Below are 57,671 nucleotides of genomic sequence, written 5' to 3'. Positions count from 1 at the left end.
ATCTATCTCACACTGTACACGTGTGAGTTTATCCTGAATCGCTAATTTCACACGGTTGGTAATAAAGCAGTTACTATCAACAATGTTTGTTTGAGCCGTAAAAGTCTTTAAACAATGTAGACACTTAAAGCGTTCTTTCGCTAAATTAAGATAAACATTGGATTCTTGAGATTTTAATAGTGTTAAACGCGAAACGCGTTTACCATGCTTATGGATTTGCCCATCATTGACACAACCACACTTCATACAAGCTTTGGGTGTATAAGAAAGTGTTCCATAAACAACCGTAGAAAGCCGACCACGCACTTCTACATCTTCTTCCACCTTAAGAACTTGAATATTTTCATCTTTTATTTTTAGTAGTTTTAATATATCATTACACATAGGCGCATCATGTCTCCTCTTTATTTTTTTGTTTAGTCACTTAAAATTATAGAGGCATGAGCGCTTTTTTTGTATCCAAATGATTTAAAACATAAAAAAGGCGGGATAGCATTTCATGCCATCCCACCACAAAAGGTGAACATCCACAAAAACGTACAGCCTACGCGGTTGTACGTTTTTTATGCTATCTATTGAAGAAAAAGACATTTCCTTCTCCATTCAAATTGTCCAATGTTTTATCATATTGAAGCCCTAAAGATTCTGCCGTCTTAATTGATGGTATATTTTCTTTCTTCGTTAAAACAAGCATTCTATATTGATCTTCTGTTAATTGACATACATGATCAATAATTGCTGTGAGTGCTTCTTTCACAAACCCTTTTCTCGTGTTGTCAGTGGCAATTCGATAATATACATTAAGTACTGTTTCTCCTTGCACATATGCGTACTGTAAGCCACAGACCCCGAATGGTTCACCTATTAATTTTTCGATTAATATATAGTAACCAAATTGGTGTGTATCATGGTGTGCAATCCACGTCTGATATCTTTTTCGAAATTGTTCAATATGTGTTGCTGGCCCATCAGGATTGAATTGTTGCGTGCTTGGATCTGCATGTACTTTAAAAATTGCTGTTAGGTGCGCTTCTGACGGTATATCTAACAATAGTCGTTCTGTTTCTAACATATATCCACCCCTTCGTTAGTTATACTATCTGTAAATTTTCATAACTTGTCAAATAAAAATGGAACAGCCTATCGCCATTCCATTTCTACTCTATTTATTAAGTTTCTTAATCAAAATCGTCCCACGCATCACACTGATTAAACGATTCTGATCATCTGTCATGCGAATATCCCATACATGTGTTGTCTGTCCTTGATGTAAAATATTGGCTTCCGCATAAACAAAACCATCTGTCGCTGACTTGATATGATTCGTGTTCATCTCTAAACCCACAGGTATTTCTTTCGTCGTATCAACAAGGTTTGCTGAACCGATCGAACAAGCTGTCTCTCCTAACGCCATCGTAGCCCCACCGTGTAAATAACCAAAAGGCTGTTTCACTTGGTCTTTGACTGGCATTGACATCTTGATGAAACCATCTCGCTGTTCGAGTATTTTCATTTCTAATAACTCTAATAAGTTAGTCATCTCTCATCCCTACCTTCACTTGTATTATAATACAAGTGCTGCAATTGTTCCCATCACGATAAGCGGGATATTGTAAAATACGAAGTTAGGTACACATGTGTCTCGAATATGATCATGTTGACCGTCTATGTTCAAGCCTGCTGTTGGTCCAAGTGTTGAATCACTGGCAGGTGAGCCAGAGTCACCTAACGCACTAGCTGTTCCGATTAATGCGATTAAAGCCATCGTACTTAAACCAATAGATTCACCGAACGGAATAAATAAAGCTGAAATAATTGGAATTGTTGCAAAAGATGAACCGATACCCAATGTGACGATCAATCCTATTACATACATTAAAATGATACTTATAAATTTATTGTCGCCTGCAATCGTTGTGAGCCCTTCAACAAGCTTTTGTACATCACCTGTTTCATTCATCACACCTGCAAAGCCATTTGCTGTTAATATTACAACACCGATATAGGCCATAATTTTAATGCCATCAACAAATTGATCATCTAAGTTTTTCCAGCCGTATGCACCTGATAGGAAGAATACAAGAACACCAGCTAATGCCCCAAATATCATTGAGTCAGTTGTTGTTTGCACAATGAATGTTGCCAAAATGGCGATCACTGTAACAACAAGAACGTAAGGTTTTAATTCAGTTGTATTTTCATCTTCATTCATTTGAATCGTTTTGTATTCTCGTGGCTTACGGTAGTAGAACATAGCAAGAACTAAACCGATAATATAACCACTTGCTGGAATCAACATTGCTTTCCAAATCATTGAAAACTCAATTGTATGATTTGCTTTTTCAAACCCTTTTTGAATAATTTCATGGAAGATATGTCCAAATCCAAACGGGAGTAACACATATGGAAAACAAAGACCAAAGCCAATAATAATGGCAATCAAACGACGATCCATTTTCAATTCATTAAATAAGCTAAGTAACGGTGGGATAACAATCGGAATAAATGCAATATGTACAGGGATGAGGTTTTGGCTCATCACACTTAATGCAAGTAAACTGATAATAATCACACTTTTAACTTTAATGCGAGAAACTTTGGTGTCTTCTGCACGAATTGCACGAATGACTTTTTGTACGAGATAGTCTGTAATACCACTATATGAAATCAGTGCCGCAAAGCCCCCTAATAGAGCATAACTAAGTGCGACTTCTGCCCCGTCTACAATATTTGTTGTAAATACTGAAATTGTGTTTGTTAACGATAGCCCTGAAACCAAGCCACCTACAAGTGCACTAATAAATAAACTAATGACGACATTGAGTCGACATAAGCATAAAACAATCATTAATAATACTGCGATTAATACAGCATTCATTCCACCCACTCCTTTAGTTCGCTACCAAATTAAAGTATTGTGTATACAATATAACAATTGTCATATCTTAAGTCAATATGTCTTTTCAAAATTGTCCAAAAACACTTCACATACGAAAAAGAACGAGCCGACACCTTTATTATCCAAAGATTTCACTCGTCCTTTTAACCTATTTCCCCAAATACATCTACGCTTTATATTCTGATATTAACCAATTCACAATCGTTGGTATCATATAGCCTGTCGGTCCTTTGGGCCCCTTATATGTTTTTTTCGTTGTTGTCGCCGGACCAGCGATATCCACATGTAAATGTGGTGTTTCCCCACTAAAATGTGTTACAAACGCTGCAGCAAACAATGCTTTACCATGTGCATTCACATGATTCGTCAAATCTGCAATATCCGATGCTTTAATGTTGCGACGTTCCGTCTCTGTAATCGGCAATTCGTATACCGCTTCATCAACACGATGAGCTGTATCTAGAATCGCTTGAAGCAATCCAATATCAGCATTTTTATTGAATATTGCCGCTTTGTCTTCTCCTAAAGCTACCACCGCAGCACCTGTCAATGTTGCAAAATCAATAATTAAGTTTGGAGCAAATTGATTGGCATAAAACGATGCATCCGCCAATACAAGGCGACCTTCTGCATCTGTATTCGGTACCTCAACGGTTTCTCCACTCAGTGCTGTAAAAACATCATCTGGTTTCATCGCATTGTTGGCGATCATATTTTCTGCTGCCGCAATGACTGCTACAATATTCACTTTCAATTCCAATTGTGCAACCGCATCTACCATACCAATGACGTTTGCTGCACCACACATATCAAACTTCATCGTAGGCATACCTGTTTTCGACTTAATCGAATAGCCACCAGAATCATATGTGATCCCTTTACCAACTAATGCAATCACATCATCAGCATGTTCTGGATCACCTTCATATTTTAGCGTAATCACACGTGGCGGATTGATAGATCCTTTACCTACTGCATGTATTAAACCGAATCCTTCTTGTTGAATGGCATGCTCATCTTTTACACTAACATCTACAATTGTATCTTTAAAACGCTCTTGAACAAGCGTTGCCAAGTAATCAGGCGTTAAGATATTTGGTGGGATATTGCCTAAAGTTCTCGCATAATTAATCCCTTCTCCAATCTTTTGACCTTCATTAAATGCTGTCTGAATAGGCTCATTCTCAGCTTGCCATTGGATTTGGAGTTCAAATGGTGCGACTTTGTCTGATCGATAGCTGTCAAATTCATATGTTGCTTGTTCATATTGCAAGCCCATTGTTTGGAATACTGTATGTACATCAAGAGATTTGGATAAAAATGTCTGTGCATATAATTGAACTTCTGCAATGCGTTCTGCTTGTAAATATTGGAATAATGCACCCCATATTTTCAAATAATCCCGCTGTTCATGTTGACTGATATTGCCGAGTCCAACTGTTATAAATTTGTAGTGAACATCTCCTACTGTTACAGGTACTGATGACACTGTTCCAATATGACTTTTGATAAACTTTTGCTTCTTTAATATTTGAAGTGCTTCAAATAATGCGTCATCTGAAATTGCACCCGTCTCATATTGATTGAATTGATCTGGAACGCCTATGACATGAATTGTTTCTTTTTCTCTGTTCGTTGACATGGATGTAATCCCCCTTATTTTCATTAGTTCTATTGTAACAAACATCACAGTAGTGTAGCAGAAATACCTACATTTGTGAAAACCAAAAAAATCGAGCATATGCGCATAGCATTGCCCGATTTCTATTATTCCTGATGTTTAGAATTTACCTTTTTTGTATGCTAAACCTAAGCCACCAATTTTGAAAATTGCACGTGTATCGATAACACGCTTCATGAATGCTGCTTTTTTACCAGTGATTTCACGACCATATACAATACCTACACCGTCATGACGACCTAAAGAACATACAGTACCACGATCAACATACTTGAAGTTTTCAGTTGGTTCGCCTTTTAAGATATGTGCAATGTTTGTCGCTGTTTTCTCACCTTGTTGCATTGCGATTTGTGCTGTTGTTGGTAATGGACGTTCTCCACCTTCTGGAATAAATGCTGAAACATCACCAATAACGAAAATATCATCGTAACCTTCGATTGTTAAATCTTGTTTCGTAACGATACGACCACGTTTTACACCTTCGAATGATTTTTCCATTAAGTTGCTACCGCGAACACCAGCAGCCCAAACAACAGTGTTTGCTTCAAGTTGTTGCTCTTTGTCGTCTACTTTTACAACGAAACCTTTTTCGTTTGCAGCAACGATTGGCGTACCAACTTTGAACTCTACGCCGCGTTCTTCTAAGTAGCTCACTGCGTGGCTTACTAACTCGTCTGAGAACATTGGTAACATTTTAGGAGCTGCTTCAACGCAAGTGATTTTCACTTTGCTTTGATCAACGCCATATTTGTTTGCTAATTCTGGAATACGGTCTGTTAATTCACCTAAGAATTCAACACCTGTGAAACCAGCACCGCCGACTAAGATTGCTAAGTCTTTGCTATCTTTTGTTTTTGATGCAGCATAGTTCGCAAACTTGTCTTCAATGTGACGTGAAATTTGACGTGCTGTATGAACGTTCTCAATTTGGAAAGCATGTTCTTTCATACCTTCAATGCCAAATGTTTCTGATTCAAAACCTAAAGCAACAACTAAGATATCAAAATCAAAAATCCCTCTTGTTGTTTCTACTTTTTTCGCATTGCGGTCAATTTTTGTCACTTCTGCAGTTACAAATTCTACATGACTCTTAAGTACACTCTCAATTGGATATAATAAATCTTCATAGTTGATTGTACCTGCTGATGCTTCATGTAACCATGTTGATTCGTAGTGATAATCATTTTTGTTAATTAACGTAATTTGTGCATCTTCTTCTGAAAGTTGCTTTTGAAGTTTCGCCACAGCTTGTAATCCTGCATAACCAGCACCTAAAACAAGTACTTTTTTACGTTCTGCCATTCTCATTCACCTATTCCTTCATTATTTTATTAATACATTTGATACTGTATACCCACTATGCTTAAACAGTACACAATTTCTTAAAGTTAGTCATCTATTAGTTTATAGTTTTTTAGAACTGAATTCAAGCGTTCATGCCATTTCTTTCCTATTTATTACTGAATATTTTATTGAATCATTACAGATAACCAGAAACAATGAAAGCGCTTTAATATTCTTATAAAAATAAATAACCGCATATGATGGTAACCATGCGATTATTTATTAAATGTTGATATGAAATCATGTCAAAAATTTTAAATCCATTAACATTCTTCTGGAGTACCAGCTACCTTGTCAGTACGGAACGAACTACCACAACCACATGAAGCGATGGCGTTTGGGTTATCAATTTGGAAGCCGCCACCCATTAATGATTGTTTGAAGTCGATCGTTGTACCATTTAAGATTGGTGCATCTTCAGGATCTACTAGCACTTTCAATCCATGAAATTCAAGCACTTCGTCATGTTCACCCGGCTCGGCTTCAGCTGTCATACCATATGTTAAACCTGTACATCCGCCACCATTTACTTTGACTTTCAAATAACCATCTGGCATATCATTTTGCTTTAACATATCTTTTACTTCGTACGCTGCTGCTTCTGTTAATATTACTGTCGACATCTTACTTCCTCCTTAAAATAACCAAGTTTCTTCTATATGCTTATAAATATTTTTTAATAATTCATCAGGTGTTTCACCTTCAACAATGTCCCCATTCACAAGTGCGTAAAGTCCCGAGCTACAAACACCACAATTCTGTAAACATCCATAGTCTAATACATCAACATTTGGATCCTTATCTAAAGTATCAAAAACGACTTGGGAACCTCTTGCCAAATTAGAAATACAAAACTCGACAATTGGATTCATCCTACACCTTCTTCATTCAATTTAATGATGTCATTATAGCAAAAATGATTATAATACGCTATGTAATGGCTCATCCGATAGAGAATGACACGCCCATTACAAACAATTTAATTTGTCTTATAGGCGATGATTGTAAGGTTTTAAAAAAAAGTCTATAATTAAATATGAACAATTATCAAACTTTTAAGTTATTGTATGTGACTTGGCTATTTTTAAGGGGCATTGATAAAATACCAGCTCACATTTAAATCTTCATGGGTAAAGGGGAGTACAAAATGAAAAGTTTAGTTTTATTAGGTGGCGGATACGGGAATATGCGTATATTGTCAAAGATATTGCCGGATGCTTTACCAGATGATTATCGTGTGACATTGATTGATCGCATGCCATATCATGGTTTAAAAACGGAATTTTATGCTTTGGCTGCCGGTTCAAAATCTGATAAAGAAGTCCGCGTAAACTTTCCAAAAGAAGAGCGTATTAACACTGTTTACGGGGAAATCACCAATATTGATTTGGACAATCAAATCATCTCAGTTGGTCAAACACGTGTTGATTATGATGATCTTGTCATTGGACTTGGTTGTGAAGACAAATATCATAACGTGCCTGGTGCGAAAGAATATACATATAGTATTCAAACACTTGCTGATGCACGTAAAACTTATCATGATATTTCTGAACTGCCAAGTGGCGCACAAGTAGGTATCGTCGGCGCAGGTCTAAGTGGTATTGAACTAGCGAGCGCACTTCGTGAAAGCCGTGATGACTTGGATATCTTTTTGTATGATCGTGGGGATCGTATTCTGAATCAATTTCCTGAAAAACTAAGCAATTACGTAAAAAAATGGTTTGATCAGCACAATGTGACAGTTGTTCCAAACTCAAATATTGTGAAAGTTGATCCGGGCACACTGTACAATAAAGATACGAAAAATGAACACGATTTGATTGTATGGACTGCTGGTATTCAACCTGTTTCTATTGTGCGTAATTTACCTGTTGACTTGAGTAGAAGTAATCGTGTGATGGTCAATCAATATCATCAAATTCCAACTTATCCAAATGTCTATGTTGTTGGAGATTGTGCAAACTTACCATTCGCACCGAGTGCGCAACTCGCAGAGGAACAAGCGGATCAAATTGCCGATGTGTTGAAGACACTTTGGCAAGGAAAGCCACTGCCGGAAAAAATGCCGGAGATTAAAATTCAAGGCTTTTTAGGTGCGCTAGGAGAAAAGAAAGGCTTTGCTTACCTGATGGATACAACTGTAACAGGGCGTCTGGCATCCATTTTAAAATCAGGTGTTCTATGGCTCTATAAACATCATAATGGTTAAAATGAGTAAAAGCCTGTGGCATCTACAACGCCACAGGCTTTCTATCTATGTTATTAAAATACCTGTTCAACCTCAATCACACCAGGCACTTCTTCTACAAGTGCACGTTCAATACCTGCCTTCAAAGTAATTGTGCTACTTGGGCATGTACCACAAGCACCTAATAATTGAAGCTTTACAATTCCATCTTCTACATCAACAAGTGCACAATCACCACCATCACGTAGTAAAAATGGACGTAACTTTTCGATGACCTCTGCGACTTGATCATACATTGTTGTATCTTCAGTTGGCATATGCAATGCCTCCTTTCAAGTTAAATGGTTCATATTCTTCCTTTTTCTTATTATAATAGAAATAGTATGGAAAATCTATTGTATTAACTAGGGGGATTATTAAATGACAAAAGTGAGCGTAGTGATATACGGGGCGGAAACAGTTTGTGCCAGTTGTGTGAATGCACCGAGTGCACGCAATACATATGACTGGTTACAAACACTCCTACCAAAAAAATACCCAGAACTCGACTTTAAATTCACCTATATCGATATTGATCGTGACACAGAAAACTTAACAGATCACGATGATCAGTTTATAGAACAAATTAAAAATGACGAGCTTTTTTACCCACTTGTAACGATGAATGACGAATATGTCGCTGATGGTTATGTGCAACTGAAACCACTGAAACGGTATATGTCTGAGCAATTCGGAGTAACGGATACGACAAATTAATAACTGCATATAAAAACAGGAATGAGACTTCATCATCATTCCTGTTTATTTTAATATGGCTATTTCGCTAACACTTGGTTACGTGCAGGTTTACCTTGCACGACGTCTTCAATATTTAATACGCAAGTTTGAATCATCTGATCACGTGTTAATACTGTTGCGCTACCGATATGTGGAGTCACAATCGCATTTGGTAATGTAAGTAATGGATGATCCATACGAATCGGTTCATCACGCACAACATCCAATGCACACCCAGCAATTTCACCAGATTGAAGTGCTTCAACTAAATCTTCTTCGACAACAATATCTCCACGACCAATATTCACAAATATTGCATCGTTACGCATCATTTTGAATACATCTTTGTTAAATTTATTACGGGTCTCCTGTGTTGAAGGTGCTGTACAAACAATGAAATCACTTTCACGAACAAGCGTCTCAAAAGACGTATAAAATGCCCCCAGTTCATGTTCTGCTTTCGTATTGCGTGAACGATTGTGATATAGAATGTCAGCGTTAAATCCTTTCAAACGACGTGCGAAAGCTCTACCAATCTCACCCATACCATAAATACCAACTTTAGAACGGTATATATCTTTTCCTGCGAGCAGGTAAGGTCCCCAACTCTCCCACTTGCCATCTTGAACGTAATCAATCGCCTCAGACAAACGTCTTGACGCTGCCATCATCAATGCAAAGCCAAGTTCTGCAGTTGTTTCACTCAAAACATGTGGCGTGTTCGAAATAACAACATTACGTTGCTCTGCTTCTACAAGATCAATATTGTCATATCCTACTGCCATATTGGCAATAATTTTTAAATGAGGTGCTTGTTCAAGCAATGTACGATCAATGTTCTCACTCAATGTCACAAGTAATATTGTCTTATCCACTGCCGCTTCTAAAAACGCTTCACGCGGCATCGGTGTCAAATGGTGATCCCACATCTCAACTTCACCCATTAACTCTAAACGCTGTTTAAACTTTTCTGGAATTCGACGTGTAACTAAAATTTTCTCCATATGATCACTGCCCTTTTTCTATTTCTTTCAACAATACTGATAAGTTTTCAATACTAACAGTTGGTGGGATGTCTTTTGATAGCACTTCTTCTTTAGACGTCACGCCAGTTTGCACATGAACTGTGTCGATACCAATATTGATACCTGACATGATATCCGTATCGTATAAGTCACCGATCATTGCCACTTCCGACTTCTCTAACTGCAATAAGTCTAAAGCCTTTTGCATAATTGGTGTTTCAGGTTTTCCAATAAATATTGGTTCTGTTTTTGAAGAAACGGTCACAACACTTGTTAAAGAACCATTTCCCGGTAAGAAACCTTGTTCTTTCGGAATAGATGGATCTTTGTTCGTCGAAATGAATGTAGCACCACGCTGAACTGCCAATGTCGCTTTCGTCAACTTCTCATAATTAATATTTTCATCCAATCCAACAACAACAAAATCAACTTCGATATCATCTTTTAAGTTTAATCCAGCTGACATCAATGCTGATCTTAGACCCGTGTCACCAATCATATAGACAGATGCGTTCGGTTTTTCACTACTGATATAATCAGCCGTGGCCATTGCTGAAGTAACCACTTCTGATGGACGTGCTTCAATACCAATCGAAGCTAACTTTTCAACTACATCTTCAGGTGACTTGGTTGAATTATTTGTCACGTATAAGTGTGGAATCTCATATTTGTTTAAACCATTAATAAATTCAACGGCACCTTCAATGACTTGACTACCTCTATATAGCGTACCGTCTAAGTCAATCAAATAGGCTTTGTATGTTTTCATCTATGCTTGTTCTCCTTTACCAAATGCTGTTACAGGTACATTTTCATTCTCTAAAAAATGTAAAATTTCTTTGATAAATTGTTGATAGTAAGGAACGGCACGATCAAACAATGGTACTAATGTCTGGCTGTCTAATTCATCATACAAGTGAACAAATTGACGACGCACATCAATCGTTTCGTGTAGCACTGTTTTTGTCTCTTTTGATATAGCACCTTCTAATTCCAAAATATCTACAACATCTTTGTAATTACCAGGATCTCGTAATATAAATGCATCGATTATCATATTACCGATATCTACTGACGACTCTATCAACATCTGTGCCACACGTTCAAAGGCATAGGCGTTGGTCTTAATCGATTCATAATCTTCCGTTAACTGCTTTAAATATGTGAGTTTTTTTGATAACTGTTCTTTGTCTACAAAATACATATTTGTCACCCCTATTCCTATCTATCATATCACAATTTTGCGTGTCACTTCATTTCTCGATATACTGAGCATATACGATTTTTAAAGGAGTTCTTGTTATGATAGATATGTTTTTATATGATGACGTCGAACCGTCACAAATCCGTTTTGTTGGCTTTATTGGCGAAGAGACACGTTATGACCTTATCTTGCTTCAAACAGATCGTCACTACGGAAAAACGTTAGTGTTGAATACACAAACGAACAAATTCGGCATTATTGGTACAGATGACTTAGATGAAGAAGGTTACATTGCCTATATTCTCGGTGTCAACGAAGCAGAAGGCGAAGAACTCACAGACTATTTACGCGATGTCATTCGTTAACAAAAACCCCATGAACGTTGAAATGCATGCATTTCGACACCATGGGGTTTCATCATATATTAACTTTGAATTGTGGGCTGGATTTTGACATTTTTCAACTTGTCTTCTTCATCTATTTCAACGTCTTCACTCAATAACTGCTGATCGACTTCTTGTTTGGATAAACGTCTCAAGACAAAATACGCACATCCAAAATTACAGTATTCTAATAAGTAATCCTGAATGGTAGAAAAACGTTTGTTAAAATCTGCTTTTTTATAAGTATCTCTATAAAAGCCCTTCAAGCGAAGTTGGTCATAGCCATAATCACCAACTACAAAATCATATTTATCTAGAATTTCTGAATAACGTGATACAAAATCTTCTTCGTTAAAAGCATCTCGATACGACTCTATCAATTCAAAATAATGATTGCCTGCTTTGATCATATTTGCATCACCTAGTCATTACGAATTAAGTTGTTCATCACCAAGACGTTGTTTCGCTTTAGCCGCTTCGTTCACTTGCTCATCCGCATGATATGAACTTCTTACAAGTGGGCCTGCTTGGCAATGTTTGAATCCTTTTTCCATTGCAACTTTACGTAACTTACCAAATTCTAATGGTGTGTAGTATTTTTGTACTTTCAAGTGCTTACGTGAAGGTTGTAAATATTGACCGATTGTTAAAATATCTACATCGTTCGCACGTAAGTCATCCATTGTTTCATGAAGTTCTTCGATTGTTTCACCTAATCCAACCATAATACTAGATTTTGTTGGAATATCTGGTTGTAATTCTTTAGAACGACGTAAAAATTCAAGTGTACGATCGTATGTCGCACGTGCACGAACTCTTGGTGACAAACGACGAACTGTTTCGATATTGTGGTTTAAAATGTCTGGACGTGCAGCCATCAATGTTTTTAACGCTTCATAATCTCCACCCATATCTGAAGGTAAGATTTCAATCGTTGTATAAGGATTGCGTTCACGGACTTTACGAACCGTTTCTGCATATACGTTAGAACCTGCATCTTTTAAATCATCACGTGCAACAGCTGTAATAACAACATGTTTCAGATTCATCAATTCTACCGATTCAGCAACACGTTCTGGTTCACCTAAGTCCAATTCATTCGGTAAACCTGTTTTAACCGCACAGAAGCGACACGCACGTGTACAAACATCTCCTAAAATCATGAATGTAGCAGTTCGACGCGCACCCCAACATTCGTGAATGTTCGGACACTTCGCTTCTTCACATACAGTATGCAAGTTTTTCTCTCGCATCATCTTCTTAAGACCTGTATAGTTCTCATTCGTATTTAACTTTATTTTCAACCAATCTGGTTTGCGTAAAATTTCTTCGTTTTTCGTAGCCATAGCAGCGGATACCCTCCTGTGAAATTTAACTCTTTATTTATTATAACGGACTTTACTCAAAATTAAAATGGACTTGTTTTATGTTTTAAAGCTCTTGTAAATAGGCTTTGAAAATATCACGTAAAAATGCTGGCATAATATAATCCATTGATTGTCCTTTTAACATCGGGAAATAACGTCCAAATGTATACATATCTACTGTCCCAAGCAAATACGTTTCGTCATCTTGAATCTCTACGCCATTAACGAAATAACGATTACTTGAGTCGATATATCCTGCATTGTAAAGAATATATCCACCAAAAATATCTCCACGAAAACCTAATCCTTGGGCATGTTCATACATATATGTCTGTTCTCGCGCTGTCATCAAGATGTCTTTGAGCACACGACCTGACACCCTTGCCCTTACCGTATTAATTGGATGCGGCAACATTTGATGAATATCGTATTCCGTCAATATTTTTTGTTCATAGCCTTTAACCATCAATCCAGCATTAATAATCGTACAATCTGCACCAATATAATCATGAACACTTTGAGCCAATCGATATGTTGCTTCAGTAATAAAGTTCGTTTCTCGTTGCAATGTCATCGGCTTTGTGACGACAGGGCGATTGAGTATCGCACGCCCTTCTTGTTCAAAGTCCGTCTTTACTTCAGGCAAAGTACCCAACGCATGCAACGTTGCACGTTTACTCACGACTTGTTGTGCTTCAATTTCTAACGTCACTTCTCCGAGATAGTGACCGTATTTACCTGCTGCTGCCATGAGTACACCGTTAGATACCTTTCCTTCCAAGAAATGATGATGTGTATGTGAACCGAGTATCACATCAGCTTCCGGTAGCAATTTGCATAGTTCTTCATCAAAAAAGATACCCGCATGGCTCATTACGATAAGTACATCATACTGCTCTTTCCGTTGACGCACCACATGTTGAATCGCTGCGAGCGGATCTGTCACAAGCCAATCTAAAGCACGATAGAATGGCGTAAATGCCGCTGTGACACCTACAAACAGAAATCGAACGCCCTCAACTTCTTTTATATATGATTCTACAAAGTTGTTCGGCAGTTGCCCCGATTCATCAAACACATTTGCACACGTCACAGTGAAATTCGCCTCATCATATAACGTATTCAACGCATCATGAGATATCGTCATTCCTTCATTATTACCAATCGTCGCAATATCACAATTTGCTTCATTCAATAACTGCACATTGCGTTTTCCCATCGTCCCTTCTGTTACAGGCAGCGATAAATCTACATGATCACCAATATCTAAATAAAGCGATGGATGATCAAGTTTTGGGCGTTGTTCCGCCATATACGTCTTGATACGTGAAAATGCATCAAGATGACTATGTATATCGTTCGTATGGTACAATGTTACACGCATCTATATTCTCCTTCCTTCAACTAAAAAACGATCGTGTGATCAAATAGATTCCCAACACAAGCATCACCATGCGCAGAATTAAGACAACCGTATCTGATTTGACTGAACGATTGATTCTCACGCCTAACTTGGCACCAATCCAACTTGCCACTATCAATATAAGACTGTATCCCCAAACAACATGTCCAAGAATAATATGACCAACTGAGCCTGTAATACTCGAAAAGAATATCATCATCATACTCGTTCCAACTGCCACATGCGGCGGGAAACGGAAAACAAGCAGCATCAATGGTGTCATCAACGCGCCTCCACCGATACCGAAAAGACCTGACGTTAAACCGATTAAAAATGACAAAACAACTGCAACAGAAGGCACCACACCGTAACGATACGTTTCACCGTGTGCATCTGTAAATGACTTCATGTAACGCTCTTGTTGGAATGCTTGAATCGGCGGTATTTTATGACGAATCATTAATAAGATAGATACAAAAATAAGAAAAATACCAAAGTATCGGTTGAAAGAATGAAGTGTTAAAAATTGACTAAGATATGCGCCGATGAGCGCACCCGGAATAATCCCAATTAAGAAAATCATACCGTTTTTAACGTCTACTTGCTTTTGCTTTAAATACCCCAAACTCGATGTGAGTCCTGTCACAATTAATATAATCGATGATGTACCGATAGCAGTTTGTGGTGTTATGCCATGCAAGACATCCAGCGTGACACCGAAATATATGAGTGTCGGCACAATAATTATGCCACCGCCAATACCAACAATGGAGCCGATGACAGCGGATAAAAAACCGACTAATAATAATATGATGATACTCATGATTCTATCTCCTTAAAATAACTTTAACTGTTGTGGCGCAAGCCCTTCATAATCAATGCCCAAAAACTGTTGTAATGTTTTCGCATTTTGTGCGGCGTGTCCACCTGAATTATTGTTAAATATGACATAGACTTTATCAGTTTTTTTCTCAAGAATTTGCATGTGTGCGGATAATTGTCGTAATTCATCATCGTTGTAGTCATACAAATAGCGTACATCCCGCCATTCTTGATCCGTCATATCTTTTTTCGTCCAGCCATGTACATTTCGCCCATGCAAGCGCACGAGTGCAGTTGCTTGTGTCATACGATTCACAAAAGGAACAGACCCTTCACCCGCCTGTGGTTCATCACAAACAGCATGTATCAATTGATGTTCTGTTAAAAATGATAAAGTATGTTCTTTCATCTCGTCCGCAAACCATGATTGATGACGAAATTCAATACACACGGGAAGCTGTTCTAACTGGGCACGCACATAACGGATATAATTCACATTTTTTGAATTACAATCGAACCACGGTGGAAATTGAACTAATACCATTGCCAATTTGTCTGCTTCGATCATTGGTTGCAACATTTGACGAAAGTCATTGAATAGTCCTGCGATTGATTCAGCATAATCCCGATAATCAGCATGCAGCGTCAATGCCTGATGAATCTTAACAACAAACTTGAACCGGTCAGGTGTTTCTTTAATCCACTTGATGATATTGCGCTCTGGCTGAATCGCATAATAGGAAGCATCGAGTTCTACAATTGGAAAGTGACCCGCATATGTCTTCAGCTTATCTGATTTTCGTTCCATGTCTTCATATAAACTATCATGATCTCCCCATCCTGTTAGACCAATCTCTATCATTCTATGTCTTCCCTTCTATATTAGCACATTCATCGTATCACACTGATATCTTGCCTTACAGTATTCTGTCTATCAAATAAGCATCTCAAAAGAACAAGCAGGCACAACTACAAGTTGAGCCTGTCTACTTGCTGTTGTGCCTCTGTTACTAATCTATTCATGAGTGCTTTTACATCTGTATCTCTTGCCAGTCGCGCTCCTTGTCCACTCCATACGTGTGTCCAATCAGCATTGCCCTCTTGAGCGGCTGCCGCACGTATTTGTTTCGTCACATCATTTTGAATTGGATACGGCAACACTTGATCACGTACACTTTCCAAGTCATCAATCAACGTGTTGCGAATCCCTCTTGCTGCTTTTCCACTCAACACTTTTGTCACAACAGTATCTGTTTCCACACTGTTCAAAATCGCTTGTCTATGTACCGGTTTTGATGCACTTTCTTTTGTCGTTAAAAAGGCTGTCCCAAGCTGTACACCCGCTGCGCCTAATACATGACTCGCTACCCAACCACGACCGTCCATAATTCCACCTGCAGCGATTACAGGAATCTTCACATGGTCTACAATTTGCGGAACAAGTGCCATCGTTCCAACAAGTGATGTCACACCATCTTGCTGGAACGCCGCACGATGACCGCCCGCTTCACTTCCTTGAGCAACTACGGCATCCATACCAATACGTTCCACTTCCTGCGCTTCCGACACTGTCGTCGCACTTCCGACAACAACAACACCAGCATCATGCAGTTGTGATACAACTTCAACCGTTGGAACACCGAATGTGAACGCACAGACAGCTACGTTATATTCAATAACAACGTTCACTAATTGTTGAAATGTTTCTGGGTCATGTGCACCCGGTTTGGGCGTTTCAATCGACAACGCATCCCGATACGATTGAAGATGCGTATTCATCGTATCAACATCCGCTTCCGCATATGTAAATGATTCAGGGACAAACAAATTCACTGCGAATGGTTTCGACGTCAGCTGTTTCACCTGTTGAATCTCTTGAGTCAGTTTTTCAGGTGTCATATACCCTGCGCCAATCGTTCCAAGACCACCCGCTTCTGACACACTTGCTACAAGTTCAGGTGTTGTTGAACCAGCCATTCCAGCTTGAATAATAGGCAATTGAATACTACACTGTTTTGTTATCTCTGTTTGATACCACATATCCTCATCCCCTTGTTTTCTATATGAATTATCGGATTCTATTCAACTTATCTTGTTCTTCTCGATCCATCTCATCTTCTATTTCCATACCGAGCATTTCTTCTATCAGATCTTCATGCGTCACGATAGCATCTGTCCCGCCATATTCATCCAATACAATTGCCATATGTTTTCGTGTCACTGTCATTTTTCGAAGTACCCATTCTGCACGGTTATGTTCATAAACGAATAACGGCTCTGAAGTATAATCCATGATTTTTTTGTCAGGCGCCTTACTCCATGCCAATAAATACTTAGAGTGAAATACACCAACAACATTGTCTATATCACCTTCATAAACTGGATAACGTGTATATGGATGATTCATAACAATATCATAGACTTCATCATACGTGTCATCGACAGATAAAGACGTCACATTTACACGTGGTGTATTGCTCACATCATCAATTTTCAAACGATCAAAATCCATCACACCTTGAATGCGATTGCGTTCCATCTCATTAAAAGCACCTTCAGTTCCTGCAATTGCAACCATCGTACGCACTTCTTCTTTCGACATTTTCTCAACTTCTCGTCCCTTTGCAAGAAAATGTGTTAAACCATCTGTAATCGCATTTAAAATCTTCGTAATTGGTTTAAAGATAATAATAAAAAATTGAATGATTGGAAACACAAGCCGTGCAATTTGATCGGCAAAAGTTGCCGCAATCGACTTCGGAATCACTTCAGCAAACATAATAATAACGACTGTTAATATCGCCGATGCAATCCCGACATTAACCCCCATATCGACAGCAAGAATTGTCACGAGTGTTGGTAATAAAATGTTTGCGATATTGTTACCGATGAGAATCGTCGTAATAAACTCACTTGGTTTTTCTAATAACTTTAATAGCTTGGCAGCTTTCGAATTTCCATTATCTGCTTCTGCTTTTAATTTAACTTTGTTCGCTGCGGTCAGTGCCGTCTCACTTCCAGAAAAGAAGAATGATACAAAGATTAATAAAATGATCGCAATGATCACTAAGCAGCGCCTCCTCATTAACTATAATATTGAATCTAATTACTTTATTTTTTATAAAGCAAAAGTTCGATTAAATATATTTTCTAATATGACATCTTGAAAAGCAAGTTACAGGTTTTATCGACTGAGATACCATAAAAATTGAAAGATGGTAGAAGTTTGATAACCTTACACACTTCATACCATCTTTGTATTATTTTGACATACTTCAATTTTTGAAAGGTCTATTTTGTATTGATAAGCCACTAAGATCGCATAACGCCTTGAAACATTCCGTAAAATTTAAAGTCAGTTACAGACCATATTTTTTTATTTCTTGTGCAAGTGTTATCGCATTATCATTGCCTATTTTCCGTAATTGCTCTACTATATGATTTTTATCATTCTCACTACGCGTCTGACTTAATTTATACGCCGCTTCAATTTCTGTCACTTTAACTTCAAAGCCTTCAATACCATGTATCTGCTTTTTCGTCTGTTCAGATAATCGCTCCCAAGTCGCCCCATTTTCACGATGCCCTTCATAATCATCTAGCAATTTTTCTAAAGCTTGAATCAATTCATCATGAGATTGTATTCTGCTCGAACCATAAATATGGACACTTTGATAGTCCCATGTCGGTACATCTTCTGTTTCATACCACGAAGATGAAACATAATCATGTGGTCCATGAAAAATCACGAGTACTTGATTATTGTTATTTAATGTTTGAATTTGAGCATTGCCTTTTGCCAGGTGCCCTACTAAAAATAATGCTTCTTCACGTTCTTCCAACATCACTGGAATATGTGATGCAATCGGTTGCCCTTCATTCACCGTCACCATCGTAACGAATGGATACGTCTTCATAAAACGCTTTACTTCTGCATAGTCGTGCATCTGATAATATTTTGGAATATACATCGACATCCCCCCTATAATGCTGTCTTCATTATATAATCCGTTTGTGGATCATCGCCCATATAAAATGTATGTGCTCCCACTTTTTCAAATCCATTTTTTTGATAAAATGCAATCGCATTCTCATTTTTCTCCCATACACCGAGCCAAATATATTTACAATTGAGCGACTTGGCAACTTCTAATGCTTTGTTATATAACTGTGCTCCAAGACCTTGTTTTTGAAATTGGCTCAACAAGTAGATGCGTTCAATTTCAAAATGTTGTTCATCAAAAGGTTCCGTTTGCGCATCAAATGCATTCAACTTCAAATATCCCGCAAGTTCATTTTTTGCATAAATAAAATAAAAATAAGAATTGGGATTCTGAAGTTCCTTTGTTAATTTCTCATCTGTATACGCAGTAGCTAAATGTTGATCCATATGTTCTTTTTTATTGTAAGGCCCGAATGTTTCGTCAAATGCCTGGCAAGAAATCGCCTGCAATACTTTCAAATCTTCTAATGTACATGGTCTAATCACTCATAACACATCCTTTTCTCTATCAAACGTGTAACATATTCTTTTGTCTGAATTATCTGTTTTTAATAGGTAAAAATATTTTACAGCATCACCATTTATTTATCAATCGATGTATATTTAAATGGTTTGAGAATTGCCATACCTAAGATAATGATCAGACCCAACATGCCATAAATCAATATTGCTTGTACAATACCTACTTTGTCTGAAATAACCCCTGAAAATGCATAACCAATACTCGATAAGCTTGTTGATAAAGCAATCATCCCGCCTCTCACTCTACCTAAATATGAATTGGGAACGTATTTCTTTAAAATTGTCGTAAACGGCACATTGAATAATGAAATAAACATACCTAATAAAAATAACAATACCATTGCAATACCTATCGTACGATTAAAACTTAAGCAGATAATACACATACTTTGTAACAAAGGAGCAATGACAAACCAATGGAACAGTTTCTGCATTTTAAACTTAACAATCACATATGCCATCATCATAACACCTAAAATACTAGAAACTTCTAAAATCGAGTAATGAACAGACTGACCATACAAAACTTCTGAAGTATACGGAATTAATAACGTAACGGTAGGTTTTATCGCTAGATTCGCAGCAATTGCAATGACAGCAAGCCATAATAACCATTTAGTCTGGAAAATATACGTAATCCCATTCTTCCAAAATACAAAATAGTTATCCGATTCATCTGTTTCTTGTTCATTTACCTTATATGTCTCTTGAACAAAGTAAAGCAAGATAAAACCAACAAAAAACGACATCGCTTCAATAAATAGAATCATTTCAATATCGATAAGTGCAATAATAATCCCACCTAATAGCATCCCTATTAGAAACCCCACACGATCGAGTATCGAGATCCAAGAATTAGCAGTCACATAGTCGCCTTCTTTAACAATTCTTGTAATTATTTTTATTGATGATGGGTCATAAATAGATTCCAATGCAACTAACAAAATCATCATCACCACCATATAATAAATACTGATGTCAAAAAAATACATTGCCAACCCTACAAAAAGCAATATAATACAGCGAATCAGCATCGTTGTTCGCATCAATAATTTTGGATCGTATTTATCGTAAATGGGCGTTAAAAATAAATTAAATACAAATCCTGCCAAAAACGTTGCCGTCGTTAATAACGTCAGCGAAGTGACTGTTGTTTGCTCAAAATAATACCAATATAACGCAATATATGTCATCGACGCCCCTAATGTCGAGACACAAGATGCTAAAAACAATAGTGTGTAACTTTTATTAATCTTTTATAATTTCCCTTTTATAATGAATTAGTATATGTAAATCCCCCATAAGTTTATCATTTTATAAATATTGTATTTTTTCAACAGATATAAAAAGTGAGACAGCATTTCATGCCACCCCCACTATAAAAGGTACAAAACCAAAATAAAACTATTGGTTAAGAACTAAACAAATGCACAGCAAAATTTATACCATTCTCCAAAAATGGTATGTTATAAACCTTCCTGTGCATTACAAATATTATTATTCTTTTCTTCTTATACTATTAATTGTTGAATTAATCATGCTTACCACAATATTCCCGAGTGATAATGAACCAATAATACCCGATGCCAATTCGCTACCAAATACTCCTAATATTACGGCACCAACAATACCAACGATTGAAATGATCGTACTTGAATATATCCCTTTTGATGTAATCGTATTATTACTTTTATAATACAATTCTTGTTCTGTTAACTCAATACGAATTCTATGTTGTTGATTTTTCTCTGCCATTTCAATAATCCTATTAGCAGAACCTGGTAATACCTCTTCATATTTGCTAAAATCTTTTGGGTCAGGTAAAGGACCACTTTTCGTTAAAAAGATTTCTCGCGCAATAATTTTTTGACGTTCCTCAGAATTATTGGCATTTTCTAACTTTTGCTCTAGGACTTTTACTTCATTTGATACTTTTTTACTTGCCATTCAATTAAACCTTACCTTCTAGAATAGTTATCTAGGGCATTCTGTATATCTACACCTATGTTTCTCCAATCTTCAGCCACTTTATCTCTATCATCAATTAATGCTCTATGCATTTTCCTATCTTTATTTCTTTTGATGCCATTAAAACCAATCAAATCACCAGAAATCATATATGCTTTAGCAACTGTTTTAAATACATTTTTCATAACAATTACCTCCTAACATATGCTCATCATAATATGTACCCTTTACTATTTCAAGAAAATTTTTATTCAGAGGTATAAAAAAATGGGACAGCATTTCATGCCATCCCACCACAAAAGGTGAACATCCCAAAAAACTCAGGTAAATGGTATCAAAATGGTATCAAACCACCTAAGTAAATACTTAAATAGCTTGATACCATTGGGTTTAATCCTATCCGATTGATCCTTCCATCTCGAATTTGATGAGACGGTTCATTTCAACAGCGTATTCCATTGGTAATTCTTTAGTAAATGGCTCAATGAATCCCATTACGATCATTTCTGTCGCTTCTTCTTCAGAAATACCACGTGACATTAAATAGAAGAGTTGTTCTTCTGATACTTTAGAAACTTTTGCTTCGTGTTCTAAAGAGATATTGTCATTGAAGATTTCGTTGTATGGAATTGTATCTGATGTTGATTCATTATCTAGAATTAACGTATCACATTCGATGTTTGAACGTGCACCTTTGGCTTTACGTCCAAAGTGAACGATTCCACGGTATACAACTTTACCGCCATCTTTTGAAATTGATTTTGATACAATTGTTGAAGATGTGTTTGGTGCTTTATGAATCATTTTAGCACCTGCATCTTGAACTTGTCCTTTACCGGCAAATGCGATAGATAATGTGCTACCTTTTGCACCTTCACCTACAAGGACACATGCTGGGTATTTCATAGTGAGTTTAGAACCCATGTTACCGTCTACCCATTCCATGTTACCATTCGCATGAACAAGTGTACGTTTTGTTACAAGGTTATATACGTTGTTTGCCCAGTTTTGAATTGTTGTGTAACGAACGTGTGCATCTTTGTGTACAATAATTTCAACAACTGCTGAGTGTAATGAGTTTGTCGTGTACACAGGTGCTGTACAACCTTCAACGTAGTTCACTGATGCGCCTTCATCCGCAATAATTAATGTACGTTCGAATTGACCCATGTTTTCAGAGTTAATACGGAAGTATGCTTGTAAAGGTGTCTCTACCTTCACATTTTTTGGTACGTAGATGAATGAACCACCAGACCAAACTGCTGAGTTCAATGCCGCAAACTTATTGTCTCCTGCTGGAATAACAGATGCAAAGTACTCTTTAAATAGTTCTTCATTTTCTCTTAATGCTGTATCAGTGTCTTTGAAAATAATCCCTTGTTCTTCAAGTTCTTTTTCCATGTTGTGATACACTACTTCTGATTCATATTGAGCAGACACACCTGCTAAATATTTTTGTTCCGCTTCAGGAATCCCTAATTTATCAAAAGTTCGTTTGATTTCTTCAGGAACTTCATCCCATGAACGCTCTGAACGTTCAGATGGTTTAACGTAGTAAGTGATATCATCAAAATCTAATTCAGACAAGTCGCCGCCCCATTGTGGCATTGGCATTTTGTAGAATAATTTTAAAGCTTTGAGTCGGAAGTTTAACATCCATTCCGGCTCACCTTTCATATTTGAGATTTCACGTACAATGTTTTCTGTTAAGCCACGTTCTGATCTAAAAATCGATACGTCTTCATCATGGAAGCCATATTTGTAATCGCCCACATCAGGTGCTTTTTTAGCCATCAATCATCACTCCTTCATATTCTTAACGTGCTAGGAGCAGAATAAAATCCACTCCTTTTCTATCGTCTAACAGGCACTTACTCGTCTTCTGTCGTGCCTTTACCTTCTGTTTCAACAGTTCCTTTTTCCAATGCTTTCCACGCAAGTGTTGCACACTTAATACGTGCAGGGAATTGAGATACACCTTGTAACGCTTCAATATCTCCCATATCTTCAGTGATAGTGTAATCTTCACCAAGCATCATTTTCGTGAACTCTTGGCTCATCTCCATTGCTTCTTTCAAACTGTGCCCTTTGATTGCTTCTGTCATCATAGATGCACTCGACATAGAGATAGAACAACCTTCACCTTCGAACTTAGCATCATGTACCATGCCATCTACAATATCAAAAGTTAAGTGGATTCGATCACCACACGTCGGGTTATTCATATCAACTGTCATCGTGCCATCTTCTATCACACCCTTATTACGAGGGTTTTTGTAGTGATCCATAATGACAGAACGATACAATTGGTCTAAGTTATTAAAATTCATATGAGAAAAACTCCTTCGTTCTCTTTAATCCTTCGACAAGTTGATCGACATCTTCTTTCGTGTTGTAAATATAGAAGCTTGCACGAGCCGTAGATGACACATTCAACCACTTCATCAGTGGCTGTGCACAATGGTGACCTGCACGCACTGCCACACCTTCTGTATCAAGTGCAGTTGCTACGTCATGTGGATGTACGCCATCCATATTAAACGTAATCACACCTGCACGTTTATCGACAGCAGGCCCATAAATGTCAATGCCTTCAATTTGAGACATTTGCTCATAAGCATATTGTGTGAGCGCTTGTTCATGTGCATGTATGGCATCAAAACCAATCGCTTCAATATACTCAACCGCTGCTTTCAAACCGATTGCTTGTGCAATTAATGGCGTACCCGCTTCGAACTTCGTTGGCAAGTCTGTCCATGTACTTTCATGAAGGCCTACAAAGTCAATCATATCGCCACCGAACTCGATAGGTTCCATGTTTTGTAAGTGTTGGCGTTTACCGTACAAGACGCCAATACCTGTTGGTCCTAGCATTTTATGTCCACTAAAGCTGTAGAAGTCTACATCAAGATCTTGAACATCTACTTTCATATGCGGAGCAGATTGTGCACCGTCTACTGAAATAATGGCACCGTGCTCGTGTGCTATTTCAGCAATGGCTTTCACATCATTGATTGTACCTAAAACATTTGAGACATGTGCTACCGCAACGATTTTCGTTTTATCAGTAATTGTCTCTTTAACTGCTTCTATTGTAAGCTCTCCATCTGTTGTCATAGGAATGAACTTCAACGTTGCACCTTTACGCTTCGCCAACTGTTGCCATGGTACGAGATTCGCATGGTGTTCCATTTCCGTCACAACAATTTCATCGCCTTCTTTGATATGTGCATCACCATAACTATGTGCAACAAGGTTAATAGATGCTGTTGTTCCTCGTGTGAAGACAACTTCTTCAAAGTATTGTGCATGTATAAACTGACGAACCGTTTCACGAGCCCCTTCATAGCCATCTGTTGCTAATGAACCAAGCGTGTGTACACCACGATGAACGTTAGAGTTATAACGCTCATAATAATCATCGAGTGCTTCAATCACTTGTTTTGGCTTTTGGCTCGTTGCAGTTGAGTCTAAATATGCAAGGCGCTTACCGTTGACTTGTTGTTCTAAGATGGGAAAGTCTTGAATGATTGCTTTTACATCTAACTGAGTATCAGCCACGTCTATCACAGACCTTTCTAAAGATATGTTATTTGCCTACTTTGAGTTCGATAACTTCACGTAATTGACGTTGTACATCTTCAATTGGTAATTCACGAACAACTGGATCTAAGAAGCCATGGATAACTAAACGTTCCGCTTCTTCTTGTGAAATACCACGACTCATTAAGTAGTAAAGTTGTTCAGGATCTACACGGCCAACTGATGCTGCGTGACCTGCTTCTACATCGTCTTCATCGATTAATAAGATTGGGTTTGCATCACCACGTGCATGTTCAGATAACATTAATACACGAGATGATTGGTTCGCTGCTGAACCTTTACCACCATGTTTGATATGACCGATACCGTTAAAGATTGATGATGCATTTTCTTTCATTACACCATGTTTTAAGATGTAGCCATCTGTTTCTTTACCGTATTGAACAATTTTAGATGTTAAGTTGATTGTTTGGTCTCCGCGACCTACGACAACTGACTTCAAGTCTGATGTTGAACGGTCACCGATAAGGTTTGTCGTATTGTCAATAATTTGGTCGCCTTCGTTCATTAAACCTAATGACCAGTTAATTGTTGCATCTTCTGCTGTGACACCACGACGGATAATATATCCTGTGAAACCTTTGTCTAAAAAGTCCACAGAACCGTATGATACTTTCGCATTCGGTGCTGCAATCACTTCTGAAATAATATTGATTTGATTCCCTTCGCCACTTGTTGTAGAAAGGTAGTTTTCAACGTATGTGAGTTCTGCACTTTCTTCAGTTACGATTAACACGTGGTTGAAGAAGCTTGCATTCTCATCATCGTGTAACACAACATATTGAATTGGATCTGCAACAACAACATTTTTAGGAACATACACGAATACGCCACCGTTCATCAATGCTGTGTGTAATGCTGTTAATCGATGCTCATCAACAGTTACCGCATCTTTCATGTAATACTTTTCAACTAAGTCGCTATGATTTTTCAATGCTTCGCTAATATGTTCAATGATGACACCATCTTGTTTGGCTTGTTCATTGACTTTTGTGAAAGCAAGTGAGTTATTGTGTTGGATGATAAGATTTTCAGTGTTTTCTACATTGATAATACGATCGATTTCAGTTGGTAATGCTTTAAGATCTTCAAAAGCAACACCTGTTGTTTGATGTTGTTTGAATGTATCAAAGTCCCATTTATCAATCTTTGTTTTATCTGGTTTTGGCATTTCTAAAGACTCAGCTTGTGCTAACGCGTCTTTTCTTAGCGCTGTCATCCAAGAAGGTTCGTTTTGAGCCTGTGAATAATCAACAAGTTGCGCTTCAGAAATATTTAATGTTTCAGTCGTCATAATTATTTCCTCCTATATTGATGATTATTACTTCGCTTCTAACGCTTCGTATTCTTCTTTAACCCACTCGTAACCTTCTTCTTCAAGACGTTTCGCTAATTCAGCACCACCTGATTTAACAATAACACCGTTGTACATAACGTGTACGAAGTCTGGTGTGATGTAGTCTAATAGACGTTGATAGTGTGTGATGATTAATGAACCGAACTCTTCACCGCGCATTTCGTTGATACCTTTAGATACAACTTTTAATGCATCGATATCAAGACCTGAGTCGATTTCGTCAAGGATAGCGAATTTAGGTTGTAACATCATTAATTGTAAAATTTCGTTACGTTTCTTTTCCCCACCTGAGAAACCTTCGTTTAAGTAACGTTGCGCCATGTCTTTGTCCATTTCTAAGAAGTCCATGTGCTTGTCTAATTGTTTAATGAATTGCATTAAGTTGATTTCTTGTCCTTCTTCACGTTGCGCATTGATTGCTGAACGTAAGAAGTCCGCATTTGTTACACCTGTAATTTCAGATGGATATTGCATTGCAAGGAAAAGACCTGCTTTGGCACGTTCATCTACTTCTAACTCAAGTACGTTCACACCGTCTAATAATACTTCTCCTTGTGTAATTTCAAATGATGGGTGACCCATAATTGCTGAAGATAAAGTTGACTTACCTGTACCGTTTGGTCCCATGATTGCATGTATTTCATTCGTGTTAATTGTTAAGTTAACACCTTTTAAGATTTCTTTATCGTCAATAGATACGTGTAAATCTTTAATTTCTAATACTGATGGCATTGATATTCCCTCCAAATAAATGATTGATTCCTTGTACTAGTTTATAATAATTTTAATGTAACGTCAAAACCATTCTTTGAATCTACATGCCTATTATAACTGAAATAATCAGTTTTATAAACCTTTTAGAATCGTAAATACATCCATCATTTTTCCCTAAAATGAGTGAGATATTCCCTAAGTTATTGATAATAAAGGGTGTTCTGTTCTCAATCACTCCCAATACGTCTTAGGGACTATGGTGAAAGGATAACAGATGTGGCAATATTGTGTTATGATAAGATGACTTATTGATGAAAGGAACTATTTTTATGTCTAAATTTAAGCTTTCAAATATTCCTCGAGGATTTGCAATGGGGATTAGCGACCTTATTCCAGGTGTGAGCGGTGGAACGATTGCGCTGTTGCTCGGAATATACGATGACTTTATCGCTTCTGTGAGTGGCGTTTTCTCTAAAAATTTCAAACAAAGCATTGCATTTTTACTACCTATCGTAATTGGGATGGGATTGGCAATTGGTGGTTTAAGCAGCCTGATTAATTACCTATTAGCTGAACATACAATGCCTACGATGTACTTTTTCTTCGGATTAATTATTGGCATCGTTCCTTTTTTAGTCCGCATTTCAAAAATTAAACAGACATTTACAATGAAACATTGGGCCATCTTAGTCGCTGCTATTCTATTTTTAGCTGTCATGGCGTTATTCAAAGGTGACGCAGCACATGGAGCCCCTACTTATATCGACTTATCGACACCTATGTTGATTAAATATTTCATCGCAGGCATTTGTGCATCAAGTGCGATGTTACTACCAGGTATTTCTGGATCATTCGTCTTACTCGTATTCGGCGTATACAGTACTGTGACGTATTCAATTTCAGAAATCGTACACTTTAACTTCCAAGCACTCCCAGTTATTATTACTGTCGGTTTAGGTATTCTTGTCGGCTTTCTCATCGCAAGTAAGCTCATCACATATTTGTTACAACATTATACTTTTATGACCTATGCAGCGATACTTGGTCTCGTTATCGGATCACTTTTTTCCGTATTTCCCGGTATACCGACAAGCGGATTGACATGGTTCGCTTCATTTATCACGCTTCTATTAGGATTTATTGTTAGTTACGTCTTAGGACGATACACAGAAGTATAATAACTTAAAAAGGAGTCTGCTAAGTTTTCATCACTTAACAGACTCCTTTTTATTATTTAGCCGGAATTACAGCGCCATTATATTCTTTTGTAATAAAGTCTCTCACTTCATCAGATTGTAGTGCTTTGATTAAATCTTGAAACTTCTTATCATCTTTATGACCTTTTTGTACAACTAGTACATTCGCAAATGGTGAAGATTCATCTTCCACTGCAATAGAATCTTCTAGCGGTTTTAACCCGTTATCAATTGCATAGTTTGAGTTCAAAATCACTGCGTCTCCTTCATCATTATTATATGTTTTCGGTAAGAATTCAGCACCTTGTTGATTATCGAATTCGATGTTCTTTTTGTTTTCTACAATGTCATCAAATTTAGCATCTTCAATTTTGACACCATCTTTAATTTTGATAAGTCCTTCTTTCACGAAGAATGATAAGAAACGTCCTTCTTCAGCTGGATTATTAGAAACATATATTTTCGCACCATCTGGTAAGTCTTTTAAACTTTTATACTTCTTGCTATATACGCCCATCGGAGTCGTTAATACCTTTCCAACTTCTTCAAGCTGATAGCCATGTGATTTTTGTTCCGCTTTCAAATATGGGACATGTTGGAACATATTTGCATCAACATCTCCTTTATCAAGCAGCTTGTTCGGAATTTTGTAATCGTTCACTTCCCTCACTTCAACATCGTAGCCGTCTTTTTTCAAAAGATCTCCTGCTTTTTTCACAACTTCTCCATGCGGTGTCGGTGATGCTGCAACAACGATTTTCTTATCTTCTTTTGACGACTCTTTTTGTTGACCACATGCTGTTAAAACGACAGCGAATACAACTACCAATAGTGTAAATAGTCTTAATTTTTTCATTGGAATACCCCTTTCTCATTTTCCCCACTTTGAAATTTATTTAATTTTCAAAGCTATATTTATTCAGCTGGTGTTACTACACCGTCATATTTCTTAATGATAAAATCTTGAATATCTTTTGATTGTAAAACTTCAATTAATGCTTTTATTTTTGCATCGTCTTTATGTCCTTCTTGAACTGCGATTAAGTTTGTATATGGATTGTCTTTGCTGTTTTCAACTGCAATAGAATCTTTTTGTGGGTTTAATTTTTGCTCAATTGCAAAGTTAGAGTTAATGATTACCGCATCACCTTCATTATTTTGATACGTTTTTGTTAAGAACTCTCCAGCTTGTTTGTTGTTGAATTTAATGTCTTTTTTGTTTTCTACAATATCATCAAAAGTTGCGTCTTGAATTTTAACGCCATCTTTAATTTTAATTAAACCTTCATCTACAAAAAATTTAAGGAAACGACCTTGTTCAGATGGGTTGTTAGAAACGAAAACCTCTGCGCCATCTGGTAAATCTTTTAAGCTTTTATGTTTTTTTGAATAGACAGCCATTGGTTCTAAGTGAACATTACCTGCTGATTCGATTTTATATTTTTTATTTTTCTTTTCGGTCTCTAAGTATGGTGTGTGTTGGAAGAAATTCGCATCGATTTCACCTGCATCTAACAATTTGTTAGGTGTTGTGTAGTCATTGATTACTTTTACTTCTAAATCATAACCTTTATCTTTTAATAATGCTTTGGCTTCTTCGAGAATTTCTGCATGAGGCGCAGGAGATGCTGCAACAACAATTTTCTTATCTTCTTTTGACGCCTCTTTTTGTTGACCACAAGCTGTTAAAATGACAGCAAATGCAAATAATAATAGCGTGAATATTCTTAATCTTCTCATTGAAATCCCCCTTTCTCCTTCATCCCACATGAAATGAGTGCTAAAAAAAGACGGGGTCACGCTATCATGACAACAGCGTGCTCCCATCTTGTTATTTAATTCTCAAAGTGACCTTATTCTGCTGGAGTTACTGCACCATCATATTTCTTGTTGATAAAGTCTTTGATGTCTTTAGATTGTAAAACTTCAATTAATGCTTTGATTTTCTCATCATCCTTATGTCCTTCTTGAACTGCAATTAAGTTTGCATAAGGATTGTCTTTACCGTTTTCAACTGCGATAGAGTCTTTTTGCGGGTTTAACTTTTGCTCAATTGCGTAGTTAGAGTTGATAATAACCGCGTCACCTTCGTTGTTTTGGTAAGTTTTTGGTAAGAATTCTGCCGCTTGTTTGTTGTTGAACTTAATGTCTTTTTTGTTTTCTACAATGTCATCAAAAGTAGCGTCTTGAATCTTAACACCATCTTTGATTTTGATTAATCCTTCATCCACGAAGAATTTAAGGAAACGACCTTGTTCAGCTGGGTTGTTAGAAACGAAAACTTCTGCGCCATCTGGTAAGTCTTTTAAGCTTTTATATTTTTGAGAATAGACAGCCATTGGTTCTAAGTGAACATTACCTACTGATTCAATTTTGTATTTTTTGTCTTTCTTTTCAGTTTCTAAATATGGTGTATGTTGGAAGAAATTTGCATCGATTTCACCTGCATCTAACAATTTGTTAGGTGTTGTGTAGTCATTGATTACTTTTACCTCTAAGTCATAACCTTTATCTTTTAATAATGGTTTAGCTTCTTCAAGGATTTCTGCATGAGGTGCTGGAGATGCACCTACAACAACTTTCTTATCATTTTTGTCTTCTTTGTTACCACATGCAACAAGTGCTACTGCTAAAACAAGAACTAATGCAATGGATAAAATTCTTTTCATAATGATATGCTCCTTTTTGTAAATTATCGTTTATCTATTTTATTTGTAAACCAATCCCCTAAGAATTGAATTACAAAAACGATGATCAAGATTAAAATCGTTGAAACTAAAATGACATCATTTTGGTTACGTGTGAATCCTGTTAAGTATGCTAAGTTACCTAATCCACCTGCGCCGATAACTCCGGCAACCGCTGTTGAACCAACCAATGCGATGGCTGTTACAGTAATACCTGAAATCAATGCGGGTAATGATTCTGGAATTAATACTTTCAAAATAACTGTCCAAGTATTTGAACCCATTGAACGTGCTGCTTCAATAACACCTTTGTCAATTTCTTTCAGTGCAATTTCAACAAGTCGACCATAGAATGGTGACGCACCGATGATTAACGCTGGTAATGCACCTGTTGGCCCACTGATCGTTCCGAGAATCAAGCTTGTAAATGGAATTAAAAGTAAGATTAAAATGATAAATGGAATAGCACGGAATAAGTTGACAAAGAATGATACGATGCTATAAAAAACACGTCCAACCTTCGACTTACTCTTAGATGTTAAGAATAAAATAACGCCTAGAATCAAACCTAAAACAAATGAAAATACAGTTGAAATTACAGTCATATAAAGTGTTTCGTATGTTGCAATCCAAACCTCTGGCCAACGAATATTTGGCATTGTAATCATTTCATTCAAGATTTCGCTAAAACTCTTACCCATGTTTAATCACCTCAACTAGAATGTTTTGCAACTCTAAATCATGTTGTAAATGATTAAAGTCTTCCTGTGCTATCGCCGGGATATGTAGGAGTAAAAATCCTGCTGCACCCGATTTTGCTTGCTTGATATTGCCTTCCAAAATATTCACAGTGGCATTATGTTTTCGAGCAATATATGAAACGATAGGCTGTGTCGTATTTTCACCTGAGAATGTTAACTTGACAACTTTGTCATTTTGACCGAGTTCCAAAGTATTGACGATGCCTTCAAAATCTTGCTCTGGCTGTAAATCTTCTTGTACAAAACGACGTGTCACTTGATGTTGTGGATTTTCAAATACATCTGATACTTTACCTTCTTCAATGACACGTCCGTTTTCCATCACAGCTACTTCATCACAGACACGACGAATGACGTGCATCTCATGTGTGATGATGATGATTGTAAGATTCTGTTCTTTCTTTAACTGCAACAGTAAATCTAAAATTTCATCCGTTGTTTGTGGATCTAGCGCACTTGTCGCTTCATCACACAACAATACTTCTGGATCATTGGCAAGCGCTCTTGCAATCCCAACACGTTGCTTTTGTCCACCTGATAACTCTGATGGATATGCGTGTTCTCGACCGGCTAAACCAACACGTGCAACCAATGACTTGGCTTTTTCAGTTGCTTCAGCTTTCGGAACACCTGCAATTTCAAGTGGGAATTTAATATTTTCCAAAACAGTTCTCGACCAAAGCAGGTTGAAATGTTGGAAAATCATGCTCACTTTTTGCCTTTTCTGACGCAATGCTTGTTTACTCAGTTGACCGATATTGTCACCACCAATGATGACATCGCCCGAAGTCGGTGTTTCCAAGTAGTTGAATAGTCTTACTAACGTACTTTTACCTGCCCCAGAGAATCCAATAATCCCATAAATCGTCCCCTTGTCAATGTTAAGATTGACGTGGTCGACTGCCGTGACAGATTTGGATTTGCTCTCGTATTTTTTTACAATATTTTTCAGCTCAATCATATTGCTCCTCCTTGTGCTAGCATCTCTTACGCCAAATAAAAATTGCCTTCTCTTTTTTAAATGAAAGAGAAGGCAATGTGTTAAAAATACCTTTCTCTCATCTTCAAAAGTTGCTTACAACTTTATGTGACTTGGCACCATTTCTATAACTAGACGGTTGCCGGGCTTCAAAGGGCACATCCCTCCACCACTCTGGATAAGAGTTTTCTGAATATTGAATTGTTTAAATCTTACCATTGCAATCGAGATTCGTCAATAACTTTTTTTATTTTTTCCAACAAAAAAGATACCGACTGAAAAGCATATAGTCTCTCAATCTCTTGATTCTTGCGCATAATCAACAAGACAGGAACTGACATAATTTTATTTTCTTGATTAAATTCTGGGTAATAATTTAAATTTATTTTTGTCATTGGTAACTGCAAAATATCATTTACAATGTCCAACATGTGTTCAGACACTTTACAAGTTCCACACATCGTTGTGTAACCGAAAATGAGATGTATTTCTTTATCGAAATGTTTTGTTAACATCTCATCTTGTGCATCATTCTGTGTCATTTCGTACAACCCTTTACCTTATTATTCTAGGTTGAGCGTAGCACCTTATACAAAGATATGCTACTATATCGGCTTCATGCACAAAAAATCTCGAAATGAAACTGCAAATCACAGCTTCATCTCGAGATTTTTACGTATTATTCACCGATCATTTCTTCGTAAGCAGCTGCATCTAATAATGCATCTAACTCACTTTCGTCTGATAATTCTACTTTAACCATCCATGCATTTTCGTATGGTGATTCGTTGACAGCTTCTGGCTCGTCTTCTAAGTTTTCATTCACTTCAACAACTTTTCCTGAAACAGGAGAGTATAGTTCAGAAACTGTTTTTACAGATTCTACGCTACCGAATGTATCGCCTTCTGATACTTCATCGTCAACTTCAGGAAGTTCAACGAATACGATATCGCCTAATTCATTTTGTGCGAAGTCTGTAATACCGATGATTGCTGTATTACCTTCTACTTTTACCCATTCATGTTCTTTTGAATACTTTAAATTACTTGGCACTGCCACTTGAATCCCCTCCAATTGTTAATGTTATATTTATTCTGACACATTGCAGACTTTCTATCAACTATTTTCTTAAAGCCACGTATCACGATACGTTTCTTCTTTGAATCCAACTGTAATTTTATCTCCAGAAACAGCTAATGGGCGTTTTACGAGCATGCCGTCTGTTGCTAATAATGTCAATTTTTCATCATCAGACATATCTGCCAGTTTATCTTTTAAGTTTAATTCACGATATTTTGCACCGTGCGTATTGAACAATTTTTTCACTTCTATACCTGTTGATGCAACAATATTTTCAAATTCTTCTTTTGTTGGGTTATGCTGAATAATATCAATCGGTTCAAAGCTCACACCTTGTTCCGTTAAAAATTTAGCTGCTTTTTTGCATGTTGTACAATTTTTATATTGATAAAACTTGATCATATACATACCTCCAGTAATCATATAACTTAAATATAACAAACATTTAAAAATATTGCTCTTTTTTATAAAATTTTGTTCAGCTACATTGCACAAAACATACTTATGTCGGTCACATACACATTGCAATTTGAATGACTTCCACTTACAATTTCGATATAATGACGTTACGAAAGAATAAGAGGAGGCATTTTCATGCAAGCAATTAAAGATATGACACAATTCAACGAAGTCATCCAAAGTGCGGAACCAGTCATCATTAAATTTGAGGCAGGCTGGTGTCCAGATTGTAAAGTAATGGATATGTGGATTGATCCAATTGTTGAAAAATATAACGACTACACATGGTACGTTGTGGATCGTGATGAAGTAGAAGAAGCTGCTACAAAATATGAAGTAATGGGTATTCCAAGTATCCTAATCTTCCAAAACGGCGAGAAACTTCACCACTTACATTCTGCAAACGCAAAATCACCTGAACAAGTTGAGTCATTTTTAGCTGAGAGCTTCGGTAAATAGATGCATTAAAATAACGCATATGAAACGGACACATCCATTTCATATGCGTTATTTTTAAATATAATTCGTTATGAGACCTCTATTTTTTCTTTCACACTTCTTCATCTTATCTTCTTCTTTGAGATCTGTTAAATAGATGAAGCCTACGAGACGCTCATCAGGCAAAACGCCGAATGATTGACGCACTTTTGGATTAAAAATATATTGTGGTGTTTTCCAACATGTACCAATACCTTGTTCATAAAGCAACAATAATAAATTCTGTGCAAATGCACCAACAGCAAGATAATTTTCATTTTCTTCACGCTGACGTGCATCACACTTCATAATCAATGCGACGAATCCACCAAGGTTCGTCACCGCATCATAATGACTCTGTTGCTTTTCAGGTTCTCTAGGAAATGCATAACGAGAAATTTCTCGACTCATCTCACCAAGTTTATGCTTCGGAACATAAACTGTACGCCACGGTTCACGCATACCATGATTCGGTGCATCTGCAGCATCGATAATTGCTTGGTGTACTGCCGCTTCATCGATATGCATATCATGTTTGAACTTCTTGATACTTCTACGATTTTTTATAGCGTCTTGAAGTTCCATCTCTATCTACCCCTTATAGATTTATTGATAATTATTATCAATTATACGCAATTTTAAGCAACTAATCAATCGTATAGCTTAACCGTTTCAAAGAGTTGTTTTACCGAGATTTGACCGGGGGCAACTGCTTCGTCCAGTGCGCCAAATGATAAACAGCCGCCAAAGGTAGATTGTGCTGTGCGCGTAATGAGTCCTAAATGAGACATAGAGATGCCTGTTACCCATTGTGTGAGTGCATCACTCGCTTCTGCAACAACTTGTAATACACGAAGAACGTCTTCTCTACTTTGTGGCATCACTGCAATTTTCAAATGACTTGCACCCATTTGAGATAAATGAAAATATGTTTTTTTCATCACATCAACAGATGGTGTTTCATTAAAATTATGATATGAAGCCACAATCATTGCACCGTGTGACAAAATTTTACGGCAAGCCTCCATGCGATTCACTTCAGGTGTCCATTCTACATCTATCCAATCAATTTGAGGAATCTCACTCAAATCAATTAACAATTGCTGATATGCTATCTCATCCAAGCTACCCGCTCCACCTTGAGACTTAGTACGATACGTGACAAGTATTTGAAATGATCCACCCATATCTTTGAGTGCTATGATCATTTGTCTAACCGTCTCAACATCACACTCCGGTATAGCATCAATGCGCAGTTCTAAAATGTGAAAATACATCATATTTTCAGCGACTCTTTCTAAATCTTGTATCGTTAATCGCTGTGATTTTGGCATGAGACTAGCAACTATTTGAGATTTCACTTCATTCACCTTTTCTATCTATGGATTGACAATATGATCTGCTGTCTGAGTCTTAATATATGATAATACGTCATCCAGTGAGATATCAACTAAGTTTTGTACTGCTTCGTCTGTATAGAATGCGACATGCGGTGAGATTAATACGTCATCTCGCTCTAACAAGTGACTTAATACTGGATCTTCTAAAGGTTGATTCGTCCAGTCATTTTTGAAATAAGGGCCTTCATTTTCATACGTATCAAGTGCTGCTGCAGCGACCGTTCCATCATCTAACTTGCGAATTAACGCATCTGTATCTAATACAATCCCACGCGCTGTATTAATCACGAGTAATCCTTGCTTTGCTTGGTTTAACACAGACTCATTGACGACATACTTATTCTCAGGTGAACCCGGAATATGTAACGTCAATACATCGATATCTTTCACTAACGCTTCCAGAGAATCAACGTAAGTGAGAACATTTTCAAGGTCTGGATTCGGTGCCAAGTCATATGCAAACACTTTGGCTCCAAAACCGTTGAAAATCTTTGCAACACGACTGCCGATACGTCCTGTCCCAAGCACACCGACTTTGAGTGACTCAATCGTACGACCTTGTACATCTAAATCCCATGTAAAGTCTTGAACAGCAACATTTCTATCAATACGATCGGTATGGCGTACCAATGCCAATGTTCTTGTCACAGCAAACTCAGCAATGGATTGTGGTGAATAACTTGGAACGTTAGAAATTTTTATGCCAGCTTCATTCGCTGCTGGTAAATCATACATATCAAATCCAGCAGAACGTTGTGCAATATGATAAATACCGTTGTCTGAAAGTACTTTGAAATGATTTGGATCAAACGTTGTTGTTTGAGAAATTGTAATACCATCAACATCATCAAGTTGTGAAAGATGTTCCCCTTCTAGACTATCTTCTGTTAATACAACTTCTACTTCATCTTCATGGTTATCAATCCATTGTTTCAACGCCGCTTGCTCATCCACTCTGACATCAAATACTTTAATCTTCTTCATAACATCACCCTTAATTATCAGTTTTTTCAGAATAAAATTACTATATCGTATATTTCCTAATTTGAAAAGCTAAATTATTTGAATCACATTGGATCGATAGTATAATGAAAGAACATTTGAAGGAGGCATCAATTATGTCAATTATTTATGAAACAACTGCAACTAACACAGGTGGCCGTAAAGGTACTGTTCAAACTGACGATAAAGCTTTAGACTTACAAATCACACCACCAGATAATACTGATACAGACTCAACAAATCCTGAACAATTATTTGCTGCAGGCTACGCATCATGCTTCAACGGTGCGTTCGACCTAATTCTAAAACGCAACAAATTCCGTAATGCAGAACCGGTTGTGGCAATTACAGTTCGTTTAGTAGACGATGCTGAAGCTGAAAGTCCAAAACTTGAAGTAGATATCCACGCAAAAGTTAAAAATATGAGTCAAGAAGACGCAGAAAAATCTTTACAACAAGCACATGAATTCTGCCCTTATTCAAAAGCAATTAACGGAAACGTTGATGTCGCTTTAAGCGTAGAAGTCGTAGAATAATTACAGTTTAAAAAACGGGTATACCGATCATCTTAAGATCAGTATACCCATTTTTTATAAACTATTTATTTTTAACTTTATCAGAAGTCATATCTAATACTGTTACGAGTAAGGCAAACAGAAATGCAATCATTAGCCAATTATCATAAATGCGGTTTTCAAAAAATGTGTAAAGGTGAGATGATCAACTACATTAAATATACGTGGATTAGGTGGCACATAGCCAATCAGTTTCACCACTAATATCAAACCAACACCGACAATGAATGTGCTGAAAAAAGTTTTTATCCATTCCTTCATAAAATTCCTCCTTATCCAATTTATAGTTAAAGTTAAAATGGAGGGTTTTTTAGAAATTCAGAAGGTGTTAAATCAAACGTCTTTTTAAAATTTTTCAAATAGGATTCATATGTTTTAAACCCATAATCTTGCCAAATATTCTGGTCTGTTTTTAAGCTAATAATATCAATAGCGATACTATACATTTTAATTTTACGAATATAATTAAGTAGAGATATATTTAATGTTTCTGAAAAAACTCTAGATAAGTAACTTGTGTTCACATAAAAATGTTCCGCAATTTTGTTTACTGACAATTCACTTTTATAATGTGCATTCACATAATGCAACACATTGATAACCAATTCATTATTCACATTGGCAACATTATCGATATAACCTGCTAAGTCGATATAATTAATCAAACGTATCATATGTAAATCTGAATTAAATAATGTCGGTTCAGATTGTGCATTCATGACATGCAGTATTTCACCTTTAATTGCAGCATCAATATCTTGGATATGGTGCTCTTTTTGATAAATTTTTTCTGAATTTAATAATGAGTATCGATTGAAGCTTCTTTTATCAATCATTAACTCTAAAACCTCTCCATCACTATTTAAAATAATCGGTGGTGAAAATGGTTTTACAAAAAAGAATGCATCTTGTGCGTACATTTTTATTTCTTTCCCCTGTTTAATACGCACTTCCCCAGACAGAACATAATAAATAATGATGCGTTCAAAACTTGACTGAATATTTACATGTCCATTCAAAACCCTTAGTTTATAATCCATAACAGCCCTCTTTATTAAATAACTTCATTCATACTTCTAACAATACAATGTATCACTCTATTTTAATATATCATTGATGGCTTTTCATAGAAATTCACAACAAAATTTTATAATACATAAAATTTAAAAAGCATTCTTACTGTTTTTCATTTTATTCGTACACTTTTTGTGGTGATTTTAAGAATCATAAACGGAAGACGTATTTTAAATATACGTATATCGTATGAAATTGGGGCAATATGTGCACTCTAAAAAAATAAAAAGCCCACAACCACGCGGGTTGCAAGCTATATAGTGGAGACGGCGGGATTTGATATACTTTGTAACAAAGTGTAAAACCCAGTAATATCAAAGGTTATAGCATTTTAACTTTGTAACTAAGCCTAACAAAGCTTAACTAATTTGACACGTGCTTGACACTTTCTTCCATTATTTAACCCCACCCAAATTAATGAGTGGGGTTTTGTTATGACTTGTCAACTTACAAACCATTGAGAATGGCTTGTAAATCCGTTTCAGGGATTTCGCTATAATGGTTCTCTTCTTCAATCATAGAGCCCCATTGAGCATATTTCCCGTCCCATTCAACGGATTCTCGTGTGCCGAAGTCACCGCAACTAGTGTCTTCGTACACACCTTGAATACCCTTGTATTCAAAGGTTATAATCGGTTGATCATAACCTCCACCGTTTTGAGATTTTTCTGGGTTGTAGAACTCGTTCCCTTGTTCTACTTTTAAAATTTTCACTTCATTCATTTTCATCGTCTTATTCGGGGATGATATAGCTAAAACAGTAGACGTTGATGATTTTGAGATATAAAAAAAGAGGGTAGCTCAACGGCTACCCTTAAATTATGCTTTCTATTTAATTGTCCCCCATAGTTTACCGACTGCTCCAGTTTTAGCGTCCCATGTACGTATAGGTAAATAGTATCGCTTACCATTATGATTAAAACCAATCCAAACATGACCGTCTTGTAACAATAACTCATCATATTGTTTTGATGAGCCTTTCTTAAAGGTATAACCGAACGGACAGCTTCTGAAAGGGCCTTCTAATCGTGCGTAAATGTCAGCATTAGCAGTAAATGTGTATTTCTCATCTTTCCACAACGTGCCATATTTGTTACGTTTCCATTCTGCCACTTTAGAAGTTTTAGACTTTGCTTTTGGCTTTGTAGGTGTTTTGCCTGCTTTGATTTGTTTCAAGTAGTTATTTACTTTATTTTCAAATTCTGCCCATGTACCTGTTGCACGAATTTTGTGCGGACAATCTTTACCACTGAACCAATAGTGTTGGTACATACGATCAATACCCCAGCCATACTGGTGTAGTACATGTGCTGCATATAATGCTGCGTTATCTTCTGCTTTTTTATAGCGTTCAGATTTTGCACCACTATAACCGTTATCCATAGAATAGCAAATTTCAATTCCGATTGCTGTACGGTTCCCAGATGATAAGCCAATACCGTCACCTGTGTGGAATGCGTTACGATTGAACGGAATAGCCTGAACTACTTCTTTGTCGTCCACTGCTACGTGGTAAGATACATAGTTACGATTACTATTCATATAAGCCACTTCATTACGTGCTGATGCCGTGTTGCCTGTGTTATGAATAGCTAACTTAGTCGGTTGCATATAGTAAGGTGCTTTGTAAGGATAAAGATAAGATGGTGTCCACATATTTACTATTTTGTATCCCATAATGAGCTCTCCTTAATATCAGCTTGTAAGCCAACAAATTCATCTTTTTTATGATTTTCTAATTCGATTTTTTCAATTTCTTCTTTTGAAACTTTTCCAATTCCTTCAAGTTGTTCTGTTTCATTTAAATGATTCATTGCTTTCCCTCCAATTAAATATGAAAAAAGAACCGACATAAGTCAGTCCTTTTTCTCGATTTTGATATTCACTTCTGCTGTATCTCCTTCAAGTTCACGAGAGTGCTTACTTGAAAATTCTTCCTTAATTTCAGTTGTGACAGAAGTACCTTTTTCATTTTTTATGACGGCTAACTTGTCTGAAATCTCAGGTGGCACAAGTACACCCATTTCGGCACAATTTTCTACAATCGAAAGACCTTCGTTTGCTATATAGAAAAAGATAGTCACTACTACAATTCCGCCATTAGTTCCTAAAATTTGATCGATGATATTTGCCAACACAATTATGCAAAAAATCAATAGTTTCCGTGCATAACCAAACAATGACTTACGGCTCCACAATTTTTTATTTTTAATTGCTTTTGAAAGCCCTGTGATGATATCTAAGCACATCAATATCATCAAAAAGTACAATAGTTTAATCTCCCCTGCATAAAAAAAGGTTCTGAATGCTTCGCTCTCTACAAAGCTCACTATGACCGCTCCCAACATTATTCGTTAACTCCTTCAACTTCATGGTCAACTTTAGGTTTGACGTAAGGCTCACCAGATTCATCAAATTTAGTACGTTCAACTTCCTGTTTTACATAATAAGTGACTGTTTTGTTTCGAAAGATTTTGGCTAGCATATTTTGAAAATGACATGCTTGCTTTACGTCTTCTTCATTTTGGAATTTAAAAGCTGAATCTGGACTGATACCACGTGTAAACCCATTCCCTTCATAACTTTTAATCAAAGGTGTATTGTCTCCACGCTCATTCACTTCCACTAAATAGTACTCTGTAAATTTTTCCATAATAAAAATCCTCCTAATTTTTTTATAAAAAAGAACCTTACTCAGAGTGAGCAGGTTCGTTTCTACCATTTGTCAAATTTTCAATTTTTTCATATGCATCATCTAGCATAGCTCTCAACATGGCTTCATTAGACTTCGATACTTTCAATTCTTCTTGTAAATACAAGATTTCTTTTTCTAAATTACGTTCCATAAATTTTCATCTCCATCCTTTTTAATCTCTCTTTTAAAATATCATTTTCATGTGCTAATTCTTGAACAGCCTTTAACGTCCAAGTCTGAAGTTCATAACTATTTATTCCATCGCCTGACTTAAACTCAACAGGTGTTTCACGTTCAAGCACAAGCCCCCTTTGATAAAGTCCAGAATCATCATTTTTGTATTTGTATTGATAAATCTGGACATCATTTTTAATAACATCCAAAACTTTATAGTTCCATACGCTAATATCTTCTTTAAAACGTTCAGAAGATGCCTTAATGAAATCTCTAGCCCGTACGTTTTGATAAGTAGGATTCCCATTATTACCAAAATTATTGTTAGTAACAATCAGTTCATAGCCACCAACGCCAATATACATATTACCTGCTGCGTTATTCCGAATCGCTGCACCACTTTGAACAGATAAACTTCTACATCTAATTGTTCGGTAATCATTTGTTGAATTCGGTGTTGAGACTACTACTTCACCATCTCCGATAGGTGATAAATAAAGATTTTTACCTACACCATGATTTGCATTAACAGATAATCTATTACCAAAAACTTCTGATGCTCTGATAGGTCTATAAATCTCGACCGAATCAAAGTGTGTCACACGTACTTCCCCACCGCTTGTTGGCGATAAATATAAATTGCTCACACCTGCAACACCGTGATTGACTGATAAACGGTTACCATAAAACTGTGAAGCTCTAACAGGTGTATAAGCATAGTCATGGACACTACCCGTTCCTGGTATGGAAGAGTAATGAACAGATCTAACTTCTCGGTCACTTGCTAAATAAACGTTTTCATTACGGGTGCCTAGAGCACCTGCTGTGACAAAGTCGTCTTCTAATCTAAAGCGAAGGTCTCCTGTTGAAGTATAGCTGCGCAATCCTGCGTTATTGATAACCATTTTTTCACCATTCGACTTAGCGATTGTCATCTCGCCGCCTTCCACAGTTACCGTCGTAGTTTTATCTTTTGCACGCAGTCTTTGGGCTGTAATATCGAGCGCTTGCAATTTTGAAATAAACGCACTGTTTGCAAATAATTTATTGATGTATGCATCTTTAATCGTTGTACGCCCGTTTTCTACTGTCACATCCCCTTCATTAATAGTCACCTTTGTACTGTTAATACCTACACCATCTGGACCAACGATAAAGGACTGGATAACCCCATTTTCATCATGGGTAAGTGACAAACCAGTTGTGTTTACTGCCAACTCAGAAACAACACGAGACAAAGTCTTTCGAGTAGCATTAAATTCTTCAGACTTTGTTCGTGCGTTAATCTCTTTACCATTTTGACTTATAAGTGATTCGTACTCAGAAAGTACTTTTTCATGTTCGCTTTTTAAGTCATCCGTATATTGTTTGGTAGCGGCAATCTCGTTATTAAACTGCGTCAACGTCACACGCTCACTGATTTGATTGGCTAATTGTTGACGTGCTGAATCTGCATTGTCAAGTCGTTGTACAATGCCATCTTTATCCGTTGTATAGTCAGATTTACTGACTTTTAAATCAATAGAATCTGACATAACTTTTAACTGCGCCTTTTGATTATTTACATCAGTTCTAAGTGGCGTCAGTTGATCAGTTAACATACTATTTACTTCTGTTTTTGTAGCTGTTAACAACAAACTATCTTGTAGTTGTTGTAGCCCACTTTCAGCCGTTGTCATGCGTATTTTAAGTGGCTCTGTTACATTATTCACAACGTCTTCTTTTACAGCGTTTATAGAATTAGATAGCTCATCCTTAGCCATTTTAAAAGTGTTGTTCACTTCATCTCGCAAGTTTAAATTTGTTGTGTCAACATACTGTCTAGCATTTAATCTTTCATTATTTATCCTTTCGATTAAATCACCGTTTACAGTATTAAGCCTTTCCCCCACTTCATTTACTGAACTGTACAAACTTTCAACTGCACTTTCTGTAATTGCAGCTACAATCTCGTTTATTCTAGCTTCGTTTGGCACTTCGGATGTGAGCATTTGGTTAGCAGCATCCCATTTGCCACCAGGTATTGCAGAAGCTACCTTGCTCATAGCATCATTAAACTTTGCATCAGTGTATTGCGATTGCAATAGTTTAAAGCGAGCATTAATCGCACGTTTAGCAGTTTCAACTGATGTATATAAAGCTTGCAACTTCTCACGATATTCTAAGAAGAACGCCTGCGTATCGATCAATTTACCAATTGTCGCAGTTTCAGAAGTCATGCTATCTAAACTTGTTTTGATTTTGTTGTAGACACTGATAGTCGCATCTAAATTATTTTGCACATTTGCTTTCAAAGTCGTACTCACAAAAAATTCCGAATTAAGCACCCCTAAAACTTCTTTAAGCAATTTTGCATGCTGAATACTTAGATTGGTAAATGCGTTTGTTAGTTCGCTATATAACGCTTGCTCACGTGTCACAGCACCTACATCACTTGCTTTTTCAGCAGTGGCATTATGCCATTCTCCGTTAAAATAACGGCGCAGGACAGCTACGTTAGGATTGCTTGTGTCAAGCCACATCGTGTCATTTACTGGATTCTCAGGTGCTGTTTCTCCTTTAAAAATTTTACGTTCAAAATACTGCAATTCAGAATCTAAACTATCACGCACAATTGTATTTACGTTCGTCAGATTATCATTCAACTTTTGTCGAATATAACCCAGCTTACTTTCAAAATAACGACGCAAATCACTTTCTCTAAATTCTACAATTTTGCCAAATTGATACGTACAATCACCACTGATTAGGTCGTAGTCAAATCCAATCACTTCACTTTCTGCATAAATGCTAGGTGTAAAATCTGAATTTTTAATTCTGACAATGTCACCAAAACGAATAATCTCATGTGCATACTCTTGTTCCAAATTGACTGTGCTTACTTCATAGGATATAGCAGCCGTCTTATGCTTGTTCAGTTCGGTTCTAGCAAGTGTTTCTAACCGCTTCTGCGTCATTTCATTATCTTCTGTTTCAGGTTCATATAAGCCCCAAATGTAGCGCTGTGGCAAGCCTAATTGCTCTTGCGCCTCGTCATCATAAACAACTAAACTAATACGCTCACCATTTTCATTTTCTGGGCCAAAAGCAAAAAGCGCAGTCTTAACTTCTGAAAAGTCAACAGTGCGCTTCATACTTAATAAATCCTTACCATATTCGATTTCTTTACCCTTAAACAAAGGTGTAGGCTTACGCATATTAACTAAACGTTCAACCACTTCATAACCGTCTATAACAATCTGATAATCGGCTACTACATCATGTGCTGTCTCAAGCTGACTAATCATCTCTAATGGCGTTCTAACTGACGTCCAACTATTTGTTTTAACGCCAGCATAATCACAATCACCGACCGTCCAGCCACTGTCACGTAACGTCTCTGATAGTTTGTGATTAACTGTCATTTTCTCAAATTTGCCTACTGGAATAGGCTTAGAAGTACTAATATCAACTAAATATGAAGCAGTACATTCAACTTCAATATACTGCCCACTATCTTCTACATGATCCACAATAAATTCACGATAGTTATCGTTCTGATCCTGAATCAAAATACGATTACGTTCTTTAAAATTTTCAGCTTTACTGCTTAATGCGATTAAATTTAATGTTTCAGTTTCAGAAGTACGACTATACATCGCTTTAATGATTGTATTGTCATCTTGACTAAAAAAATCAATAATCTGACCGCTGTAATTCAAAATATGAATCAATTTATAACCTCCTTTCTACAAAAATCTGTCTTGCCATTTAACTGTTGTGTCAAATGTATTCGGTGGATATATTACTAGTTCAGATGTACCTGTATCAATATTAAAATAGTTAGAGCCAAAATCTTTTAGATGTAGTGCATTTTCATCATTTACAGTTACCAGCTTTTTAGCTGTATCAATCACAATATCATCCCCACGCCTAATTACAATCGGCACAATATTATCTTGTTCTGGCAACAGCTCTTGAACACTAAAGCCCATAATATACGTGTGAAGATGTTTTGGATATCTACTTGATTTACCAATATACATTCTGCAAATTCTAAGCCCACGCTGATATAAACCGCCACCATCAACTACTACTTTTTCATCTTTAAAAATAGGTTTTAGACGATCTCTATCATTCTTTTTATCGTAAAAATAATTAGTGATTTTTATATTTTTACCTTGTCTTTCTAAAAAGATAAAAGCGTGGATATGTGGCATGTTTTTCGCTCGATGGGGAATACTACGAGAATAGATTTTTCTCGGGCTTTCATGTTCATCATAAGCGTACACCACAATTTGTGTACTGTTGCTTGTAACACTTGAATTTACATATGAAACACTAAACATAAGCCTTCCATTCTCATCTACTAAGTACGCAACTGATTTACCAGTTCCAACACCCCAATCATGACGAGCTCCAACTTTAAATCGTACTCTAAAATCTCGAACAGATTTGCTTAGTGATTTGTAAATTGCAGCACCATGCCAGTCAGTTTTTGTATTTTTCCCCCAGTCTTTCGGAAAAATACTATCTCCATCTGCATCAAGTTGAAATCTACCGCCCATCGCATCTCCACCGTCCAAATATCTTCCAAAACTAGTGTCATCAGGCATATATGCCCAGTTGCTAAGACCGACTCGGCTAAATTCATCATCAAACAAAAATGGTGCTACGTCTTTCGTTGTTTTGTTAGCATCTTCCGATTTACCAATCATAAAATAATCTTTATCCCCATTAGCAATCATAAAGTTCGTGCTATCTTTTAATGCTCTAGCTTCGACGGTAATTGGTGTTGGTGCAGTACCTAAATTCACAACAGATACTGCATCACCGATTGCTGTATTGGTATTACCAGTTGCGGAATATTTGTAGGGATCTGTTAAAACAACCTTAACGTTTACAACATTGATGTTGTTTTCTGTCTTGTTGTTGATTTCAAAAGGCCCTTCAAATCGTGCGTTCCAATACCAATTTTTAGACTTAAATTGCAACTTAACCGCTTCGTTGTAATCAAAAAATTTAGCTAGTGCATTGTTAATATCATCATGCGTTTTAATCCCTTCTGCTGATAATTTATCGTTATGCACAACTAAAGGTATCTCAAAACGATATTCAGAAAGTTGACGTCTTTTAAATACTGAACCTGCTCGCCCTTCCACTTTTTCTGTTTCAATTTCAAAATTAAAAGAGGGTATTTGAAACCCCCTTTGAACATAAAGCCAAGACAGCGCTTTGTCATTAACTTTGATAGTATCATTCATTAAATTAAAGCACCCCCACTTTTAAATTTATTCTTTCTTGCATTAGTGCGTTCACGTTTATCAATGGTTGAATTGATAAAGTCTGCAAGGCTAAAGTTATCGATAACTGGTGTATAATCTTTGTCGGCTATATCTTCGTTAGAACCTACTAATTTAGTAAGTAGTGCTATCATAACGTCTAGCTTACTTTCGAGCTTGCTAGTGTCGCTGTTACTACCAATTGCACTATTACTAAAGTTTTTAGGACGTTTATTTTTGCTAATATCTTTGCTAGCCAACGCCAACAACTTAGCCGCATCACTTGCACGTGCAGGATCAGTAGGAATAACCCATTCAGGATATCCTTCTTCTCCTAAACGGTACAAGCCATTGTGAACTAGACCGCCTGTGGCATAGCCGTGTCCATGACCGATAACACCTAACATTCCAGATCTACCGTATCTTACCTTAGCGTAACGCATACCTGCGATTAAGTTATCAAGGCCGTTCCAAATATTACCATGACCTGGAAGTTTAAAAGCATTAAACGTTCCTGGTTTAACCTGTACCAAACCTTTAGCCGCACCATCTGCCAAACCGTCAGTACCACCTAAAGCTCTAGGATTACCACCTGATTCGGTTTGAATTTGTTTAGCCCAAGCACTGACGTAAGCACCTGTGGTAGGTAAACCTGCCAACTTCAAAGCTTGTCTGATATTGCCACTCCATCTACCAGAAGCACCGCCTTTACCACCAGAGACAGCCAGTTTCCCATTTGCTTTAGCCTTTCTCAAATAAGGTTCTGGGTCAAAATGACGTCCGTTTCTTCTCATTTCAAAATGAAGATGCGGACCTGTACTAAAGCCTGTATTTCCAGTAAGACCTACGACGTCTCCAGGTTTAACAGTTGAACCAGATGGTGGAGATTTACTAAAGTTTTTAAGGTGGGCAAATAACATGTCAATAGCACCGCTAGTGATTTTTACATAATTTCCGTAACCACCATCCATAAAAGGCATACGAGTTAATCTTCCACCCATTGGTGTCCGTACAGTTTGATAGACGAATGGGAAATCGACTCCTTCATGGAAAGGACGTCCTGTCGCAGCAGTATATGCAGCAGTGTGTCCATAGTGGTAGTTGATTTTATCTGGGTCTAAAATTCCACCCACTAATTCTCCACCTAATGAATCAAAGCCATCTTTTAACCAGTCAATGGCACCTTGTTTGATTTTATTAAATGCTGCACGTGTGATTTGACCTACAATACCCATACCACGAGTAATAGATTCGAAATTAATACCTAAGTTAGATAATAACTTGTTGAATAGTTTTGTTGGGTTATCCATGTAATCCATTACATCGCCAATTCTATCAGTTAGCCATTCTCCTGCGCCTTTTACTTTATTGCCAACCCAACCAGAAGCATTTTTCAACCATGTACCAACGCTAAAATGTGGTAACGTTCCTGTTGCTAACATTTTCTGACGTGCTCCGCCACTTATAACTCGAGAGCCTTTAGGCAACCAAGTAGTTGTGTCATTTGCAGGTGTTAGCGCAGTTTTTCCATTAGGATATTGAATTAATTCACGTCGGCCATCTTTACCTTTGCCATTTCCTGGTCCTTTATCACCAACAATAGCCATTGTACCTTGTTTAAGACGACCATCTGATGTTGTAGTGATTTGTCTGTTAATCTTTTGAGTTCCTGTTGAAAGTTTAGGTATAGCTGGAAGTCCTAACTTTGAACCTACCCAGTTAAGACCTTTAATAAGTCCGTTCAATCCTTTTTTTATAGCCTTAACCATACCAGTGATATGGCTTTTAATTCGTCCAATGATGGATTTGAGTCCATTTGCCATATTATTAAATATTCTGCGTACACTTCCCCATAATTTTGAAGCGATTCCAGTGACAGAACGCCTAATACTATGCCAAACATTTACCATTGATGATTTCACTCGATTGAAAATTGAACGTGTTCCCGAGAGTAAATGGTTAAATGTACGTCTTACGCTAGACCAAAGGTTGTAGGCAATTCGTGATACATTATGCTTTATGTTATTCCAAATTCTCACAAGAAAATTTTTCAAAGATTGGAAGATTGAACGGCTTCCACGATTCAATAAATTCCAGACTTTCTTTATGTTGTACCATAATGATTTTACAGTTCCAGTTACACTATTTCTAATACTCACAAATATATAACGTATAAATTTTGAAAGTCCATTAAAAATTGACTTTGAAAATGACAGAATTCGACTGAATATTGTTTTAATAATATTCCAAACAAATTTTAGTACAGTATTGATTACGTTTCTTATCGTATTAAATGCATTTTTTATTGCTCCAATTAATAATGCACCAAAGAATTTTGCAACTTTTAAGATTTTACCAATCAACCAAAGTTGAATGAGATTCCATAAAAACTTTAATGCGCCACTCGCAACTTGTTTAATTCCCGACCAAATTAATTGCCAGTTTCCTGTAAAAATTCCGCTAAAGATTTTTACAATTCCAAGAATGACATCTAAAGCGCCTTTGATAATGCCTTTAATGTTATTCCAAGTATCCACAATTAATGTTTTAATGAGTGGCCATAAAAACTTCATAACAGACCAAATAGCCTTCATACCAATTTTTACTGCGGGCACAATCACACCCATAAAAATAGTTTTGAATAATCTGCCAAGACCTTGTATGATTGGCCATAAAAAGCCTTTAATACCATTAAATACAAAAATAATTGCATTTTTTATATTATCAAGTGCTGCAAGTATATCTTTTCCATTCTCTTTCCAGAATAAGGCTAATTTCTTACCTATTTCAGTTCCAAAACGACCAACTTCTCTAAAAGCGTTTATAACGGTGTCTCTCATTTGCATAAATACTGAAATTATCTTTACAGCCGTTTCTTTAGGTAAAAATTTAGATAAGATATCAACTGCTGGTAATGTATTACCTGAGAATAAACTTTTCAGTGCATTAAATACTAGCTTTGCAACATTCCATAAGTTTTTAAACGCTGCAACTACTGGATCAATAATAGCATGTACAATATTTCTAAATGTTTCTGATTTTTTGTAGGCAATGACAAATGCAGTACCAATTGCTACGATAGCTGCGATAGCAATACCAATAGGACCTGCTAAACTACCCATTGCACCACCTATTAATGGTATTTTGGTAATCATCTGTCCTATCTTTGGAAGCGCTGATTTAATACCACCATTGAATAATTCAAAGAATGCAGCACCACCTTTTGTACCATTCAACACTTTGACTGCACCTGCTATGTTTGTAATAGCCCCGCCTAATAGACCTGCACCAATGAGTAATGGTGGAATAGCAGCAGTCATTAATGCAAATACAGTGATAGCAATTTTTGTAGCGCTACTTGTACTTTGAAGGTGTGTAAATAAGGCTGTAAAAGCATCTGCTAGTTTAGTGATAACTGGTGCAAAAGCATCTCCGATTGTTCTTAAGAAGTTAACAAATGTATTTTTCAAGATTTTTAACTTAGAACCCATCGTTTCATAACGCACCGATGCTTCATCAGTTAAAGCTGTATTCTTTTTCCAACCGTCTGCACCAGTTTTTAAAGCTTCATCCAAAACTTTATGGTTATTAGCTAAACGACGAATTACATCTGCTTCACGGATTCCTTTAATGCCTACTTCATCAAGTGCTTTTAATACGCCTTTAGCGCCACCTTCAGTGTTTGACAAACCTTTGATGAACATTGACAACGCTTTAGAAGGGTTATTTTCCCATGTTTGAGCAAATTGCTCGGCACTCACACCAGAAGTTCGAGCAAAACTTTCTAATACTTCGCCACCATCCGTCACAGCCCTTGTCATCTTATTAAAAATTTGAGTCATTGCTGAACCGCCGGATTCAGATTCAATACCTAAAGATGACATTGCAGCTGTAATACTAACAATTTGATCAGCACTGAAACCTGCTTGGTGCCCTGCACCTGCCAACCGTTGAGCCATTTCCACAATTTCTTTTTCTGTTGTTGCAGTAGAGTTACCAAGTGCAGTTACCGCACTACCTAATCGATCTACATCTTTAATAGGCATTTTTGCAGCATTAGCAAACCTTGCAAATTCTGTTGCTGCTTCTTCTGATGTCAGATTGGTTGCTACACCTAAATCAAGCATTGTCTTAGTGAATGCTGTGATATCCTTTTTCTTTACTCCAAGTTGTCCTGCTGCTTCAGCGACTCCAGCTACTTCAGATGCAGCAAATGGCAATGTATTACTCATGTCAGTAATTTCTTGCCCCATCTTATTCAATTCTTTGCCTGATAGATTCGTAGTTTTTGCTACGCCAGCTAATGCTTGTTCCCACTCAATAGACGATTTGATTGCTCCACCCATTGCAGCAACAACAGGTAATGTCATGTATATAAATGCTCCAGAACCCATTGCGTGCATTGTGCTAGTAGCGTTACGGATAGAATCATTGTATTTATTAACTGATTGAATACCACGACCAAATGCAGTAACGCTTAGTCTTTGTGCTCTTTGTTGTTCAACTGTAAGTCTTTTATATTCTGCGCTTGTCTGTTTGATTTCAGACTCAAGCTCGTTCATCTTGATTTTTTGTTGTGAGATAGCACTAGCAAGTTCACGTGCTTCTTGACTATTTTTGCCTTGCGCTCTCGCAACGAAATCATACTGTGTTTTTAATTCATGCAACACAGTTTTTTGTTGTGTCATACCACTATTTAATGTTGATAAATGCGATTTGTATGCTCTCACACTTTCTCCTGCACGTGATAAGTTGCTACGGGAAAGTGATAATACATCGTTAAAACTTTGCATTTTAGCGCGTATTTCAGACATTGTTGAAATGCCTTGTTTTTGTTCCATTTGCAATCGATTATGTTCGTGAGTAGTCTCTTTTAATTGCCCACTTAAACTTTTTAACTTCACACGTTCTTCAGTTAGTTTTAAGTTTAACTCTTGGGCTTCTCTACTAGTCGAACCATATTGATTTTTAGCATACTCATATTGTCTGCTTAAATTTTGCACAATCAACTGTTGTTGCTTCATACCATTATTCAGTTCAGAAATACGAGCTTTATAAGCCTCTGCAGTTTGTCCGCTCATTTTAAAATTAGAAGCACTAATTTTTAATGCATTTGTGACAGACTTTATCTGTTCTCTGATTTGATTCATGGATTTAGTCATTGTACTTTGTTCCATAGCAAAACGTTTTGACTCGGCTGTTGTCTGTTTATATTGATTCTCTAACACACTTAATGATTGTTTTTCTTGAAGTATCTTCTCTTTTAATTCCAATGCACTTTTAGAATTAGCACCTTGTTGTTTAGAAACCATCTTATATCTGGCTTCTAAACTTTGAATCGTTCGCTTGTGCTTATCCATAACAATATCTAATTGCTTTAAATAGTTGTTATAACTTTTTGTAGACTTTTCGCCTTTTTCAAAAGTCATATTAGCAATGTTTAATTGCCTGCGTACTGTTCCCAATACATCGTTTATCTTGTCTAATGAAAAGACTGTGTATTTTGTACTACCACTGAATCTACGCATCTCTTTATCAGTTTCTGTCAGTTGGCGCTTATACATGTTTAATGCTCTATGTTGTTTACTGTATTCTGTACGCAACTTTTCAGCATGGACGCTTGTTCTTTGTTCTTCTTTAGACATTCTATTTAACTGTGCAGCTATATTCTCCATAGAGTTTTCAGCAACCTGAATACCTTTAGTTAGTTCTTTAGATCGTTGTTTAAGACTAACCATAGATTTTTCTGTGTGTTTAAAGTCATTAGATGATCGTCTCATTTCCGTGCTTAAAGTTCTGAATTGAGATTTAATTTGATTTAATGTTCTTTCCACACCAACGTCTTGCATATCCATTAAGATAGAAAAACCACGAATATTATTAGCCATTTAATAGCAACCTCCTTTCACATAAAAATAAAGGAGCGATACGCTCCTTAAAGTGCACTTAATATTGCATCAGCTTTATCATCAGAAATGACTTTGTTTGTGTATCGTTCATTGAGGATTTGTAGCACATAATAAAACGGCATTTTTAAGACGTCGTTTACGTCTTTGCCTTCCTTAATTAAATCTCTTACAACAATATCTAAGTTTTTCAACATACCTTGATATGTTAAATCTTCTTGTTTAATCTGCTTTAGCTGATGCTCTGAATAAACTTTTTTGTTTCTTCGTCTTGTTGGCCATTTGCAATAAATTCAACCTGCTTGCGTAATGTGTCTAAAGCGTCAGGTGCATGTAATCGTGTTTTGATGTCTTTTTTAGTTAGTTGCTTACCATAAATCTTTACAACTACATCAATCAGTTTGTCTAACTGTTCTTTAAAAGACATTTCTTTTTCTCCTGTTTCAACTTGTTCAAGTTCTGACATAACGTCAATAGCACCATACAAAACATCTAAAGGAATAAAATGTGGTGTTAAGAAAGTTTCTAATTTGATTTCTTCCGCATTAGGATTTTCTACCAATTGAATGTAATTACGTTTTAATTTACTAGTCATTTAAATTACTCTCCTTTTTTATCTAATCTCTCAAAAAACGGCAGTTCATAACCCGCTTCTTTAAGTTTTCGTTCATGTTCATTAATGTATTTGACTGATTTTGTGATTGTTTCATCTTTTTTAAAAAGCTCTCGAGTCGCTTTATCCCTATTTGTTTTTAAAACTTTAAATTTTGCCATGTGATCACTCCTTACGGCCGAATGTTATTTTTGTATACAAAAATAGGCGACCGATTAAAGTCGCCTGAATCTCTAATTATTAACCTTCACTTGAAACTTCTGATACTGTATCAACTTGATCTAATCCATTTTCGTTACCTAATAAACGCTTAAAGAATTCAGTCTCATCAGCCCCATCTAATGCTGAATCAAACATAACTTTACGTTTACCATCGGCAATACGGTGCATTGCAACGCCTTCAGTCTCTTCTGAACTGAAGTCCCAGTTTTCTTCTGCTGATTTACCTTCAATTTCTGGATCAGAGAACATAACTTTTGTTAAACCAACACGTTGAAAAGTACCGTCTCGACGTTCACGTTTGAACCAAACAGCAACATAGTTGTTTTGCTTACCTTGTTTCTCGTCATAAATACCTTTTTCGTCATAAATTTCATTAAAGATTAGCTCACGAATTTCTTTAGGAAACGCATGCATTGTCATTGAGATTTTGCCTTCACCATCTGTATTACCAGATTCAATAATAGATCCGTCTGCATAAGCATTTTGAATTTCTCCACCAGTTTCTACTGAAATTTCTTGTAAACCACGTGTTTGTGTGATTTTTTCGTATTTAATTGTGCCATCTGGTTCATCTTGTTTTAATAAAGCAAATCCTAAATCTTTGATATTAATATAAGCTTTTGGTGTTTTAGCATATTTTACCATTTAAATTCCTCCTAATAATTTTGGTCATAAAAAATAGCCTCATACCGTTTCGTAGAACGATATAGGCTGAATTGTGGATTAAAGTCATTACCTAAGTTACTAACTAATTTTATTTTGTCTTTATTCCATAGTATTTCGCTAATTAAAGCTGAAATTTCATTTCTTAACAGTCTTGCATTGTATTTTTTAGAAACATTAACATATACGTCGATTTGAAAAGCATAATTATAAGCGATTCTATCACCATCTGAATGACTTTCTGGAAGTGGATCATCATAGTCATCAATAACAATTGTGGGTTGTTGAATATTTTGAGCATCGGGAGTCCTATTAAACTTTATGTTTGCTGAATTGATCTTTTGAGAGAATCTTTCGTCAGCCGTTAATAAATTGTACACATGCGTTAAAATATCAATCATATGTGTTTTTCCATTTCTTGTTGAATTTTTTTATAGTAACTCTCTTTAGCAGAGCGTAATGCTCTTTCAATAGCACCTAAACCTTTCGGACGAATAAACTTACCATTTACAGCATGATAACCTTTTTCGTTTAAATGAACTATTCTATAACGATCTTTTGGCCCTTCCCAGTATACATAAATTGATCTCGTCCCATCTACCCATGAAGGCTTTGACAGTTTAACTTCGTCATATTCAGCACCAGTGTTTCTGAAATGGCGGATATTTTGTTTGACGGCATCATAAATAATTTTGCCTGCTTCTTCTAAAGCTAAGTCATAAATTTTACGTATTCTATTGATGCCAATTCTTTTTTCGAGTTCCTTATAGACTTCTCTTTCATTAAAGAAAATACCAGTTTGTTCACCACTTATTTTCATTCTTGATGCCATTCTACTTCACCTACAATTTTTAGATAGTTATCAGATGTCATACTTACATGCTTTATATTAAACCTTTCACCTTTATATATACCTGTTCTCAACTCTAAAAAATCAGCTGTTTGAATATTTAAGACTTTTGGCGGTTGTCTCAAAATAATAGTTACAACTTTATTTGATAAATCTAAGTTACCTAGCCGATAGTCTTTCTCTGTTGGGGCATAAACTAAACATCTCGCTTTATAAAAAGATGATTCGCCTAAATCAAAAGCTTCTGGACCGCTAGACTCTTGATTAAAGAATTCAACTTGATCCTTAAATTCATTAAATTTCAAGACAACACCCCCTTACCATTGTTTCAGCTTTAATATCATACTTTGCAAAGCTTTTTCGTTAAATTGTTTATTGTAAGAGTTACTTTCAATATAACCACGTGTTTCAAAATCACGAGAAATAATGTATTTAACAGCTATACAATAAAGAGCGTACCCCTTCTCGTTTTCAGAGTAAGGTGGCACGCCACTCATTTCAAGTTCAGATTTTGCCGATGCAATCAAATTTTCAACTAGCTCATCGTCTAAATCATGGTCTAGGTACAGCCAATTTTTAACTCTTTCTAATTCCATACAAATGCCCCCTATGCTTCAGGAACGTCTAATGCGTCTTCGTCCGTTGTTTCAGGAACGTTCATCGTTTCGTTGTCCTCTTCAATTTTAGGGGGATTAGCTGGGATTAACTTTTGCAACACGGAACGCACTGTCTAATGTACGTTGTTGATCATACCAAGCAGTTAACACGAACAAGTACTCACCTTTTTTAACATCTTTGTCAGTGTCGTAAGTAGTTGCATCATAGTTAATACCAAAGTAGTTAAAATCGCCAACAACTGGTTTTTCTGCTGCATCTGTAAATACCACTGGTTTACCAAAGACTTTTTCAGCAGGTGCATCAAAGAAGTTAGTTGTACCATTTGATAAAATCTTCACGATTTTCAAGTAATCAGCATAACGCATATAGATTGAAGCATTCTCACGATAGTCTTCGTGTAAATCTGCTAATGCATTTAAGATTGCTTCATAAACATCAGCACCTTCAACTTCTTTCACTTTAGCATTGTAGAATGACATATGCTCTAAACCAGAAGCAGGAGATGTCGCAAAAGCATCTTTACGTTCTTTTGCAGCTAAGCCAGATTGCAATGCATTTTCAACCCAATTAACCAAATCTACATCTGAGCCGTGAATAACCGTGTCAGAGATAGCAGAGAATACTTTAAACTTGTTAGTACCAAATTTAACAGTATCTCCTTTTAGCTTTAATTCTTTTGCAGTTTCAACATCAGTGATAAAGTCATCGTCATCAATTGTGAATGAAACACGTGGGATTTCTAGCCCTTTAATGTTTGTTAAACGTGCTTTTTCACGTAATGGGTTTCTAGCAAATGGCTCAGAAACGATTTCTTTTGATAAAGTCTTAGGTAACAATTTGTCGCCACCTGAATCATTACCAGTTGGTAAAGCATGCAATAAACGCTGTGCTTCAGTTGATGGTTTAGAATATTCATTTGGTAACAAAGCATGTCGATAGAACTCGGCTTTCGCTTTAATCAACTGTTCTTCTTTCGTTAAAGTTTGGTAAGCATTTCCACTATCTTGATTTTCTGCTTTCAACTTTTGTTTCTCTTCAATATCGTTAACTTGACGTTCTACAATCGTATAACGTTCTTGTAAACTTGTTTTCTCTGATTCTAGTTGTTTAATATCATCCATTCCTACGTTTGGATCAGTAGCTTTTTGACTTAATTCTTCATTTTTTTGCTTTAATTGTTGTCCAATCATACCTAATGATTGTTTTAATTCGTATAATGTTGGCATTATACATCCCTCCTAAAAATTCATTATAATTTTTAAACTTTCACAGTTTTTCTTAATTTTGTTACGAATTTCTTTTTCTTCTTCTGACATAGTTTCTTTAGGTGTTTCAACCGTGTTTTTCTTATTTAAGTCTTCAATGTTGGTAATCTTATCGACGTCTTGTTCCACAGATTTTGGGACATGTTTAAATAACTTGTATTGATTTTTAGAAATACTTGCAGCAACTTCGTTAGCATCTAAAATCTCATCAATAAAACCCATTTCTAAAGCTTCTTCTGCCGTCAACCAAGTTTCAGCATCTAACAAAGCTTTCAACTCATCTTCGGATAAATTTTTAGCTTTATCTAAGTAAGCAATATTGCTTGTTTTATCGGTTTTATCCAATAAATCAGCTGTTTCTCTAAGTTCTTTGGCGTTCCCCATTGTGTAGATCCATGAGTTGTGAATCATCAGTAAGCTATTTTTGTGCATAAAAATAGTGTCACCGCTC

The 57,671-nt window shown here is 36.5% G+C and carries 67 protein-coding genes and 1 riboswitch (2 of these 68 running past the window's edge); of the genes, 6 read left to right on the top strand and 61 right to left on the bottom strand.

Annotated features, from left to right (window positions below):
• From C7J88_RS10035 to C7J88_RS10000, 8 genes are all read right to left on the bottom strand, one after another.
• On the bottom strand, positions 1–384 hold the 5' end (the start) of the coding sequence (locus C7J88_RS10035) for an ISL3 family transposase (RefSeq protein ID WP_095115876.1). The gene continues 927 nt to the left of window position 1, outside the view; 384 of the gene's 1,311 nt are visible here — the first part of the coding sequence; it begins with the start codon at positions 382–384; its stop codon lies off the left edge, out of view.
• A gap of 184 nt (positions 385–568) precedes the next feature.
• Positions 569–1,072, bottom strand: coding sequence for a GNAT family N-acetyltransferase (locus C7J88_RS10030; protein WP_095115874.1), 504 nt, complete (start codon positions 1,070–1,072; stop codon positions 569–571).
• Between the two features lie 90 nt (positions 1,073–1,162).
• The gene (locus C7J88_RS10025; RefSeq protein ID WP_095115872.1) at positions 1,163–1,540 is read right to left on the bottom strand and encodes a PaaI family thioesterase; all 378 of its coding nucleotides are present in this window, start codon (positions 1,538–1,540) and stop codon (positions 1,163–1,165) included.
• Positions 1,541–1,564: 24 nt separating this feature from the next.
• Complete coding sequence (locus C7J88_RS10020; protein ID WP_095115870.1) at positions 1,565–2,878, bottom strand: Na+/H+ antiporter family protein; 1,314 nt, start codon at positions 2,876–2,878, stop codon at positions 1,565–1,567.
• 187 nt (positions 2,879–3,065) lie between these two features.
• Entirely contained in the window at positions 3,066–4,541 is a 1,476-nt protein-coding gene (locus tag C7J88_RS10015) for a leucyl aminopeptidase family protein (RefSeq protein ID WP_095115868.1), read from the bottom strand.
• A gap of 138 nt (positions 4,542–4,679) precedes the next feature.
• Positions 4,680–5,882 carry an NAD(P)/FAD-dependent oxidoreductase gene (locus C7J88_RS10010; protein WP_095115866.1) on the bottom strand — a complete coding sequence of 401 codons (1,203 nt, stop codon included), beginning with the start codon at positions 5,880–5,882 and terminating at the stop codon, positions 4,680–4,682.
• Between the two features lie 305 nt (positions 5,883–6,187).
• Complete coding sequence (locus tag C7J88_RS10005; RefSeq protein WP_095115864.1) at positions 6,188–6,547, bottom strand: HesB/IscA family protein; 360 nt, start codon at positions 6,545–6,547, stop codon at positions 6,188–6,190.
• Between the two features lie 12 nt (positions 6,548–6,559).
• Complete coding sequence (locus C7J88_RS10000) at positions 6,560–6,796, bottom strand: YuzB family protein (RefSeq protein ID WP_095115862.1); 237 nt, start codon at positions 6,794–6,796, stop codon at positions 6,560–6,562.
• A gap of 275 nt (positions 6,797–7,071) precedes the next feature.
• Between C7J88_RS10000 and C7J88_RS09995 the strand changes: the two genes are divergently transcribed.
• Positions 7,072–8,136, top strand: coding sequence for an NAD(P)/FAD-dependent oxidoreductase (locus tag C7J88_RS09995; protein ID WP_095115860.1), 1,065 nt, complete (start codon positions 7,072–7,074; stop codon positions 8,134–8,136).
• 53 nt (positions 8,137–8,189) lie between these two features.
• Here C7J88_RS09995 and C7J88_RS09990 read toward each other — a convergent pair whose 3' ends face one another.
• A complete protein-coding gene (locus C7J88_RS09990) occupies positions 8,190–8,432 on the bottom strand; it encodes a NifU family protein (protein WP_044360536.1) in 243 nt (80 codons plus the stop codon).
• 103 nt (positions 8,433–8,535) lie between these two features.
• On the opposite strand from C7J88_RS09990, the gene C7J88_RS09985 reads away from it, so the two are divergent.
• A complete protein-coding gene (locus C7J88_RS09985) occupies positions 8,536–8,871 on the top strand; it encodes a YuzD family protein (RefSeq protein ID WP_095115859.1) in 336 nt (111 codons plus the stop codon).
• Positions 8,872–8,930: 59 nt separating this feature from the next.
• Here the strand turns inward: C7J88_RS09985 and C7J88_RS09980 are convergent, their stop codons facing one another.
• The 3 genes from C7J88_RS09980 to C7J88_RS09970 are packed head-to-tail and all read right to left on the bottom strand — an operon-like array spanning position 8,931 to position 11,121.
• Positions 8,931–9,896 carry a 2-hydroxyacid dehydrogenase gene (locus tag C7J88_RS09980; protein WP_095115857.1) on the bottom strand — a complete coding sequence of 322 codons (966 nt, stop codon included), beginning with the start codon at positions 9,894–9,896 and terminating at the stop codon, positions 8,931–8,933.
• 4 nt (positions 9,897–9,900) lie between these two features.
• Positions 9,901–10,686: a TIGR01457 family HAD-type hydrolase gene (locus C7J88_RS09975; protein WP_095115854.1), complete on the bottom strand. Its 786-nt coding sequence runs from the start codon at positions 10,684–10,686 to the stop codon at positions 9,901–9,903.
• A complete protein-coding gene (locus tag C7J88_RS09970; RefSeq protein WP_095115852.1) occupies positions 10,687–11,121 on the bottom strand; it encodes a DUF86 domain-containing protein in 435 nt (144 codons plus the stop codon). It lies immediately after the preceding gene.
• A gap of 98 nt (positions 11,122–11,219) precedes the next feature.
• Between C7J88_RS09970 and C7J88_RS09965 the strand changes: the two genes are divergently transcribed.
• Positions 11,220–11,486, top strand: coding sequence for a DUF3055 domain-containing protein (locus C7J88_RS09965; RefSeq protein WP_095115850.1), 267 nt, complete (start codon positions 11,220–11,222; stop codon positions 11,484–11,486).
• A 59-nt stretch (positions 11,487–11,545) separates the two neighbouring features.
• On the opposite strand, the gene C7J88_RS09960 is transcribed toward C7J88_RS09965, so the two are convergent.
• The 17 genes from C7J88_RS09960 to sufC all read right to left on the bottom strand — a co-directional run bounded on the left by C7J88_RS09960 (position 11,546) and on the right by sufC (position 27,280).
• Positions 11,546–11,914, bottom strand: coding sequence for a YutD family protein (locus C7J88_RS09960; protein ID WP_095115848.1), 369 nt, complete (start codon positions 11,912–11,914; stop codon positions 11,546–11,548).
• 18 nt (positions 11,915–11,932) lie between these two features.
• A complete protein-coding gene (gene lipA / locus C7J88_RS09955) occupies positions 11,933–12,850 on the bottom strand; it encodes a lipoyl synthase (protein ID WP_095115846.1) in 918 nt (305 codons plus the stop codon).
• A gap of 85 nt (positions 12,851–12,935) precedes the next feature.
• On the bottom strand, positions 12,936–14,255 hold the full coding sequence (locus C7J88_RS09950; RefSeq protein ID WP_095115844.1) for a bifunctional metallophosphatase/5'-nucleotidase: 1,320 nt from the start codon (positions 14,253–14,255) through the stop codon (positions 12,936–12,938).
• Positions 14,256–14,271: 16 nt separating this feature from the next.
• Complete coding sequence (locus C7J88_RS09945; RefSeq protein WP_095115842.1) at positions 14,272–15,096, bottom strand: sulfite exporter TauE/SafE family protein; 825 nt, start codon at positions 15,094–15,096, stop codon at positions 14,272–14,274.
• 12 nt (positions 15,097–15,108) lie between these two features.
• The gene (locus tag C7J88_RS09940) at positions 15,109–15,957 is read right to left on the bottom strand and encodes a DUF72 domain-containing protein (RefSeq protein ID WP_095115840.1); all 849 of its coding nucleotides are present in this window, start codon (positions 15,955–15,957) and stop codon (positions 15,109–15,111) included.
• A 107-nt stretch (positions 15,958–16,064) separates the two neighbouring features.
• On the bottom strand, positions 16,065–17,135 hold the full coding sequence (locus tag C7J88_RS09935; RefSeq protein ID WP_095115838.1) for an NAD(P)H-dependent flavin oxidoreductase: 1,071 nt from the start codon (positions 17,133–17,135) through the stop codon (positions 16,065–16,067).
• 28 nt (positions 17,136–17,163) lie between these two features.
• Positions 17,164–18,162, bottom strand: a complete 999-nt coding sequence (locus C7J88_RS09930) for a hemolysin family protein (RefSeq protein WP_095115836.1) — start codon at positions 18,160–18,162, stop codon at positions 17,164–17,166.
• A 292-nt stretch (positions 18,163–18,454) separates the two neighbouring features.
• Positions 18,455–19,066: an FMN-binding negative transcriptional regulator gene (locus C7J88_RS09925; RefSeq protein ID WP_095115834.1), complete on the bottom strand. Its 612-nt coding sequence runs from the start codon at positions 19,064–19,066 to the stop codon at positions 18,455–18,457.
• 11 nt (positions 19,067–19,077) lie between these two features.
• On the bottom strand, positions 19,078–19,584 hold the full coding sequence (locus tag C7J88_RS09920; protein WP_095115832.1) for a GNAT family N-acetyltransferase: 507 nt from the start codon (positions 19,582–19,584) through the stop codon (positions 19,078–19,080).
• 95 nt (positions 19,585–19,679) lie between these two features.
• A complete protein-coding gene (locus C7J88_RS09915) occupies positions 19,680–20,852 on the bottom strand; it encodes an MFS transporter (RefSeq protein ID WP_157728669.1) in 1,173 nt (390 codons plus the stop codon).
• Positions 20,853–21,117: 265 nt separating this feature from the next.
• Complete coding sequence (locus C7J88_RS09910) at positions 21,118–21,567, bottom strand: DUF2335 domain-containing protein (RefSeq protein WP_095115828.1); 450 nt, start codon at positions 21,565–21,567, stop codon at positions 21,118–21,120.
• A gap of 11 nt (positions 21,568–21,578) precedes the next feature.
• Positions 21,579–21,773 (bottom strand): hypothetical protein, encoded by a 195-nt coding sequence (locus C7J88_RS09905; RefSeq protein WP_095115826.1) that lies wholly within the window; start codon positions 21,771–21,773, stop codon positions 21,579–21,581.
• Positions 21,774–21,984: 211 nt separating this feature from the next.
• On the bottom strand, positions 21,985–23,382 hold the full coding sequence (gene sufB / locus C7J88_RS09900) for a Fe-S cluster assembly protein SufB (RefSeq protein WP_095115824.1): 1,398 nt from the start codon (positions 23,380–23,382) through the stop codon (positions 21,985–21,987).
• Between the two features lie 77 nt (positions 23,383–23,459).
• Positions 23,460–23,918 carry a Fe-S cluster assembly sulfur transfer protein SufU gene (gene sufU / locus C7J88_RS09895; RefSeq protein WP_095115822.1) on the bottom strand — a complete coding sequence of 153 codons (459 nt, stop codon included), beginning with the start codon at positions 23,916–23,918 and terminating at the stop codon, positions 23,460–23,462.
• On the bottom strand, positions 23,908–25,149 hold the full coding sequence (locus tag C7J88_RS09890; RefSeq protein WP_095115820.1) for a cysteine desulfurase: 1,242 nt from the start codon (positions 25,147–25,149) through the stop codon (positions 23,908–23,910). The genes sufU and C7J88_RS09890 overlap by 11 nt, the downstream gene beginning before the upstream one ends.
• A 28-nt stretch (positions 25,150–25,177) precedes the next feature.
• Positions 25,178–26,485, bottom strand: a complete 1,308-nt coding sequence (gene sufD / locus C7J88_RS09885) for a Fe-S cluster assembly protein SufD (RefSeq protein WP_095115818.1) — start codon at positions 26,483–26,485, stop codon at positions 25,178–25,180.
• A 27-nt stretch (positions 26,486–26,512) separates the two neighbouring features.
• On the bottom strand, positions 26,513–27,280 hold the full coding sequence (gene sufC, locus C7J88_RS09880) for a Fe-S cluster assembly ATPase SufC (RefSeq protein WP_095115816.1): 768 nt from the start codon (positions 27,278–27,280) through the stop codon (positions 26,513–26,515).
• A gap of 311 nt (positions 27,281–27,591) precedes the next feature.
• Between sufC and popT the strand changes: the two genes are divergently transcribed.
• Positions 27,592–28,440, top strand: coding sequence for a polyprenyl-phosphate transporter PopT (popT, locus tag C7J88_RS09875; protein WP_095118111.1), 849 nt, complete (start codon positions 27,592–27,594; stop codon positions 28,438–28,440).
• 52 nt (positions 28,441–28,492) lie between these two features.
• Here the strand turns inward: popT and C7J88_RS09870 are convergent, their stop codons facing one another.
• The 8 genes from C7J88_RS09870 to C7J88_RS09835 form a co-directional block, all read right to left on the bottom strand.
• On the bottom strand, positions 28,493–29,314 hold the full coding sequence (locus C7J88_RS09870) for a MetQ/NlpA family ABC transporter substrate-binding protein (RefSeq protein WP_095115814.1): 822 nt from the start codon (positions 29,312–29,314) through the stop codon (positions 28,493–28,495).
• Positions 29,315–29,373: 59 nt separating this feature from the next.
• Positions 29,374–30,198 carry a MetQ/NlpA family ABC transporter substrate-binding protein gene (locus C7J88_RS09865; RefSeq protein ID WP_095115812.1) on the bottom strand — a complete coding sequence of 275 codons (825 nt, stop codon included), beginning with the start codon at positions 30,196–30,198 and terminating at the stop codon, positions 29,374–29,376.
• 113 nt (positions 30,199–30,311) lie between these two features.
• Positions 30,312–31,127, bottom strand: coding sequence for a MetQ/NlpA family ABC transporter substrate-binding protein (locus tag C7J88_RS09860; protein ID WP_095115810.1), 816 nt, complete (start codon positions 31,125–31,127; stop codon positions 30,312–30,314).
• 23 nt (positions 31,128–31,150) lie between these two features.
• On the bottom strand, positions 31,151–31,846 hold the full coding sequence (locus tag C7J88_RS09855) for a methionine ABC transporter permease (RefSeq protein ID WP_095115808.1): 696 nt from the start codon (positions 31,844–31,846) through the stop codon (positions 31,151–31,153).
• Positions 31,839–32,867, bottom strand: coding sequence for a methionine ABC transporter ATP-binding protein (locus C7J88_RS09850; protein ID WP_095115806.1), 1,029 nt, complete (start codon positions 32,865–32,867; stop codon positions 31,839–31,841). Before C7J88_RS09850 ends, C7J88_RS09855 begins: the two co-directional genes overlap by 8 nt.
• Before the next feature lie 94 nt (positions 32,868–32,961).
• Positions 32,962–33,070: riboswitch (SAM riboswitch) on the bottom strand.
• A gap of 27 nt (positions 33,071–33,097) precedes the next feature.
• Positions 33,098–33,427 carry a thioredoxin family protein gene (locus C7J88_RS09845; protein WP_095115804.1) on the bottom strand — a complete coding sequence of 110 codons (330 nt, stop codon included), beginning with the start codon at positions 33,425–33,427 and terminating at the stop codon, positions 33,098–33,100.
• A 137-nt stretch (positions 33,428–33,564) separates the two neighbouring features.
• Positions 33,565–33,945, bottom strand: a complete 381-nt coding sequence (gene gcvH / locus C7J88_RS09840) for a glycine cleavage system protein GcvH (RefSeq protein ID WP_095115802.1) — start codon at positions 33,943–33,945, stop codon at positions 33,565–33,567.
• 69 nt (positions 33,946–34,014) lie between these two features.
• Positions 34,015–34,368, bottom strand: a complete 354-nt coding sequence (locus tag C7J88_RS09835; protein WP_095115800.1) for an arsenate reductase family protein — start codon at positions 34,366–34,368, stop codon at positions 34,015–34,017.
• A 192-nt stretch (positions 34,369–34,560) separates the two neighbouring features.
• On the opposite strand from C7J88_RS09835, the gene C7J88_RS09830 reads away from it, so the two are divergent.
• Positions 34,561–34,884 (top strand): thioredoxin family protein, encoded by a 324-nt coding sequence (locus tag C7J88_RS09830; protein WP_095115798.1) that lies wholly within the window; start codon positions 34,561–34,563, stop codon positions 34,882–34,884.
• A gap of 54 nt (positions 34,885–34,938) precedes the next feature.
• Here the strand turns inward: C7J88_RS09830 and C7J88_RS09825 are convergent, their stop codons facing one another.
• From C7J88_RS09825 to C7J88_RS09815, 3 genes are all read right to left on the bottom strand, one after another.
• The gene (locus C7J88_RS09825) at positions 34,939–35,487 is read right to left on the bottom strand and encodes a nitroreductase family protein (protein ID WP_095115796.1); all 549 of its coding nucleotides are present in this window, start codon (positions 35,485–35,487) and stop codon (positions 34,939–34,941) included.
• Between the two features lie 65 nt (positions 35,488–35,552).
• Entirely contained in the window at positions 35,553–36,263 is a 711-nt protein-coding gene (gene aroD / locus C7J88_RS09820; protein WP_095115794.1) for a type I 3-dehydroquinate dehydratase, read from the bottom strand.
• A gap of 18 nt (positions 36,264–36,281) precedes the next feature.
• Positions 36,282–37,286: a D-2-hydroxyacid dehydrogenase gene (locus C7J88_RS09815; protein ID WP_095115792.1), complete on the bottom strand. Its 1,005-nt coding sequence runs from the start codon at positions 37,284–37,286 to the stop codon at positions 36,282–36,284.
• A gap of 134 nt (positions 37,287–37,420) precedes the next feature.
• Between C7J88_RS09815 and C7J88_RS09810 the strand changes: the two genes are divergently transcribed.
• Positions 37,421–37,840 carry an Ohr family peroxiredoxin gene (locus tag C7J88_RS09810; RefSeq protein ID WP_095115790.1) on the top strand — a complete coding sequence of 140 codons (420 nt, stop codon included), beginning with the start codon at positions 37,421–37,423 and terminating at the stop codon, positions 37,838–37,840.
• 132 nt (positions 37,841–37,972) lie between these two features.
• Here C7J88_RS09810 and C7J88_RS09805 read toward each other — a convergent pair whose 3' ends face one another.
• From C7J88_RS09805 to C7J88_RS09725, 21 genes are all read right to left on the bottom strand, one after another.
• Positions 37,973–38,140, bottom strand: a complete 168-nt coding sequence (locus C7J88_RS09805) for a hypothetical protein (RefSeq protein ID WP_229709423.1) — start codon at positions 38,138–38,140, stop codon at positions 37,973–37,975.
• A gap of 32 nt (positions 38,141–38,172) precedes the next feature.
• Entirely contained in the window at positions 38,173–38,919 is a 747-nt protein-coding gene (locus tag C7J88_RS09800) for an AraC family transcriptional regulator (RefSeq protein ID WP_095115788.1), read from the bottom strand.
• A 481-nt stretch (positions 38,920–39,400) separates the two neighbouring features.
• Positions 39,401–39,676 carry a hypothetical protein gene (locus C7J88_RS09795; RefSeq protein WP_095115786.1) on the bottom strand — a complete coding sequence of 92 codons (276 nt, stop codon included), beginning with the start codon at positions 39,674–39,676 and terminating at the stop codon, positions 39,401–39,403.
• 105 nt (positions 39,677–39,781) lie between these two features.
• Positions 39,782–40,630, bottom strand: a complete 849-nt coding sequence (locus C7J88_RS09790; RefSeq protein WP_095115784.1) for an SH3 domain-containing protein — start codon at positions 40,628–40,630, stop codon at positions 39,782–39,784.
• A complete protein-coding gene (locus tag C7J88_RS10560) occupies positions 40,615–40,767 on the bottom strand; it encodes a hypothetical protein (protein WP_169712250.1) in 153 nt (50 codons plus the stop codon). Before C7J88_RS10560 ends, C7J88_RS09790 begins: the two co-directional genes overlap by 16 nt.
• Before the next feature lie 42 nt (positions 40,768–40,809).
• On the bottom strand, positions 40,810–41,301 hold the full coding sequence (locus tag C7J88_RS09785; protein ID WP_095115782.1) for a phage holin family protein: 492 nt from the start codon (positions 41,299–41,301) through the stop codon (positions 40,810–40,812).
• Positions 41,301–41,606: a hypothetical protein gene (locus C7J88_RS09780; RefSeq protein ID WP_095115780.1), complete on the bottom strand. Its 306-nt coding sequence runs from the start codon at positions 41,604–41,606 to the stop codon at positions 41,301–41,303. The genes C7J88_RS09785 and C7J88_RS09780 overlap by 1 nt, the downstream gene beginning before the upstream one ends.
• A gap of 37 nt (positions 41,607–41,643) precedes the next feature.
• Positions 41,644–41,799 (bottom strand): hypothetical protein, encoded by a 156-nt coding sequence (locus C7J88_RS10485; RefSeq protein WP_157728667.1) that lies wholly within the window; start codon positions 41,797–41,799, stop codon positions 41,644–41,646.
• The gene (locus tag C7J88_RS09775) at positions 41,789–45,535 is read right to left on the bottom strand and encodes a phage tail spike protein (RefSeq protein WP_095115778.1); all 3,747 of its coding nucleotides are present in this window, start codon (positions 45,533–45,535) and stop codon (positions 41,789–41,791) included. The genes C7J88_RS10485 and C7J88_RS09775 overlap by 11 nt, the downstream gene beginning before the upstream one ends.
• A 15-nt stretch (positions 45,536–45,550) precedes the next feature.
• Positions 45,551–47,065, bottom strand: coding sequence for a distal tail protein Dit (locus tag C7J88_RS09770; RefSeq protein WP_095115776.1), 1,515 nt, complete (start codon positions 47,063–47,065; stop codon positions 45,551–45,553).
• Positions 47,065–52,821: a phage tail tape measure protein gene (locus C7J88_RS09765; protein WP_211295802.1), complete on the bottom strand. Its 5,757-nt coding sequence runs from the start codon at positions 52,819–52,821 to the stop codon at positions 47,065–47,067. Before C7J88_RS09765 ends, C7J88_RS09770 begins: the two co-directional genes overlap by 1 nt.
• 197 nt (positions 52,822–53,018) lie before the next feature.
• Entirely contained in the window at positions 53,019–53,186 is a 168-nt protein-coding gene (gene gpGT / locus C7J88_RS10555) for a phage tail assembly chaperone GT (protein ID WP_169712249.1), read from the bottom strand.
• A 35-nt stretch (positions 53,187–53,221) separates the two neighbouring features.
• On the bottom strand, positions 53,222–53,584 hold the full coding sequence (gpG, locus tag C7J88_RS09760) for a phage tail assembly chaperone G (protein ID WP_095115774.1): 363 nt from the start codon (positions 53,582–53,584) through the stop codon (positions 53,222–53,224).
• A gap of 5 nt (positions 53,585–53,589) precedes the next feature.
• Positions 53,590–53,763 (bottom strand): hypothetical protein, encoded by a 174-nt coding sequence (locus C7J88_RS10550; protein ID WP_169712248.1) that lies wholly within the window; start codon positions 53,761–53,763, stop codon positions 53,590–53,592.
• A gap of 79 nt (positions 53,764–53,842) precedes the next feature.
• Positions 53,843–54,469 (bottom strand): major tail protein, encoded by a 627-nt coding sequence (locus C7J88_RS09755; RefSeq protein WP_095115773.1) that lies wholly within the window; start codon positions 54,467–54,469, stop codon positions 53,843–53,845.
• Positions 54,470–54,480: 11 nt separating this feature from the next.
• Complete coding sequence (locus tag C7J88_RS09750; RefSeq protein ID WP_095115772.1) at positions 54,481–54,888, bottom strand: hypothetical protein; 408 nt, start codon at positions 54,886–54,888, stop codon at positions 54,481–54,483.
• Positions 54,885–55,319: a hypothetical protein gene (locus C7J88_RS09745; protein ID WP_229709425.1), complete on the bottom strand. Its 435-nt coding sequence runs from the start codon at positions 55,317–55,319 to the stop codon at positions 54,885–54,887. Before C7J88_RS09745 ends, C7J88_RS09750 begins: the two co-directional genes overlap by 4 nt.
• A complete protein-coding gene (locus C7J88_RS09740) occupies positions 55,304–55,642 on the bottom strand; it encodes a hypothetical protein (RefSeq protein WP_095115770.1) in 339 nt (112 codons plus the stop codon). The genes C7J88_RS09745 and C7J88_RS09740 overlap by 16 nt, the downstream gene beginning before the upstream one ends.
• Before the next feature lie 12 nt (positions 55,643–55,654).
• Positions 55,655–55,933, bottom strand: a complete 279-nt coding sequence (locus C7J88_RS09735) for a head-tail connector protein (protein WP_095115768.1) — start codon at positions 55,931–55,933, stop codon at positions 55,655–55,657.
• A 96-nt stretch (positions 55,934–56,029) separates the two neighbouring features.
• Entirely contained in the window at positions 56,030–57,181 is a 1,152-nt protein-coding gene (locus C7J88_RS09730) for a phage major capsid protein (protein WP_095115766.1), read from the bottom strand.
• Between the two features lie 12 nt (positions 57,182–57,193).
• A protein-coding gene (locus C7J88_RS09725) for a head maturation protease, ClpP-related (protein ID WP_095115764.1) crosses the window boundary here: on the bottom strand, positions 57,194–57,671 show its 3' portion. Its footprint extends 296 nt past the window's final position; only the last 478 of its 774 coding nucleotides appear in the window; its start codon lies off the right edge, out of view; its stop codon occupies positions 57,194–57,196.

Origin of the sequence: Staphylococcus muscae (assembly GCF_003019275.1) — a bacterium.
Lineage (GTDB): Bacteria > Bacillota > Bacilli > Staphylococcales > Staphylococcaceae > Staphylococcus > Staphylococcus muscae.
This window is presented reverse-complemented; position numbering and strand designations above follow the sequence as displayed.

Coding starts and splice junctions, on each gene's coding strand:
- C7J88_RS10030 (WP_095115874.1), bottom strand. CDS start 1,072: ATGTTAGAAACAGAACGACTATTGTTAGATATACCGTCAGAAGCGCAC.
- C7J88_RS10025 (WP_095115872.1), bottom strand. CDS start 1,540: ATGACTAACTTATTAGAGTTATTAGAAATGAAAATACTCGAACAGCGA.
- C7J88_RS10020 (WP_095115870.1), bottom strand. CDS start 2,878: ATGAATGCTGTATTAATCGCAGTATTATTAATGATTGTTTTATGCTTA.
- C7J88_RS10015 (WP_095115868.1), bottom strand. CDS start 4,541: ATGTCAACGAACAGAGAAAAAGAAACAATTCATGTCATAGGCGTTCCA.
- C7J88_RS10010 (WP_095115866.1), bottom strand. CDS start 5,882: ATGGCAGAACGTAAAAAAGTACTTGTTTTAGGTGCTGGTTATGCAGGA.
- C7J88_RS10005 (WP_095115864.1), bottom strand. CDS start 6,547: ATGTCGACAGTAATATTAACAGAAGCAGCAGCGTACGAAGTAAAAGAT.
- C7J88_RS10000 (WP_095115862.1), bottom strand. CDS start 6,796: ATGAATCCAATTGTCGAGTTTTGTATTTCTAATTTGGCAAGAGGTTCC.
- C7J88_RS09995 (WP_095115860.1), top strand. CDS start 7,072: ATGAAAAGTTTAGTTTTATTAGGTGGCGGATACGGGAATATGCGTATA.
- C7J88_RS09990 (WP_044360536.1), bottom strand. CDS start 8,432: ATGCCAACTGAAGATACAACAATGTATGATCAAGTCGCAGAGGTCATC.
- C7J88_RS09985 (WP_095115859.1), top strand. CDS start 8,536: ATGACAAAAGTGAGCGTAGTGATATACGGGGCGGAAACAGTTTGTGCC.
- C7J88_RS09980 (WP_095115857.1), bottom strand. CDS start 9,896: ATGGAGAAAATTTTAGTTACACGTCGAATTCCAGAAAAGTTTAAACAG.
- C7J88_RS09975 (WP_095115854.1), bottom strand. CDS start 10,686: ATGAAAACATACAAAGCCTATTTGATTGACTTAGACGGTACGCTATAT.
- C7J88_RS09970 (WP_095115852.1), bottom strand. CDS start 11,121: ATGTATTTTGTAGACAAAGAACAGTTATCAAAAAAACTCACATATTTA.
- C7J88_RS09965 (WP_095115850.1), top strand. CDS start 11,220: ATGATAGATATGTTTTTATATGATGACGTCGAACCGTCACAAATCCGT.
- C7J88_RS09960 (WP_095115848.1), bottom strand. CDS start 11,914: ATGATCAAAGCAGGCAATCATTATTTTGAATTGATAGAGTCGTATCGA.
- lipA (WP_095115846.1), bottom strand. CDS start 12,850: ATGGCTACGAAAAACGAAGAAATTTTACGCAAACCAGATTGGTTGAAA.
- C7J88_RS09950 (WP_095115844.1), bottom strand. CDS start 14,255: ATGCGTGTAACATTGTACCATACGAACGATATACATAGTCATCTTGAT.
- C7J88_RS09945 (WP_095115842.1), bottom strand. CDS start 15,096: ATGAGTATCATCATATTATTATTAGTCGGTTTTTTATCCGCTGTCATC.
- C7J88_RS09940 (WP_095115840.1), bottom strand. CDS start 15,957: ATGATAGAGATTGGTCTAACAGGATGGGGAGATCATGATAGTTTATAT.
- C7J88_RS09935 (WP_095115838.1), bottom strand. CDS start 17,135: ATGTGGTATCAAACAGAGATAACAAAACAGTGTAGTATTCAATTGCCT.
- C7J88_RS09925 (WP_095115834.1), bottom strand. CDS start 19,066: ATGTATATTCCAAAATATTATCAGATGCACGACTATGCAGAAGTAAAG.
- C7J88_RS09910 (WP_095115828.1), bottom strand. CDS start 21,567: ATGGCAAGTAAAAAAGTATCAAATGAAGTAAAAGTCCTAGAGCAAAAG.
- C7J88_RS09905 (WP_095115826.1), bottom strand. CDS start 21,773: ATGAAAAATGTATTTAAAACAGTTGCTAAAGCATATATGATTTCTGGT.
- sufB (WP_095115824.1), bottom strand. CDS start 23,382: ATGGCTAAAAAAGCACCTGATGTGGGCGATTACAAATATGGCTTCCAT.
- sufU (WP_095115822.1), bottom strand. CDS start 23,918: ATGAATTTTAATAACTTAGACCAATTGTATCGTTCTGTCATTATGGAT.
- sufD (WP_095115818.1), bottom strand. CDS start 26,485: ATGACGACTGAAACATTAAATATTTCTGAAGCGCAACTTGTTGATTAT.
- sufC (WP_095115816.1), bottom strand. CDS start 27,280: ATGCCATCAGTATTAGAAATTAAAGATTTACACGTATCTATTGACGAT.
- popT (WP_095118111.1), top strand. CDS start 27,592: ATGTCTAAATTTAAGCTTTCAAATATTCCTCGAGGATTTGCAATGGGG.
- C7J88_RS09870 (WP_095115814.1), bottom strand. CDS start 29,314: ATGAAAAAATTAAGACTATTTACACTATTGGTAGTTGTATTCGCTGTC.
- C7J88_RS09865 (WP_095115812.1), bottom strand. CDS start 30,198: ATGAGAAGATTAAGAATATTCACGCTATTATTATTTGCATTTGCTGTC.
- C7J88_RS09860 (WP_095115810.1), bottom strand. CDS start 31,127: ATGAAAAGAATTTTATCCATTGCATTAGTTCTTGTTTTAGCAGTAGCA.
- C7J88_RS09855 (WP_095115808.1), bottom strand. CDS start 31,846: ATGGGTAAGAGTTTTAGCGAAATCTTGAATGAAATGATTACAATGCCA.
- C7J88_RS09850 (WP_095115806.1), bottom strand. CDS start 32,867: ATGATTGAGCTGAAAAATATTGTAAAAAAATACGAGAGCAAATCCAAA.
- C7J88_RS09845 (WP_095115804.1), bottom strand. CDS start 33,427: ATGACACAGAATGATGCACAAGATGAGATGTTAACAAAACATTTCGAT.
- C7J88_RS09835 (WP_095115800.1), bottom strand. CDS start 34,368: ATGATCAAGTTTTATCAATATAAAAATTGTACAACATGCAAAAAAGCA.
- C7J88_RS09830 (WP_095115798.1), top strand. CDS start 34,561: ATGCAAGCAATTAAAGATATGACACAATTCAACGAAGTCATCCAAAGT.
- C7J88_RS09825 (WP_095115796.1), bottom strand. CDS start 35,487: ATGGAACTTCAAGACGCTATAAAAAATCGTAGAAGTATCAAGAAGTTC.
- C7J88_RS09815 (WP_095115792.1), bottom strand. CDS start 37,286: ATGAAGAAGATTAAAGTATTTGATGTCAGAGTGGATGAGCAAGCGGCG.
- C7J88_RS09810 (WP_095115790.1), top strand. CDS start 37,421: ATGTCAATTATTTATGAAACAACTGCAACTAACACAGGTGGCCGTAAA.
- C7J88_RS09805 (WP_229709423.1), bottom strand. CDS start 38,140: ATGAAGGAATGGATAAAAACTTTTTTCAGCACATTCATTGTCGGTGTT.
- C7J88_RS09800 (WP_095115788.1), bottom strand. CDS start 38,919: ATGGATTATAAACTAAGGGTTTTGAATGGACATGTAAATATTCAGTCA.
- C7J88_RS09795 (WP_095115786.1), bottom strand. CDS start 39,676: ATGAATGAAGTGAAAATTTTAAAAGTAGAACAAGGGAACGAGTTCTAC.
- C7J88_RS09790 (WP_095115784.1), bottom strand. CDS start 40,630: ATGGGATACAAAATAGTAAATATGTGGACACCATCTTATCTTTATCCT.
- C7J88_RS10560 (WP_169712250.1), bottom strand. CDS start 40,767: ATGAATCATTTAAATGAAACAGAACAACTTGAAGGAATTGGAAAAGTT.
- C7J88_RS09785 (WP_095115782.1), bottom strand. CDS start 41,301: ATGTTGGGAGCGGTCATAGTGAGCTTTGTAGAGAGCGAAGCATTCAGA.
- C7J88_RS09780 (WP_095115780.1), bottom strand. CDS start 41,606: ATGGAAAAATTTACAGAGTACTATTTAGTGGAAGTGAATGAGCGTGGA.
- C7J88_RS10485 (WP_157728667.1), bottom strand. CDS start 41,799: ATGGAACGTAATTTAGAAAAAGAAATCTTGTATTTACAAGAAGAATTG.
- C7J88_RS09770 (WP_095115776.1), bottom strand. CDS start 47,065: ATGAATGATACTATCAAAGTTAATGACAAAGCGCTGTCTTGGCTTTAT.
- C7J88_RS09765 (WP_211295802.1), bottom strand. CDS start 52,821: ATGGTTAGTCTTAAACAACGATCTAAAGAACTAACTAAAGGTATTCAG.
- gpGT (WP_169712249.1), bottom strand. CDS start 53,186: ATGTTGAAAAACTTAGATATTGTTGTAAGAGATTTAATTAAGGAAGGC.
- gpG (WP_095115774.1), bottom strand. CDS start 53,584: ATGACTAGTAAATTAAAACGTAATTACATTCAATTGGTAGAAAATCCT.
- C7J88_RS10550 (WP_169712248.1), bottom strand. CDS start 53,763: ATGGCAAAATTTAAAGTTTTAAAAACAAATAGGGATAAAGCGACTCGA.
- C7J88_RS09755 (WP_095115773.1), bottom strand. CDS start 54,469: ATGGTAAAATATGCTAAAACACCAAAAGCTTATATTAATATCAAAGAT.
- C7J88_RS09750 (WP_095115772.1), bottom strand. CDS start 54,888: ATGATTGATATTTTAACGCATGTGTACAATTTATTAACGGCTGACGAA.
- C7J88_RS09745 (WP_229709425.1), bottom strand. CDS start 55,319: ATGGCATCAAGAATGAAAATAAGTGGTGAACAAACTGGTATTTTCTTT.
- C7J88_RS09735 (WP_095115768.1), bottom strand. CDS start 55,933: ATGGAATTAGAAAGAGTTAAAAATTGGCTGTACCTAGACCATGATTTA.
- C7J88_RS09730 (WP_095115766.1), bottom strand. CDS start 57,181: ATGCCAACATTATACGAATTAAAACAATCATTAGGTATGATTGGACAA.